Origin of the sequence: Gordonia heveisoli, from assembly GCF_030315745.1 — a bacterium.
In the GTDB taxonomy this organism is placed as follows: Bacteria; Actinomycetota; Actinomycetes; order Mycobacteriales; family Mycobacteriaceae; genus Gordonia.
This window is the reverse complement of sequence record NZ_JASXSH010000017.1, coordinates 57,672-100,453: the sequence shown is the minus strand read 5'-3', so window position 1 is coordinate 100,453 and position 42,782 is coordinate 57,672. Positions and strand designations below refer to the sequence as shown.

Annotated in this window: 38 protein-coding genes (1 of these 38 only partly in view); 20 read left to right on the top strand and 18 right to left on the bottom strand. The window is 65.2% G+C overall.

Features of this window, described 5'->3' with window-relative positions; genetic code table 11:
- Positions 1 to 57: 57 nt before the first annotated feature.
- Positions 58 to 249, top strand: a complete 192-nt coding sequence (locus QSJ18_RS15295; RefSeq protein WP_286327422.1) for a ferredoxin — start codon at positions 58 to 60, stop codon at positions 247 to 249.
- 100 nt (positions 250 to 349) lie between these two features.
- Here QSJ18_RS15295 and QSJ18_RS15290 read toward each other — a convergent pair whose 3' ends face one another.
- From QSJ18_RS15290 to QSJ18_RS15275, 4 genes are read right to left on the bottom strand one after another with little or no spacing between them, the layout of a single operon-like run.
- Complete coding sequence (locus QSJ18_RS15290) at positions 350 to 2,062, bottom strand: FAD-binding protein (RefSeq protein WP_286327421.1); 1,713 nt, start codon at positions 2,060 to 2,062, stop codon at positions 350 to 352.
- A gap of 40 nt (positions 2,063 to 2,102) precedes the next feature.
- Entirely contained in the window at positions 2,103 to 3,335 is a 1,233-nt protein-coding gene (locus QSJ18_RS15285) for a cytochrome P450 (RefSeq protein WP_286327420.1), read from the bottom strand.
- Between the two features lie 43 nt (positions 3,336 to 3,378).
- A complete protein-coding gene (locus QSJ18_RS15280) occupies positions 3,379 to 3,573 on the bottom strand; it encodes a ferredoxin (protein ID WP_286327419.1) in 195 nt (64 codons plus the stop codon).
- Positions 3,574 to 3,589: 16 nt separating this feature from the next.
- Complete coding sequence (locus QSJ18_RS15275) at positions 3,590 to 4,447, bottom strand: SDR family NAD(P)-dependent oxidoreductase (protein WP_286327418.1); 858 nt, start codon at positions 4,445 to 4,447, stop codon at positions 3,590 to 3,592.
- 652 nt (positions 4,448 to 5,099) lie between these two features.
- Between QSJ18_RS15275 and QSJ18_RS15270 the strand changes: the two genes are divergently transcribed.
- The 6 genes from QSJ18_RS15270 (at position 5,100) to QSJ18_RS15245 (ending at position 11,504) form a co-directional block, all read left to right on the top strand.
- On the top strand, positions 5,100 to 5,789 hold the full coding sequence (locus tag QSJ18_RS15270) for a TetR/AcrR family transcriptional regulator (RefSeq protein WP_286327417.1): 690 nt from the start codon (positions 5,100 to 5,102) through the stop codon (positions 5,787 to 5,789).
- A gap of 365 nt (positions 5,790 to 6,154) precedes the next feature.
- Positions 6,155 to 7,120, top strand: coding sequence for an enoyl-CoA hydratase/isomerase family protein (locus QSJ18_RS15265; RefSeq protein ID WP_286327416.1), 966 nt, complete (start codon positions 6,155 to 6,157; stop codon positions 7,118 to 7,120).
- A gap of 57 nt (positions 7,121 to 7,177) precedes the next feature.
- Positions 7,178 to 9,586 (top strand): CaiB/BaiF CoA transferase family protein, encoded by a 2,409-nt coding sequence (locus QSJ18_RS15260; protein ID WP_286327415.1) that lies wholly within the window; start codon positions 7,178 to 7,180, stop codon positions 9,584 to 9,586.
- A 45-nt stretch (positions 9,587 to 9,631) separates the two neighbouring features.
- Positions 9,632 to 9,931, top strand: a complete 300-nt coding sequence (locus tag QSJ18_RS15255) for a hypothetical protein (protein WP_286327414.1) — start codon at positions 9,632 to 9,634, stop codon at positions 9,929 to 9,931.
- A gap of 3 nt (positions 9,932 to 9,934) precedes the next feature.
- Entirely contained in the window at positions 9,935 to 10,594 is a 660-nt protein-coding gene (locus QSJ18_RS15250; protein ID WP_286327413.1) for a 3,4-dihydroxy-2-butanone-4-phosphate synthase, read from the top strand.
- Between the two features lie 112 nt (positions 10,595 to 10,706).
- Positions 10,707 to 11,504, top strand: coding sequence for an IclR family transcriptional regulator (locus QSJ18_RS15245; RefSeq protein ID WP_286327412.1), 798 nt, complete (start codon positions 10,707 to 10,709; stop codon positions 11,502 to 11,504).
- A gap of 164 nt (positions 11,505 to 11,668) precedes the next feature.
- Here the strand turns inward: QSJ18_RS15245 and QSJ18_RS15240 are convergent, their stop codons facing one another.
- The 4 genes from QSJ18_RS15240 to QSJ18_RS15225 form a co-directional block, all read right to left on the bottom strand.
- Positions 11,669 to 12,901, bottom strand: coding sequence for an ABC transporter substrate-binding protein (locus QSJ18_RS15240; RefSeq protein ID WP_286327411.1), 1,233 nt, complete (start codon positions 12,899 to 12,901; stop codon positions 11,669 to 11,671).
- A 171-nt stretch (positions 12,902 to 13,072) separates the two neighbouring features.
- Positions 13,073 to 14,899 carry a flavin-containing monooxygenase gene (locus QSJ18_RS15235; RefSeq protein WP_286327429.1) on the bottom strand — a complete coding sequence of 609 codons (1,827 nt, stop codon included), beginning with the start codon at positions 14,897 to 14,899 and terminating at the stop codon, positions 13,073 to 13,075.
- 127 nt (positions 14,900 to 15,026) lie between these two features.
- Positions 15,027 to 16,337 carry an NtaA/DmoA family FMN-dependent monooxygenase gene (locus QSJ18_RS15230; RefSeq protein WP_286327410.1) on the bottom strand — a complete coding sequence of 437 codons (1,311 nt, stop codon included), beginning with the start codon at positions 16,335 to 16,337 and terminating at the stop codon, positions 15,027 to 15,029.
- Positions 16,338 to 16,619: 282 nt separating this feature from the next.
- A complete protein-coding gene (locus QSJ18_RS15225) occupies positions 16,620 to 17,645 on the bottom strand; it encodes a VOC family protein (protein WP_286327409.1) in 1,026 nt (341 codons plus the stop codon).
- A gap of 314 nt (positions 17,646 to 17,959) precedes the next feature.
- On the opposite strand from QSJ18_RS15225, the gene QSJ18_RS15220 reads away from it, so the two are divergent.
- Together QSJ18_RS15220 and QSJ18_RS15215 are read left to right on the top strand one after the other, a co-directional pair.
- Positions 17,960 to 18,730 carry a hypothetical protein gene (locus QSJ18_RS15220; protein WP_286327408.1) on the top strand — a complete coding sequence of 257 codons (771 nt, stop codon included), beginning with the start codon at positions 17,960 to 17,962 and terminating at the stop codon, positions 18,728 to 18,730.
- Positions 18,731 to 18,777: 47 nt separating this feature from the next.
- The gene (locus QSJ18_RS15215; RefSeq protein ID WP_286327407.1) at positions 18,778 to 18,918 is read left to right on the top strand and encodes a hypothetical protein; all 141 of its coding nucleotides are present in this window, start codon (positions 18,778 to 18,780) and stop codon (positions 18,916 to 18,918) included.
- Positions 18,919 to 18,959: 41 nt separating this feature from the next.
- On the opposite strand, the gene QSJ18_RS15210 is transcribed toward QSJ18_RS15215, so the two are convergent.
- From QSJ18_RS15210 to QSJ18_RS15200, 3 genes are all read right to left on the bottom strand, one after another.
- Entirely contained in the window at positions 18,960 to 20,564 is a 1,605-nt protein-coding gene (locus QSJ18_RS15210; protein WP_286327406.1) for an FAD-dependent oxidoreductase, read from the bottom strand.
- Positions 20,565 to 20,679: 115 nt separating this feature from the next.
- The gene (locus tag QSJ18_RS15205; protein ID WP_286327405.1) at positions 20,680 to 20,949 is read right to left on the bottom strand and encodes a cytochrome C oxidase subunit IV family protein; all 270 of its coding nucleotides are present in this window, start codon (positions 20,947 to 20,949) and stop codon (positions 20,680 to 20,682) included.
- Positions 20,950 to 20,953: 4 nt separating this feature from the next.
- Positions 20,954 to 21,556, bottom strand: a complete 603-nt coding sequence (locus QSJ18_RS15200) for a cytochrome c oxidase subunit 3 (RefSeq protein ID WP_286327404.1) — start codon at positions 21,554 to 21,556, stop codon at positions 20,954 to 20,956.
- 291 nt (positions 21,557 to 21,847) lie between these two features.
- On the opposite strand from QSJ18_RS15200, the gene QSJ18_RS15195 reads away from it, so the two are divergent.
- The 4 genes from QSJ18_RS15195 to QSJ18_RS15180 all read left to right on the top strand — a co-directional run bounded on the left by QSJ18_RS15195 (position 21,848) and on the right by QSJ18_RS15180 (position 25,700).
- Positions 21,848 to 22,669, top strand: a complete 822-nt coding sequence (locus QSJ18_RS15195) for an IclR family transcriptional regulator (RefSeq protein WP_286327403.1) — start codon at positions 21,848 to 21,850, stop codon at positions 22,667 to 22,669.
- Positions 22,670 to 22,917: 248 nt separating this feature from the next.
- The gene (locus QSJ18_RS15190; protein WP_286327401.1) at positions 22,918 to 23,781 is read left to right on the top strand and encodes an alpha/beta fold hydrolase; all 864 of its coding nucleotides are present in this window, start codon (positions 22,918 to 22,920) and stop codon (positions 23,779 to 23,781) included.
- Between the two features lie 149 nt (positions 23,782 to 23,930).
- Entirely contained in the window at positions 23,931 to 25,115 is a 1,185-nt protein-coding gene (locus QSJ18_RS15185; protein WP_286327400.1) for an acyl-CoA dehydrogenase family protein, read from the top strand.
- Positions 25,116 to 25,166: 51 nt separating this feature from the next.
- Entirely contained in the window at positions 25,167 to 25,700 is a 534-nt protein-coding gene (locus tag QSJ18_RS15180; RefSeq protein ID WP_286327399.1) for a flavin reductase family protein, read from the top strand.
- Positions 25,701 to 25,839: 139 nt separating this feature from the next.
- On the opposite strand, the gene QSJ18_RS15175 is transcribed toward QSJ18_RS15180, so the two are convergent.
- The 5 genes from QSJ18_RS15175 to QSJ18_RS15155 form a co-directional block, all read right to left on the bottom strand.
- Entirely contained in the window at positions 25,840 to 26,613 is a 774-nt protein-coding gene (locus QSJ18_RS15175) for a crotonase/enoyl-CoA hydratase family protein (protein WP_286327398.1), read from the bottom strand.
- Positions 26,610 to 27,377, bottom strand: a complete 768-nt coding sequence (locus QSJ18_RS15170; protein ID WP_286327396.1) for an SDR family oxidoreductase — start codon at positions 27,375 to 27,377, stop codon at positions 26,610 to 26,612. The genes QSJ18_RS15175 and QSJ18_RS15170 overlap by 4 nt, the downstream gene beginning before the upstream one ends.
- A gap of 113 nt (positions 27,378 to 27,490) precedes the next feature.
- On the bottom strand, positions 27,491 to 28,774 hold the full coding sequence (locus QSJ18_RS15165; RefSeq protein ID WP_286327395.1) for an FAS1-like dehydratase domain-containing protein: 1,284 nt from the start codon (positions 28,772 to 28,774) through the stop codon (positions 27,491 to 27,493).
- Positions 28,775 to 28,807: 33 nt separating this feature from the next.
- Positions 28,808 to 29,050 (bottom strand): hypothetical protein, encoded by a 243-nt coding sequence (locus tag QSJ18_RS15160; protein ID WP_286327394.1) that lies wholly within the window; start codon positions 29,048 to 29,050, stop codon positions 28,808 to 28,810.
- A 50-nt stretch (positions 29,051 to 29,100) separates the two neighbouring features.
- Positions 29,101 to 30,285 (bottom strand): amidohydrolase family protein, encoded by a 1,185-nt coding sequence (locus QSJ18_RS15155; RefSeq protein ID WP_286327393.1) that lies wholly within the window; start codon positions 30,283 to 30,285, stop codon positions 29,101 to 29,103.
- 431 nt (positions 30,286 to 30,716) lie between these two features.
- Between QSJ18_RS15155 and QSJ18_RS15150 the strand changes: the two genes are divergently transcribed.
- The 5 genes from QSJ18_RS15150 (at position 30,717) to QSJ18_RS15130 (ending at position 35,770) form a co-directional block, all read left to right on the top strand.
- Complete coding sequence (locus tag QSJ18_RS15150; RefSeq protein WP_286327392.1) at positions 30,717 to 31,577, top strand: mycofactocin-coupled SDR family oxidoreductase; 861 nt, start codon at positions 30,717 to 30,719, stop codon at positions 31,575 to 31,577.
- 54 nt (positions 31,578 to 31,631) lie between these two features.
- Entirely contained in the window at positions 31,632 to 33,101 is a 1,470-nt protein-coding gene (locus tag QSJ18_RS15145) for an aldehyde dehydrogenase family protein (protein ID WP_286327391.1), read from the top strand.
- A 48-nt stretch (positions 33,102 to 33,149) separates the two neighbouring features.
- A complete protein-coding gene (locus QSJ18_RS15140; protein ID WP_286327390.1) occupies positions 33,150 to 33,977 on the top strand; it encodes an NAD(P)-dependent oxidoreductase in 828 nt (275 codons plus the stop codon).
- A gap of 64 nt (positions 33,978 to 34,041) precedes the next feature.
- Complete coding sequence (locus QSJ18_RS15135) at positions 34,042 to 35,238, top strand: cytochrome P450 (RefSeq protein WP_286327389.1); 1,197 nt, start codon at positions 34,042 to 34,044, stop codon at positions 35,236 to 35,238.
- A gap of 16 nt (positions 35,239 to 35,254) precedes the next feature.
- Complete coding sequence (locus QSJ18_RS15130) at positions 35,255 to 35,770, top strand: DoxX family protein (protein ID WP_462476092.1); 516 nt, start codon at positions 35,255 to 35,257, stop codon at positions 35,768 to 35,770.
- Between the two features lie 311 nt (positions 35,771 to 36,081).
- Here QSJ18_RS15130 and QSJ18_RS15125 read toward each other — a convergent pair whose 3' ends face one another.
- On the bottom strand, positions 36,082 to 38,394 hold the full coding sequence (locus QSJ18_RS15125; RefSeq protein ID WP_286327387.1) for an acyl-CoA dehydrogenase family protein: 2,313 nt from the start codon (positions 38,392 to 38,394) through the stop codon (positions 36,082 to 36,084).
- The gene (locus tag QSJ18_RS15120) at positions 38,391 to 39,395 is read right to left on the bottom strand and encodes an NAD(P)H-dependent flavin oxidoreductase (RefSeq protein ID WP_286327428.1); all 1,005 of its coding nucleotides are present in this window, start codon (positions 39,393 to 39,395) and stop codon (positions 38,391 to 38,393) included. The genes QSJ18_RS15125 and QSJ18_RS15120 overlap by 4 nt, the downstream gene beginning before the upstream one ends.
- A gap of 346 nt (positions 39,396 to 39,741) precedes the next feature.
- Between QSJ18_RS15120 and QSJ18_RS15115 the strand changes: the two genes are divergently transcribed.
- On the top strand, positions 39,742 to 40,974 hold the full coding sequence (locus QSJ18_RS15115; protein WP_286327385.1) for an ABC transporter substrate-binding protein: 1,233 nt from the start codon (positions 39,742 to 39,744) through the stop codon (positions 40,972 to 40,974).
- Positions 40,975 to 41,018: 44 nt separating this feature from the next.
- Positions 41,019 to 42,782: the 5' portion of a branched-chain amino acid ABC transporter permease/ATP-binding protein gene (locus QSJ18_RS15110; RefSeq protein ID WP_286327383.1), read on the top strand. 1,005 nt of this gene lie beyond the right edge of the window; 1,764 of the gene's 2,769 nt are visible here — the first part of the coding sequence; the start codon lies at positions 41,019 to 41,021; its stop codon lies off the right edge, out of view.

Here is a 42,782-nt window from a genome sequence, read left to right as displayed (position 1 = left end):
CCCCCCCCCCCCTCCCCCCCCCCCCCCCCCCCCCCCCCCGCTTCTGTAGGAGGATTCATGAAAATCGATGTGAACTACGGGATCTGCGAAGCGAATGGTCTGTGCGCGATGGCGGCGCCGGACGTCTTCGACCTCGACGACGATGATGCACTCCATCTGCTCGTCGAGACGGCGACCCCCGACAACGAGGCCGCCGTCCGCGATGCGATCCGCCAATGTCCGCGTCGGGCCATCGCCCTGTCCGACTGATCTCACGAAGCCCTGTCACCAAGCCCCCATCCCTCGAACGACGAATCAGGGGCGGAGGACCCGAAGGTCCTCCGCCCCTGATTCGTGTCGACACTGCGCTTCAGCCTGCGGCCGACGAACCTCCGCCGGACCGAGTCGCCGCATGGTCGGCGGCGCGATGAGCAAAGATCATCGACGGACCGATGGTGGCACCGGCCCCGAGATATTTGCGCCCCATGACCGAGGCCGTGCAATTGCCGGAGGCGTACAGGCCGCCGATCACGTTGCCCTGGCCGTCGAGGACCCGACCGTCCGCGTCGGCGAGCAAGCCGCCATTCGTCCCGATGTCACCGGGGAACATCGGAAAGGCATAGTAGGGCGCCTTCTCAATCGGCCCGAGACACGCGTTCGGCCGGTGCGACTGGTCGCCTTGGTACTTCTCGTGGTCACCTTCCCCACGGAAGTAGTCCTCGTCGACTCCCGTGGCGGCAAATCCGTTGAATCGCTCGACAGTCGCGCGCAGACCGGGCGGGTCAATTCCACATTGGGTGGCCAGTTCGTCCAAGGTGTCGGCCTTCTTCACCACTCCCGAACTGATCCAGTCCTTGGGTGTTCGGCCGGGCGGAGCGACACCGAAGACATATCGGGAGCGGTGCCGCGAGTCGATGATCAGCCAGGACGGCAGCGCACCCCCGACCTTCTTGTGATGGGCGAACATCTGCTGCCCGGCCTCCTGGTAGGCGACCGCCTCGTTGAAGTACCGGTTGCCCGCCGCATCGACGATGATCGAATACGGCTTGCTGCGTTCACTCAGACACATCACCGGGACACCGTCGGGTCCCAACCAGGATGGCATCCACCACGCCTCATCCATGAGATCGGTTGCCGCACCGTGCTTCATCGCGATCTGTAGGACTTCACCGGTATCGCCGGGGTTGGCGCTGGTCCATTCGGTTCGGCCGGGCTGGTCGGCGGAGAACTCCGCGCGCATATCCGGATTACGGGAGAAGCCACCGGCGCTGACCAGCACGCCGCCTCGCGTCCGCACCCGGATCTCCGCCCCGGCTCGCTCGAGTACCGCGCCGACGACCTCACCATCCTCCACGACGAGATCCACCAGTGCGGTCTCGGTCCACACCGGCACACCACGATCGAGCAGGGCCTTGAGCATGTATCCGATCAGCGCAGCGCCGTTGGTGACGTAGCGACGCCCGCGCAGGCGACCGCCGACCGAGCGGCCCATGACCTTGGCCATCACCGACGAACCCTTGCGCGTGAACAGATTCGACACATAGGCCGCTTCACAGGTGTACATCGTCATGTTGCCCGCCACCGGCGGACGCAGACGCTGCGCCCAGTCACCGAGCTGCTTGGTATCGAACGGCGTCGCCTCCACCGACCGCGAACGCGCCTTACCACCCTCGACGCCGCGCACCCCGGCGTAGTAGTCGCTGTATCCCTCGCAGTGATGGAACTGCACGCCTTCGGTTTCCAGGAACTCGAACATCTCGGTGCCGGTGTCGAGATAGGCGTCGCGCCGCGCCGTTGACGATGCGACCGATGACTCACCGGCCGGACCGGCGACCGTGTCGAAGTAGGCAACGGCCTCCGCCCGCGAGTCCGGCACCCCGGCGGCCCGCATCGCCGGGTTGTTCGGCAGCCAGACCACACCGCCGGACATCCCGGTCGAGCCGCCGACCACATCCGACTTCTCGGCCACGATGACGTCCAGACCGTTGGCGGCGGCACGCAGCGCACCAGCGAGTCCACCACCGGAGCCGACCACCAGGAAGTCGGTCTCCTGGTCCCACTTCGTGTTCGCAGTCTCCGTCATCGCGCGATTCCCTTCGCGTGTCGTCGGGTAACGGCCGCGCTCACCAGGTGACCGGCAGTTCGTACACGCCGTATGCGAGGCGGTCGGTCTTGAAGTCGGAGGGCTCCATCGGCCTGCTCACGCGTAGATTCGGGAACCGCCGGAACACGGTCTGGAAGTAGATCTGCATTTCGGCGCGCGCCAGCTGCTGACCGATGCACTGGTGCGGTCCGTAACCGAATCCAGTGTGCTGGCGCACATCTCGGGATAGGTCCAGGTTCTCCGGAGCCTCGAATACGGCCGGATCCCAGTTCGACGAACCCTGCTCGAGAATCACACCGTCCCCCTTACGGATCAGCTGACCGGAGATCTTGATGTCGTCGAGCGCGATGCGGCGATGTCCGTTGTGGATGATGCCGAGGTAGCGCATCAACTCCTCGACACCGTTGTTGATGGCATCCTGATCGTCGGAATCGCGGAAGACGGCCAGCTGATCGGGATTCTCCAAGAGTGCCAACGTGCCCAGGGCGATCATATTCGCGCTCGTCTCATGACCGGCGATCAACATGCCCAACCCCATCTGGGCGGCCTCGGCCGCTTCGATCTCACCGTCGCGAACCCGCTCGGCGAAGGAGCTCAACACATCGTCACCCGGCTCGGCGACCTTCTTCTCGACGAGCTCGAGCATGAACATGAACATGGCCGCGAAGGCCTGCATATTCTCCTCGGGCGTCGCATATCGGTCCATGCTCTTAACCGAGTTCTCCTGGAAGAAGTCGTGATTCTCGTAGGGCACCCCCAGCATCTGCGAGATCACGATCGACGGGAGCGGCAGGGCGACCTCTCCGACGAGGTCTGCGGTGTCCTTCCCATCCGACATGGCGTCGAACAACTCGTCGGTGGTCTTCTGGATGAACGGACGCAGCGCATTGACCCGCTTGAAGGTGAAAGCGCGGGTCATCATCTTGCGGAAGGTCGCGTGCTCGCTGCCGTCGGAGTTGAACACCGACTTCGGCCGCATGGACACATTCGCCGCCATCCCCTCATTCCAGTGCGGGAAGCCGGGAAGCGACTCGTCGACGCTGATCCGGGGGTCGGCGAGTAGTTCACGCTCGGCGGCCAGGCCGGTGATCAGCCAGGGCTGGGAACCATCCCAAATGGTGACCCGGCTGACCGGATTCTGCGCACGCAGCGTGGTGGTGGCCTCCGGCGGCGCGAACGGGCAGCGCATGTCGCGCTCCATCGGGAAGCTCGGTGCGACTTCGTTGATGACTTCAGTGGCCGTCTCTGACATGGAATGTGGTCCTTTTCCCTGGAATTTCGGCTGTGGGGTTGGGTCAGTCTTCGACGCGAATCGCCTGCGCCGGGCACTGGCCGGCCGCATGACGAACGTCGTCGGCGTACGCGGCGGACGGGTTCTCCTCGAGGAGGACCACGACGCCGTCGTCGTCGTTCTGGTCGAACACCGTTGTGGCGGCGGCAACACAGTTGCCCGACGCCACGCACCTGGTCTGATCGACGATGACCTTCACTGTCGATCGCCGCCCGTCAGTCTTCGCCCGCACCCGCACCGACGAGGTCGGGTGCGGATTGCGACTGCGGCTGACCGCCCGGAAGCGGCCGGGGCGCACCGGCGACCGTGCCACCGTCGACGGGCAGCAGGGTCGCGGTCACATAACGTGATCGGTCCGAGGCGAAGTACAGCGCGGCCTCGGCGACGTCCTCGGCCGTCCCCTCCTGGTTGAGTGGACGATTCTGCGCCATGATGCCGCGGATCATCGTGGTGAAGGCCTCGGCGTCGGCACCCATCTTCACTGCGGACGCGGCCAGCAACGGGGTCGGGATAGCGCCAGGCGCAATGGTATTCACACGTACGCCCTGCTGCGCCAACTCGATGGCGACGGACTTGCCGAAGTGGATGATGCCCGCCTTCGACGCGCGATAGGTGAGCACGCTACCCCCCGGCTGAATGCCACCGATGGAGGAGATGTTGATGATCGAACCGCCTCCGTGTGCGACCATGTGCCGCGCGGCCGCCTGCGTGCCTGCCATGACACCGAGCAGGTTCACGCTCAGTACCCGGTCGAAGTCGGCCAGGTCGTCGTCGAGGAAGTTGGGGTGCATGCTCCCCGAGATGCCTGCGTTGTTCACCATGACGTCGAGCCCGCCGAACTTCTCGACGGCGAGATCGACAGCCGCCGCGATCTGGGCCGGATCGGAGACGTCGGTGTGAACGAACTCCGCCGCACCGCCGGCGGTGTCGGCCAGCGTGCGACCACCCTCATCGTCGATGTCGGCGATGACGACTCGTGCACCCTCGGCGAGGAACTTCTCGACGATGCCCTGTCCCAGCCCCGACGCGCCACCGGTGACGACGGCGACCTTTCCTGACAACCCATCGGCCATTGTTGAGTGCCCTTCACAAATCGATGATGCGCATGAACAGATTCTTTACGGTTCGGAAAATGGACCGACAAGACGCAATAGACAAAAGGCAATAGACAACGGCGGCCGCCACTGTCGTCGGGTCGACCTCCCGCAACAAAGTCGTCCATGAATGTGCCACCGAACGATTTGTTTCGCCCTATTCCACTCGCCCGATTCAGCATCGGCTCATACGCGCCGACCGATCACCGAAGACGCGCAGTGCGCATCCTCTGCCGGAGACCGAGCCACGGCATACTGTGGTCCAGCTCTCACTTTCCGCCTCTCAGCGTCGCAGTGAGACCGAAACTTGTCAAGCGATTGATTGAAAAGATGCTGGCGGTAACTGCTCAGTGCCACCCATACCGGTAAGCGGGACCTCGATCCGTCGACTCCGAGACCTTGGCGAACAGCGGTAGTCCAGAACAGATCACCAGGTCAGCGCCCGATCATCCGGATTCACACACCCCATCCCAGCGCGACACGATGGTCAATCGTCTGTTTTACAGCTGCTCGAAGGTGGCCTAGTTTTGTTTCGGGGGGCACAGCGAATCGGTACCGGCAGATCCCCGACGGGCGAGCCGGCACAAGGCCCGCGAACGCTACGTTCGCGAAGAACAGCGAGGTCAGACTCATGGCGACGACTCCAGTCAGCCTCACCGCCGATACCGGCCAGGATCGTCCCGCCGGTAGACAGGCCAAGAAGGAAGCCACTCAAGAGCTCATCCTCGACACCGCCGAGCGGCTGTTCGCAGAGAACGGCATCTACTCCGTCTCCAACCGGCAGATAGCCGAAGCCGCAGGTCAGGGCAATACCGCCGTCGTGGGGTACCACTTCGGGAGTCGAACCGATCTCATCCGCGCGATCGTTCGCCGGTTCCACCAGGGGATCGAGCCGGCCCGCGAATCCGTCCTCAGCGACATCCGGGGATCCACCCAGATCCGGGATTGGCTCTCCTGCCAGGTCCTCCCCATCACCAGGCGCTTCGACGAACTCGGCTCGCCGACCTGGTTCGCCCGTTTCGGCGCCCAGCTCATCTCCGACCCCGACCTCCGCGACATCATGATGCAGGAAGCCTGGACGGACTCGCCGTCGCTGCAGGAAAGCCTGGACGGCCTGCTCAAGACCCTTCCCTACCTGCCACCACAGGTGCAGCCCGAGCGACAGGACTGCGCACTGTTCCTGATCATCGAGATGTGCGCACAGCGCGAACGGGCTCTCGCAAACGGCACGCCACTCATCCGCAGCACCTGGGCCGAGATGGCCACCGGCCTGATCGACATCCTCGTCGGCATCTGGACCGCGCCGGTGACGCCAGCCTGAGAGCAGGCCCGAACGCCTCCCCCAGAACCCGCTGACCTGCATCGATAGACTGCAGATCAGCGGGTTTCACCGTCTCTGAGCGCCGACAAGCATCTAAATCAAGCAGTTGATTGACTTCCAGCCTGTGATGCGGTTCACTTGAACACATGCTTGGGAGGGCGGGCGCACCCGGGGGACGGACACCCCACCCCGGTTGATCACCGGACCGCCACCGGAGTCGGACACCCGATGAACACGAGTCCCCGGACTCGCATCGAAAATCAATTCGCACGTGGATACCGAAATAGCTGAATTCCATGCAGAAAAGGATGCATTCGGTAGTCCATCGTTGATAGAGAGGTCTCTCGCCAATGACGGAAGCAACGATGGTTGACAACAAACGTCCCTCGGCAGAGGAGATCATCCTCTACGACAAGGATCCCAAGACCAAGATCGCGACCATCACCTTCAACCGTCCCGACCACCTCAACGCACCCACTGCCGACGCCCGGCTTCGCTACTCCGACCTGCTGCACCGCGCGCAGGTCGACGACGACGTGAAGGTCGTCGTGATCCGGGGCGTCGGCTCGAACTTCGGTTCCGGTGCCGACATCCCCGAGGCCATGGAGATGGAGGCCGACCCGACGTCTGCCGGCCGCATCCGTGAACTACGGGTCGACGACGAGTCGGCGATCAACTATCCGCCACGTGAGTCGTATCGCAACGGCGCCTTGATCACCCAGTGGTATGCGAACTCGGCCGGCGGCTGCCGCAGCCTGCAGGACTTCAAGAAGATCAGCATCGTGGAGACCAAGGGCTATTGCTACGGCTGGCACTTCTATCAGGCAGCCGACGCCGACATCGTGATCTCGTCCGACGACACGCTGTTCGGACATCCCGCGTTCCGCTACATCGGTTTCGGTCCGCGGATGTGGACCTGGGCGCAGACGATGGGCATCCGCAAGTTCCAGGAGATGGTCTTCACCGGACGGCCCTTCACCGCGCAGGAGATGTACGACTGCAACTTCGCCAACCGGGTGGTCCCCCGCGACGAGTTGGAGGCGGAGACCGAGAAGTACGCCCTCGCCTGCGCGCGCACCCGTCCCACCGACACCGTGTTCATGCAGAAGATCTTCTTCGAGCTGATGAAGCAGCAGCAGGGCGAGTACATGGGCAGCATGATCACGGCGTTGTTCGAATCACTCGGTGGTACAGCACATCCCGACCCAGAGGACCTCACCCTCGACGAGGAGACGATGGCGGCCGGCATCAACAACGCGGTCAAGAGCAACGACGACGCGTACCCGCCGGACTTCCGGCTCAGCAAATCGGGCCGGCGACGCTCCGAGTAGCCCGGATCCCCAACGTCAGTCTCCCCACTCGTCCCAGCCGGAAGGTCCGCACCGCTGATGTCCACCACGCAAGCCCCCCTGAACGACTACCTCGTCGTCGATCTGACCGGCGGCATCGCCGGCGCATATGCCACCAAGATCCTCGCCGACGGTGGTGCCGAGGTCGTGAAGGTCGAGCCGCCGCAGGGTGATCCGCTCCGCACCTGGTCCGCGTCGAACTCGGTCGAGCCGGGTGCCGACGGCGCACTCTTCAGCTACCTGTCCTGTTCCAAGCGGAGCGTCGTCGTCGACCTCGGTACCGACGCGGACGTCGCCGCCCTCCACACCCTGCTGACCGCGGCGCATGCGGTGATCCACTCCGCCGACTCCCCTTTTGCGGGTACCGCCGCGTACTCCCCCGCGGCCCTGCTGGCCGCCCATCCACACCTGGTGGTCACCGCCCTCACCCCGTTTGGTCTCGACGGACCATGGAGTGACCGTCCCGCAACGGAATTCACCCTGCAGGCCTGGTCCGGAGGCATCATCGGTCTCGGTCGCGGCGCCCCGGACCGCGCACCGGTACACGTCGGCGGGCAGATCGGCGAATGGTTCGCCGGTGCCTATGCCAGCGCGCTCACCCTCGCCGCGCTGCGCAACGCCCGTCGCAGCGGCGTGGGCGAGATCCTCGACATCTCGAAGCTGGAGACCGAGATCCAGGGACTCACCTACCATTCGGTCTCCTTCCTGGAGATGCGCGACCGCCCGTTCCGCTCGGAACGCTCGATCTTCGTCCCCGGTGTCGCGCAGGCCAGTGACGGCATGGTCGCCCTCGGCTGCGCCACCGCACAGCAGTGGTTCGATCTGTGCATCATGGTCGGTCACCCCGAATGGATCGACGAGGATCAGCCACTCGCAATCACCACTCGCGCCTTCGAACTCGCGCCCCAGATCTACGCGTGGATCGCCGAACGCACCGTCGAGGAGGTGTGCGAGGCCGCGACGACGTTCCGGATCCCCAACGCCCCGGTGGGCAACGGTGCCAACCTGACCGGCATGTCTCACTACGACGAGCGCGGCTCCTTCGTGAAGAACCCGGCGCAGGGCTTCAGCCAACCGAATCTGCCCTACCGGATGACGTCCTTCGACCTCACCACGCCCGAACCCGCCCCCGCCCTGGGTGAACACACCGACGACTACCGCAATCGCGCAGCCGCCACGGTCGGCGCGAACATCGGTCGCCACGAGGCATCGCTGCCTTTCGCCGGTATGCGGGTGCTGGACATGACCGCGTTCTGGGCGGGCCCGTCCTGCACCCATATCCTGGCCGCCCTCGGTGCCGAGGTCATCCACCTCGAGTCCACCACCCGGCCCGACGGCACCCGCATGATCGCGGGTGTTCCGATGACCGACGAGTTGTGGTGGGAGAAGTCGCCGATCTTCTCCGGGCTGAACACCAACAAGAAGAGCGTGACGATCAACTTTCAGACCGAACGCGGACAGGAAGTCCTGCGCGAGCTGATCAAGTCCTGTGATGTGCTGGTGGAGAACTACACCCCGCGCGTTCTCGATCAGATCGGTCTCGACTACGAGAGCGTCAAGCAGCTTCGCCCCGACATCATCATGGTGCGGATGCCCGGCTTCGGCCTGGACGGACCGTGGCGGGACAAGGCCGCCTTCGCCTACGTGATCGAGGACGCCTCCGGAATCACCACGCTGACCGGCCATCCGGATCAGAACCCCGTCGAACCGTATTCGATCGGAGACCCGAACGCCGGAATCCACGCGCTCAACGGTTTACTGATCGCGCTGGCCCACCGGGACCGTACCGGCGAGGGCACCCTGGTCGAGGCGGCGATGGTCGATGCTGCCCTCAACGTCGCCGCCGAGCAGGTCATCGAATACTCCGCCTACGGGCGCCTGCTCAGCCGGGACGGCAATCGCGGCCCGGCTGCGGCGCCGCAGAACCTGTATCAGGCGGCCGGCATCGACGAGTTCGGTCGCGACGACAACTGGGTGGCCATCGCTGTCGCCACCGATGACCAGTGGCGACAGCTGGTCGAGGCCATCGGGTCGCCCGAGTGGGCCACCGAGCCCGATCTTTCCACCGCGGAAGGCCGACGCCGCGCCCATGACCGCATCGACGCCGAGCTGGCCAACTGGACCCGTGAACTGGACAGCGACAAGATCGTCGAGATCCTCTGGGCTGCCGGAGTTCCGGTCGCCAAGGTGATGCAGCCGCACCGTCAGACCGAGATTCCGCAGCTGCAGGCCCGCGGCTTCTTCACGCAGGTCGACCACCCGGTCAACGGCGTGGCCTCGCACAGCACCCTGCCGGTGGTCTTCTCATCGCAGCCCGACCTCACCTTCGGCCCGGCTCCGCTGTTGGGACAGCACAACACGGAGGTGCTGGCCGGTATCGGCCTGGATCCCGCCCAGATCGAACAGCTCGAGAACGACAAGATCATCGGCCAGGCGTTGGCCTTCTAGCGCCGCCACACATTCCCCAATCCGCTGATTGACGAAAGGCCTCTCATGAAACCCACTGTCGGCAAATCCCTGTTCTCCACCATCGACACCACCTCCGTGGTCGTCATTCGTTGGGGCGATGGGGATCTCGAACTGACCTGCGGCGGGGCCGCGATGAGTGACACCGCACCGGAATCGGCGGGCGAGGCCCCGCGCACCGGGGGAGCGACCCAGCTCGGTAAGCGTTACACCACCGCTGACGGAACCGTCGAACTGCTTTGCACCAAACCCGGTGCGGGCTCCCTCGCGGTGAACGGTGTCGAACTCGGCATCAAGACCGCCACCCCACTTCCTGCATCGGACTAGGCCATGAGCATCGGATCCCTCATCGATACCGCGGCGGCGTTCGACGACCGCCTCCCCCAGCCGCACGGCGGCAGTCTCGCCGGCGCGGTCGATGCGCTGCACAACGGACGTCTGGTCGTGCTCTGCGACGAACTGGGTGCGAGCCCGCGTTTCGATCTGGTCGCCGCGGCCGACCGGATCACGGTGGCGCAGACGGCTTTTCTGGTGCGACATACCTCCGGTTTCCTCCAGGTCGCCATGCGTGATGTGCGATGCGATCGCCTGCAGATCCCGCCGGTCGCACCCGGCGCGGACCGTCTGGGTTCACAGCAGTGCGTCGGCGTCGACGCGAGTACGGGTATCGGCACCGGGATCTCGGCGGCCGATCGCACCACGACCATCAACGCTCTCGGTCGCCCGCAGTCGGTGGCGGGCGACTTCACCCGACCCGGGCATGTCGTGCCGGTCCGCGTCGCAGCCTGCCCGCCGCGCGGTGACAGTGCCGCGCTGGCCCTGGAGCTGGCCGAACTGAGTGGGTCCTACGCCGCGGTCTTCGCCACCCTCGTAGGTGTCGCCGACGCCGCGGTCGGACTTCCCGACCGTCGGCAGGCAGGCGAATTCGCCGCGCGTCACGGACTCGGGCTCATCGACAACACTCTGATGACTCACCTGCGCTCGGTCTGAAGCCTCGACGACGCGAACCTCGACGACGCAGACGACCCCAGAACCGAACACTCCAGAACCGAATACCCCGACCCCCAGCCCATCTGGGCCGATCTCACTTGGACGGTGCATCATGACCACTCTGCTTTCCAATGACACCGACATGTCGGTAGCGACCACCAGTCTGCCGTTGTCGATGGTCGAACGGATGACGCTGATCATGGAGGCTTTCGACCGGCCGCTGGCGCGCCTCACCCTCGACGAGGTCACCCAGCACACCGGGTTGCCCCGGTCGACCGCCCATCGGATCCTCGACCAGCTCGTCGGATGTCGTTGGCTCGTCCATTCCAAGACCCACTACAGCCTTGGCAGCCGGGCACTCACGCTCGGCGGTCGTGAACTGGCCCAACAGGAATTGCGCACCGCCGCAGCTGGGGTGCTGCCCACGCTGGCGCTGCGTGCGGGAACCTATGCGCACCTGTCCAGCCTCGCCGGTTCCGACCTGTACTACCTGGACATGTTCGCCGGGCGCACCGGCCATCGGGTGCCCGCCCAGGCCGGCGGTCGGGCTCCGGCCCAGTGCACAGCGGCAGGCAAGGCGATCCTGGCGGCCATGACCCCCGAGTACGTGGACAATCAGTTCGCCGGTACTCACTTTGTGGCCCGCACCGAACGCAGCATCCGCGATATCGACACCCTGCACGGGGAACTCGCCCGCATCCGCGGACGCAATGGCGTCGCCGTCGAACGCGGCGAATGTATCCCCGGCCTCGCCTGCGTCGCCGCGGCGATCCGCAACGCCGACGGTCCGCTCGCCGCGATCTCGGTGGTCACCCGCACCGACAGCCCGTTGGAACCGCTGGTGCCGCTCGTCCTGCGGGCCGCACGAGCCGTCTCCGACAAGCTCATTCGTGGTACCGATATGTGGTGAGCCCGGCCCGCGCCACTCGCCCGCATTCCATCCACCCCGTTCCGATCCAACGTAGGGCCACCGATTACCCGCTGTATCAACCGAATACCGGTCCCCCGACCGACTACCGGCACCGAGAAACCCGGCTGCGGAACACCCCGCAGCCGGGTTCTTCGTCTGCACTGTTACTGGACAACCTTCGGCTCGGTGGCCTTGCCGTCCTGCATGGTGGTGACGATCATCCCCTTGCCGCACACGGCTTTCAGCTGCGGCTGTGCCTGCTGATTGCAGCTGAAGGTCAGTCCGTCGCCTGCGGGTAGCGGAACATTCTTCGCCGAGGTGATGGCCGCGCGAATCGACTCCGCGGTGATATCGGTCCCGTTGATGCCGGCGACCGCCCGCACGAATCCGAGCATGCTCTGGTAGCCGGTCACGGCGTAACCCTGGGTATCGGTACCGGGCGCGTACTTCTGCATGATCGCCAGGTACAGCTGGGTTTCGGGAGAATCCGACACCGTGTCGGCGGTGCTGAACACGCGTGTGCCGTTCATCGACGCACCGACAGCCTTCTCCACCAGCGGATTCGCACACGACTGCGGGGTCATCTTGACGATACTCGGGGCCTGAGTGCCGAGCGCCTTGAAGATGGAGGTGCACAGTGTGGTGTCACCGATGACGATCGCGCCGTCGGTGCCGCCGGTGAGTCCGGACGTCACCTGCGGGGTCACCTCCGGGGTACCCGGGGGGATGCGCACAATCTTGAACTCGATGTTCGCGGCCGCGAAAGCCGGTTCGGCCACGCGTTGCAGACCAGCGATGCCCGCGGGCACGTCGATCGTGTACGCGGTCACCTTCTTGAGACCCTGTTCGGCCGCATATTTGGCCATGTAGGCGTAGGCCATCGAGCCGCCGGACCAGATGTAGGCATTGTCCGAGGTGAGTTCCGGGCCGCTGCCGATCACCGAGGCGTAGTTGATCCCGGCACCGGTGATGATCGGGGCCAGCACGGTACTCACCGCGCTCGCGGTCACCACGACGGCCGGCACCTTCGCCTCGACCATCTGCTGTGCACAACTGCGTGCCGACGCCGGATCCTCGTGGTTCTTGCAGATCACGAGTTCGATCGGACGTCCACCGATACCGCCGAGGTTCTCGTTCGCATAGGCCACTACGGCCTGGGCGGCCTCGCGGTTCTCCGGCTGGGAGATCGCCGGGCCGTCTTCGGGGTTGATCAGACCGATCTTCACCGTGTCACCGGCGGCGGCCTTGCCGGGGAATGACCCAGGGGGCGCTTGCACGGTGGTCGACGCGGTGTCGGTGGTGTCGTCGTCGGAGCTACATCCGGCCAGCGCGGTGGTGGCGACCACGGCGAGGGAGGCGGAGAGAGCGAAGGCGGCCCGTAGGCCCTTGATTTTCATCTGGCGTACTTCCTTGCTGTCAAAGGGTGTTGGGGGACACCCATTTCCATCACCGCTGGGCGGACTGCACAGCGGGTTGGTTCTGAACACGCGGCCGGGGTCGTCCGTCGGCGTCACCGGTACACACCGGGAGGCCGACCGGCCCCGACCCCCGGCCGCGCACGACTGGTTTCAGTCGAGGGAGATCCCGTCGAGTGTGCCTGCGGCACGCCACTTCTCCAGGATCTCGAAGAAGGCCACCGGCCCACCGCCATAGCCCGCGGACAGCAGGCTGTCGGGGTTCTCGGTGTCACCTTCGGAGTCGAGGTAACTCGGTGTGCAGTCGACGAAGAACTGCTTGCCCATCACCGTGCTGTCCCGCATGGTCTGAACCCACTCGTTCTCGGCCAGTTCATCGGCTTCGACCAGGGTCGCGTCCTTGGCCGCCCATTCCCCCAGGATGTAGGCGACGTGGCGTGCACGTTCGTCGGCGGAATGCACATAATTGTGCGAGATACCGGTCTGTGTGTAGCCCAGGAAGAAGCAGTTCGGGAAGTCGTGGGACTGCAACCCGTGCACCGTCCGCGGCCCCTTCGACCACTTCTCACTGAGCTTGAGTCCGTCGCGGCCGACGATCTCGAATCCCGTCCGCCGGGTGTAGCTGGTACCCACCTCGAAGCCGGTGGCAAAGATCAGTGCATCGACCTTGTACTCGGTGTCGCCGACGACGACACCGTCGCGGGTCAGACGGTCGATACCGCGACCGTCGGTGTCGACCAACTTCACGTTGTCGTTGTTGAAGGTCGGCAGATAGGTGTCGTGGAAGCTCAGTCGCTTACACATCCGCTTGTACCAGGGTTTGAGGGCGTGCGCCGTCTCCGGATCGGTCACGATCGACGCGATCCGGTCCCGCACCTCCTCCATCGACTTGTAGTCCTCTTCGAAGAGGAAGTCGCCAATCTCCTCCATCGTCATGGGACCGCCGCGCCGTTCCATCTCTTTCATGATGGCGGGTGCGGTCAGCTCGATCGACACCTTCGTCCACCCGTCGTCGACGAGATCGGTGTCCGCGCCGACACCGGCCGTCATCCGGGTGAAGTTCTCGGTGCGTTCACGCTGCCAGCCGGGTTGCAGCGAGGACGCCCACTCGGGATCGGTGAGCCGGTCGTTGCGTGCATCGACCGCGGCCGGTGTCCGCTGGAACACGTACAGTTGACCCGCGGTCTTGCCCAGATGCGGAACACACTGCAGTGCAGTCGCGCCGGTGCCGACGATGCCGACCTTCTTGTCCCCGAGCTTGTCCAGTTCGGTGGTTTCCGACCCGCCGGTGTAGTCGTAATCCCACCGGCTGGTGTGGAAGGTGTGACCTTCGAACTCGTTGATTCCCGGGATGCCGGGCAGCTTGGGACGGCTCAGCGGACCGGGTGACACGAGCACGATCTGGGCGGTGATCCGGTCACCGCGGTCGGTACTCACCGTCCAGTTGCGTGCCTGGTCATCCCACACCATGCCGGTCACCGCGGTTTGCAGCAGCGAATTCCGGTACAGGTCATAGTGTTCGGCGATACGGACACAATGCTGACGAATCTCGGGGCCGAAGGAGTACTTGCGTTCAGGCAGGTAGCCGAGTTCCTCGAGGAGCGGCAGATAGATATACGACTCGATGTCGCACTGGGCGCCCGGATACCGATTCCAGTACCAGGTGCCACCGACGTCACCGGCCTTGTCGACCAGGCGGATATCGTCGAAACCCGCTTCGCGCAGGCGAACCGCGGCCAGCAGGCTACCCAGCCCGGCACCGATCACCAGAACCTGCACCTCGTCGTCGACCGGCTCACGTTCGACGTAGTCGGTGTACGGGTCGTCGGCGTAGTGCGAGAACTCGGCGGTCACCTCGATGAACTGTTCCACCGCGTCGCCGCGCATCCGCTTGGCGCGCTCGTGGGCGTACTTGGCCCGAACCCATTCTGGGTCATAGGTGTCCGGTTGGGGTCCCGGGTCGGTCTCGGCGAGGGTCATCTGGGTACTCACTTCTCTGTCGTATCGGTGGTATGTCGGGGCGCGCCGGCCGCGCCGGTAATCGTTGGATTTGCCTCGTTTACGGCGATGCCCGGGGACTCCGCGGAGATCCCCGGGCATCTACCGGTCAGACGAAACGCTCTCGCAGTGGCCGGGTGTCGGACTTGCCGCGGTAGATGCCGCGGTCGACCAGGCGCGGCACCACCTCGGCGACGAACTCGCGGATGTCGATGACACCGGTCGGGAACATCAGGTTGAAACCGCCGACCGTTCCGTCGGAATGCCATGCAGCCAGGTCGTCGACGAAGTCGTCGTACGTGCCGATGAACTTGCGGTGCTGGGCGCCGCCGCGGGCCAGCGACTGCGCAGTCACCTCACGGACGGTCACCCCCGGGCGTTCGCTGATCCACGTGTAGAGGCCGACGTAGTTGCCATAGGTGCTCTTGATGGTGTCCTTGACCGACTCCGGCGTCGGAATCTGATCCAGGGGGAAGGGATCGTCGATGCTGTCGAAAGTGAACTCCAGTCCGAATTGGACCAGGGCGAACGGCGCGTACAGCTCGTAGGGCACGTTCTCGTCGAGCAGGCGGACCTTTTCCTCGGCCGCCTCCTTGGTCGCACCCAGGTAGGGCACCAGGCCCGGGATCGCCGGTACCGAACCGGCCGCGCGGCCGCGTTCGATCAGAGCGGCATCGAGCTGCTTGCGGTAGTCCGCCGCCTGTTCACGCGTGTTTGCGTTGGTGAACACCATCTCGGCGTGTTTGGCCGCGACCCGGATACCCGGACCCGACCCACCGGCCTGGGCGATCAGCGGACGGCCCTGCGGGCTGGGCGCCACGTTCAGCGGACCGAGAACCTGGAAGTTGTCGCCGCGATGATTGATCTGCTCGGCGTAGAAGCGGCGGATACCGTCGGCGTCATCGCGGATCTCCCGCTTCTCCCACAGCGCGGTGCACACGTCGAGGAACTCGTCGCATCGCCGATAACGGGTCTCTCGGTCGAGGTGCTGCTCCAGGCTGTAGTTCTGTGCCCATTCGTCACTGACACTCGTGACGGCGTTGAATCCGGCCCGGCCATCGGAGATCTGGTCGATCGACGCCAACAGCCGCGCGAGATTGTAGGGATCGTAGAAGGACGTCGACGCGGTGGCGATCAGACCCAGGCTGGTGGTCTCGCGGGCCAGCGCGGCGAAGGCCGTGATGGGCTCGGGCGGTCCGCCGTCGGGTGCGGGCGAACCCGCGGTGCCGGCGATGTCACCGAGGAACATCGCGGTGAAGTAGCCTTCCTCGGCGAGCTTGCCCATCTCCGAGATCGGCTCGTAGGCATTGGCGGTCCGGTCCGGGCCACCGCCGTGGTCGCGTTCGAAGGCCAGCGCACCCTGATGGTGATTTATCTCATTGCCGACCAGATTCAAGTGTAGGTAGCGTTCGGTTGACATCTGCTCTCCGTCTTCGACATTCGCCAGATCGAGCTTCGAATTGAACTTGGCGAGCCCGGCCCGCAAGTCTTTCCACAGACTAGGAGCGGTGGCTGCACCGGTCAGCACACGTCCCGCTGGATGAGACCCGCCCAGATCCACCCGGAGTCACCAAAAGTGCAGAGTGACAACAGATTCAGAACTTCATTCGCATATATGGGCCAACCGGCACGACGAACAGACGACCCCGTCCGACACGGGAGGTCGGACGGGGTCGTCTGGTGGAGATCGGGTACCGCGCGCCTAGGCCTGTCCGACCGGCTGCGGCTGGCCGATGAGCGGCGTCAGCGACGACACCGAATCGGTCGACGAAGACATCGAACCATCCTGTGAGACATCGAGTTCCTGGCCAAACCAGGTCATGCCGTCGGGGTTGGTCGGCGTCCAGCCCAGGGCATTCCAGTCCGGGTCGAAGATGTGGTAGTTGCCCGAGTACAGCTCGATCCGGTGCCCGGAACCCGGCTCCTCCAGATACAGGTACATCGCCTGGCCGATCCCATGTTTGCCTGGTCCGCAATGGAAGTGGACGTCGTGATCGCGCAAGGTGTCGGCGGCCACGATGAGGTCGCTGTGGTTCTCCAGGTTGAACGCGACGTGATGCAGCTGGGCGTTCTGGTTGGTCAGACTCATGGCGATGGCCAGGTCGTGAACCTGCGAGGTGACCGAGGTCCACGATGCGATGAGGAAGTCGTTCTCGGGTACGTATACGTATTCGCGACGTTTGAAGCCGAGTGCCTCGCGCAACCAACCTTCGGCCTTGCCGACATTGTCCGGCGCGGTCTGGATGTTGTAGTGGTCGATACGCCGCACACCGAGACCGCGGCGACGCGACGAGTTGCTCAGCAGCTTCGACGAGATCTCTTCCGGCGCCTGCGGTGCGTCGATGTCGTAGTACAGCTCGAACGAGTGGCCGGCGTGCGGCACGACGAAGCGGATCGCGGTGCCGCGGCCCGCCTGCTGCCCGGCAGGCAGTTCGACGACCTCCACCTCCTGCGCGAGCAACTCGTTGTAGAACAGCTCGACGTCCTCGGGACGCTTGACCCGGAAGCTGTAGGAGTCGACGATCGGGGTCTCACTCGCGAACAGCACCAGCGAGTGGTGCTTCATCTCCTGGTAGCCACGCAGGTAGACGGTGTCACCGACCCGTTCGACCTCCTCCATACCCAAGGTGTCACGGAAGAACGTCAACGAGGTCTCGAGTTTCGGGGTGCCCAGTGCGATCGCTCCGCACTGCGCGATCTCGGGCCGGCGGGCCACAGATTCGGTCATGGGTTCCTTCTTCCTACGCGTTCGACTACACGTCTGAAGGCCGAGCCTAAGGTCGCCGACCACGGCGCATAACCGACGATCTCGCTGACCGGAACCGGTTCGACACCTCGCGCCACGGCAACAAATCGCCTGTCCCGCAATCCCGGTCACCGGAATCACCCGGCCTTCGCCCGGACCTCGCTGACCACACTGAGGGGACCCCAAGCCGCAGGATGTCACCTGCGGTGACCCACTCCCAGTTGTCATCTGGGTGATCGTCACCAGCGTGATCGTGTTCCGTGTGATCGCTGGATCAGCGTCGAAGGAGATCAGCCATGGTCCTCGAAAAGCCATCCCCCGTCGTTCCGGTGGCGGACCGTTCCTACCTCTACAAGTTCCAGCGCCTGTCGGCGTGGTCGGGCTTCCTCGTCATGGCCGTCGTCGGCGTGTGCTTCTTCATGCTCTCGAAGGTGCAGCCGCCCATCGATCCGGAGTGGACGGCCGAGCATGTGAAGGAATGGATGGTCGACAACCGGACCGGCATTCTGTGGACGACGGTCATCTGCTCCTTCATCATTCCGCTGGAGTACTTCTTCGTCGTCACCACGAGCTGGCAGATGCGACGTATCGAGGGCTGCTGGGGCTTCCTCAGCATGAATCAGGCGTTCATGGGTGTGGTCGCGCCGATCGGTTTCATGTACCCGATGTTCATCATCTCGGCGGCGGCCTACCGGGCGGAGGAGCGTTCGGCCGAGATCTTGCAGCTGTTCACCGACCTGTTCTACTTCTCCTATGTCGGCTTCGCATTCATCTTCTCGGTGCAGTGCGTCGTCCTGGGCATCGCGGTCCTCATCGACAAGCGCAGCAAGCCGGTGTTCCCGCGCTGGTATGCCTACCTGAACTTCATTCTCGCGGTGGTGTTGGCCCCGGGCGCATTCGTCTTCGTCTTCACGTCCGGACCGCTGGCCTGGAACGGCCTGTTCGCCTTCTGGATTCCGTGTCTGGCCTACACCGTGTGGAAGGTGGCGACCCCGCTGCTTCTACTCAAGGCCGTCGACTCCGAGGTCGAGGAGGCGAAGGAAGGTCCGATACCGGTCGTCGTCTGACGTCACACCATCGCCTGATTGCATTCGGTTACAACGCAAACCGATCGATGCCCTCCACTTCGGTGGAGGGCATCGTCATGTGCATGGTGGACATGCCCGCCGCTGTGCCTCGCGAGACCTCGATCGGCGACGGCCCACTCATCGCATCGCTACCCACCGAACACGACGCCGGCCACGATCATGAGTGATCGTGGCCGGCGTTGTGGGGTGTGTGGGCCCCGGACCGCGGCTACTCGCCGGCGATGTCCTTGACCGCCTGGTATGCGAAGGCCAGTGTCGATCCGATGGGCGTACCCGCGCCCGGATAGACGCCGCCGGACATGGCGGCCATCGTGTTTCCGGTCGCGTAGAGACCGTCGATCGGCGACCCGTCGGCCCGTAGAACCCGCGCATCGGCATCGGTCTTGAGACCGCCCTTGGTACCGATGTCCGAGAGCAGAATGGTGGCGGCGTAATACGGCCCCTCACCGATGGAGGTGATCAGCGGGTTCGGCCCCTCCGCCTCGATCGGCACCACGAAGTTCTGCTCCGGAAGCGCCGGATAGCCGACGATGAATCCGAACATGCCGTCCCAGGCGCTCTCACCCCGGTGGTACTCCTCGTCCACACCACCCTCGACGTACTCGTTGAAGGTCTTGACCGACGACAGGAGCGCATCGACGGGCACCCCGATGACGTCCGCGAGCTCTTCGAGGGTGTCGGCCTTCTTGAGCGCACCCGAGGTGAACCACTCATCGGCGATCGGGGTTTCCGGACTCTTACCACCGAAACCGTCCCGCGACAGGGTCTTCTGATCGAACACCCAGTACGACGGTGCGTGGGACCCCGTCTCGTCGCGCTCACCGTCGCGGATCGCATGACCGGCCTGATCGTAGGGCCGGACCTCGTTCACGAATCGGTTGCCCTTGCTGTTGACCCAGATTCCACCGCGCACCCCGGTCTGGAACAAGGGCTTTCCATCCGGCTGTACGAGACCCGGGACGTACCAGGCCTCGTCGAGAAGGTCGGTGTCCGCACCCGCCGCGATGCCGGCCAGCAGAGCATCACCGGTGTTCGCATCGGCGCCGTCGGACCAGTCCGCGGTTCCTGGCAACGTGCCGTACTTCTGCCGGAGTTCGGCGTTGCGCTCGAAGCCACCCGCAGCCAGGAGCACACCGCGCGTGGCACGCAGTCGGACCTGTTCGCCTCCGCTGACCGCGTCCACGCCCACGACTCGCCCGTTCTCCAGGACGAGATCGCTCAGGGCTGTGCCCAGCCGCAGTTCACCGTTTCCGGTCTCCTCGAACGCGAGGAGAGCCCGAGCGATCAGTGCGCGCCCGCCGACGAAGATCTCATCCTCGGTGTGGCCGTACCGTTCGGTGTAGATCGACTTGCGCACGATGGTCGCCTGATCGCCGACCTCGGCGACCGGGATGGGCGCCGGAAAGATGGTGCGCCCGTGTGCTGTTGCGCCGTCGAGTAAGTGATAGTAGTCCGGCACCGGCTGGTGTTCGAAGGTGCCGAAGCGCGGGTTGCGTTCGAGTTCATCGATCAGCTCGACCCCGGCGGCCAGGTAGGCATCCTGCAGTTCGGCGCGCGATTCATCGTTCACCGCGGCGCGCAGATAGCCTCGCGCCACCTCGAAGTCGGTCTCGGGAACGCCCGCACGTTTCGTCGGTGCCGTTCCCGGAAACCATAGGCCGGCCCCAGAATACGATGTCGTGCCACCGATCTGATCACTCTTCTCGATGATGAGCGTCCTCAGCCCGCGAGCGGCGGCGGCATAGGCCCCGATCATTCCACCGCCGCCGGACCCCACCACGATGACGTCGTAGGTCTCGTCTTTGTCAGCCATGTCTTCCTCCTTGGTTCTTGCTCTTGGTTCTCAACTCGGTTGTTGACGAATCGGTTCGAGCGGGAACACCGGCGACAGATGACGCCCAGTTGCCGCTTCGCCATGGTCGGCCGCTTCACAGCAGGACATAGGCCCCCGCGAGCACCAGCCACATCCCCAGGCAGTACAGCTCGAAGACCAGCCTCAACTGTCGTGGGGCGGTGCGTAATTCCATGAAGTCGAGGCCCACCAGCCGCACCTTGTAGGCGGCCAGGGCCAGCACGATCACCGCAGCCGCGGTGCCGCCGTGGGTCTCGATGCTGATGATCGGGATCACCACCGCCAGGATCACCAGCACTACCCAGGTCCACACCCAGCGTTGCGCTCGAATCGCTCTCGTCACCATCGAATCACGCCACCAGATAGACGAGAGGGAACAGCATCATCCACAGCAGATCGACCAGATGCCAGTAGCAGGATGCGCCTTCGTAGAACACCGCACCCGATCCCGCACAGGGGATCCGAGCCCGGGCGCGCGTCGCCACGACTCCGAGCAGCGGCATACCGATGACGACATGCGACAGATGCACGCCGGTCAGGATGAACAGCCACATGAAGTACGGATTCGACTCCGGCCCTTGGCCATCGGCGATGAGATGGGTGTACTCGACACCCTTGAACGCGGCGAACACCACAGCACAGACGACCGCGCCGAGGTAGGCACGGCACGCGGTCGCATAGGCGGCCACCCGTACCGCCCGCAAGCCGATCACCACCAGGGCCGAGCTGATCAGCAGCACCATCGTGTTCGTCAGCCCGATGGCGAGTCCCACCGATTCCCGTGACGCGGCGAAGAGTTCCGGGTCCTTCGCCCGCTCGTTGAGGAAGGCGACGAACATGACCGCGAAGATGAACATGTCACCGAGCAGGAAGACCCACAGTCCCTCTTCTCCCGGAATGCGTTTGACGGTTTCCCCGGCGACCTCCGGCCGATCGGCCACCGTCTCACTCACCGATACCGCCGATCCGGCGGACGCCGTCGAACTCGGGAACGGTGTACATGAACCCTCCTCCGCTCGATGGGACCGCCGGCAGCGACAGCACCGGGTGCGACGACCCGGACCATGGCTGTCGAGCGATCCCAGTGTGACCGCCCACACGCCCGCGCGATCGACGCTTTCCACTCAGCGAGACCCGCTCGGCCCACCGCCGCACGCCAGGCCCGCGGCTAGCATCTGGTCAGATAGTTTAACAAGTGCTATAAGTATGAGAACTGAGCAAGCGGGCTTCGAGGAGGTAGCGCGGTGTCCGAGAATCCGTTTTCCGTACGCGTCGACGTGCCGGTGAGCATGGTCGAACGCGTGGTCCTGATCCTCGACGTGTTCGCCCGTTCGTCCGGCAGGCTGACGCTGGGGCAGATCACCACACGCAGCCGGCTCCCACGGTCGTCCGTGCACCGCATCCTGCAGCAACTCGTCGACGCCCGCTGGGTCCAGCGCCACGACAACGAGTACAGCCTCGGCCTGCGCATGTTCGAGATCGGCAGCCAGGTGGTCGCACGCACCCGCCTCACCGAGGCGGCAAAGCCGTCGCTACACGATCTCAGCAGGATCACCGGCCAGACGGTCCATCTGGCGGTACTCGATCGCCACGATGTCGTGTATCTGGAGAAGATCTGTGGCGACTCGGGAAACACACTGCCCTCCCGGATCGGCGGACGGCTACCCGCACACCGCACGGGTGTCGGAAAAGTGCTGCTGGCCCACGCCCGACATCAGGTGACCGAGGACTATCTGGCCCACGGACTGTCCCGGCAGACACGCGCAGGCACCCACGATCCGGCCCGCCTTCAGGCCTCGCTCGCCACGATTCGCGATCTCGGCTACGCCACCGAGATCGGCGAGGCGGCACCGGGGATCGGTTGTGTCGCAGCGGCGATCTTCGAACACGACGACGCCGTTGCTGCCGTCTCCATCTGCGGCCCGCAGCAGCTGGTCCAGACGACGGAGATGAAGCTGCAGGTGATCCGGGCGGCGGCGGATATCTCGCGGCGCATCGTCTCCCGGGCGATGGCTCCACGCTTTCGGCCGGCCGCCCTGGCCGGTGCCGCACGGTCTGCTCGCTGATGGCGGTCCGCGGTGGTCAGGAGCCCGCCTGTCCGAGTCCCCCAATCCGAGTCCCCCAATCCGAGTCCCCCAATCCGAGTCCCCCAATCCGAGTCCCGCTGTCCGGGACTGTTTGCAGACGCTGTCACAGCGCGGCACATACCGTCGGGCCAGGCAGGCGGACAGCGATCCCCCGGTCGTCCCGACACTCGCCGGTGCGACTGGCCAACCGGCGACGCTGACCCACTCAGACGAGCGAAAGGCCGAGCATGGCAACAGAGTTGGCGTTCGACGATACCGTCGTCCGGAAGAGTGTCGACGGGCTTGATTTCCAGTATCACGAGGCCGGATCCGGTCCGGCGCTGATCATGCTGCACGGTTCCGGCCCGGGCGTCAGCGCCTGGTCGAACTTCCGCCACAACATCGGCTTCTTCGCCGAACACTTCCGGGTCGTCATGCCCGACCTTCCCGGCTTCGGCGGTACCGCGCTACCCGAGCTCAAGGAGGTGTACACGCTGGCGGCCGCCCGCTGGATCATCCGTCTCCTCGACGAATTGGAGATCGAATCGGCGGTCTTCATCGGCAACTCGATGGGCGGCGCCGTCGCCGCTGAGATCGCCACCCATTACCCCGAACGCATCGAACGGATGGCGATCATGGGATCGGGCGGGCTGTCACGCAGCCTGTTCCAGACCGAGCCGAGCGAAGGCTTCCAGCGCCTGTTCGCCTTTCTGCAGGATCCCACCCGTGAACGCATGGTCGAATGGATCAACACCATGGTCTTCGACAAGTCGCTGGTAACCGACGAACTCGTCGACGAACGCATGGCCAACGCGACCGCGGACGGCGTCCTCGACAGCACCCGCGCCATCTTCGGAGCGATGTTCAACCCCACCCTCCAGGCCACCTACACGCCGCTGTGGACGCATCCCGACACCGTCACCACCCCCACCCTGATGCTCTGGGGGCGTGAGGATCGGATGCTGCCCTACGACCAGGCCCACTTCGCCAACCGGTGGCTGCCCAACGTCGAGTTGCACACCTTCTCCGGATGCGGGCACTGGATTCAGGTCGAACGCAAGCAGCGTTTCGAACGCGTCACCCTGGAGTTCCTGACGCGTACCGACGACTGACCGGCATCCCCGATCATCCGACGCACCACCACGGCTTCCCACTCATCGGAATGCCCCCGCCGCCCGATCGGGCGACCGAACAAGATCGACGACATCTCCCCTCACCGGCGGGAGCTGCACAACAGGAAGAAAGTCAGAGGTACGACCGCATGGTGCACGAAGTAGTCAAGCGCATCGAGGAGCTGAGCCCCGAGCTGGCCGGCCTCGCCGAGGAGAACGAACGACTGGGCAAGCTCAGCGACAAGACAGCCGACCTGATGCGTCAGACCGGCGTCATCCGCATGCTGCAGCCCACCGATTTCGGTGGTTACGCCGCCCATCCCCGCGACTTCGCCGAAGCCGTGATGGCGTTGGCCGCCAGCGACCCCGCCGCCGGCTGGGTGTCCGGCGTCGTCGGCGTCCATCCGTGGGAATTGGCGCAGATGGATCGTCGTCTACAGCAGGAGATCTGGGGCGAGGACCCCGACACCTGGGTAGCCTCCCCGTATATGCCCAACGGCGTCGCCGACCCGAATGGCAACGGCGAGTTCGTCCTCAGCGGGCGATGGCCGTTCTCGTCGGGTTCCGACCACTGCCAGTGGGACTTCCTCGGGGCGCTCAAGGGTGACGGCAAGGGCGCGCCGCTCATGCCGCCGCAGGTCCTGCACGTCGTACTGCCGCGCAAGGACTACACCCTGATCGACGACTCCTGGGATGTCGTCGGCCTCAGCGGCACCGGCAGCAAGGATGTCGTCGTCGACAAGGCTGTCATCCCCGAGTACCGCACGGTCACCCAGGAGGCGATCTCCGAGGGCACCGCGGCCGCCGCCTCCGGACGGGACGAGGCACTGTACAAGCTCTCCTTCGGCGTGATGTTCCCGCTGGGCATCACCTCGGCGGTCATCGGCATCTGCGAAGGCGCTCTGGCCCACCACATCGCGTTGCAGAAGGATCGCGTAGCCGTCACCGGCGTCCAGGTGCGCGACGATCCGTACGTGCTGCATGCCGCGGGTGAGGCCGCATCGGAGATCGAGGCCAGCCGTATCCAACTCATCGACGGCATCAGCCGGCTGCACGACATCATCGAGGACGGCGGCACCCCGACCATCGAGCAGCGTTCCAATCAGCGTCGCAACCAGGTTCGATGTGCGTGGCGCGCGGTGTCGGCACTCGATGAGATCTTCGCCCGCTCGGGTGGTCTCGCCATCCGTAAGAGCAGCCCGCTGCAACGCTACTGGCGCGACGCCCACGTCGGTCTCCAGCACATGATTCACGTCGACGGCGTCGCCTATCACTCGAATGCGCTGCACAAGATGGGCCTGGAGACTCCGCCCGGAATGCTCGTCACCATCTGAGACACGGTTCGCCAACCGACTCCGGCACTGCTCACCCGAACAGGACAGAAGATGAACGAACCCGACACCGTCGCGGAATTCGAGGCCCGATACCTCCGCGACGTCCTGGGCAACTTTCCCACCAGCGTGGTCGCGGTGACCACGACCATGGGCGACGAACCGGTGGGCATGGTGGTCGGGTCGTTCACCTCTGTCTCGCTCGATCCTCCCCTTGTGTCCTTCTTGGTCGACCGATCGTCCTCGACACTGCCCAGAATCCTCGAAGCCGGGCGCTTCTGCGCGAATGCTCTTGCCTCCGACCAGGAGTGGCTGTGCCGACAGATGTCGAAGAAGGGCGCCGCACGATTCGAGGGAGTTGCCTGGGAAATGTCTCGGCACCAGAATCCGATCCTCGAAGGTGTCGTGGCATGGGTCGACTGCGCCATCGACAAGACCGTCGAACTCGGCGATCACTTCCTGGTCGTCGGGCGGATCGGCGACCTGAATGTGGCTTCGGTGAAGCGGCCGCTACTGTTCTTCCGCGGCGGCTACGGCGACTACACCTCGACGGCCCAGCTACTGCTGGACAGCCACCTGGGCCGGTAGTGCGGATTCGGTAGGCTACACACAACTCAGATCCACTGATACACAAGCAGATCGGCCCGGCGAGACGGAATGTCTCGCCGGGCCGATCTGCTTGCGCTTCCCGATCCCGGGTGCGGAAATCGGAACGTCGTCGGGTTGCTCAGCTTCCGGTCCAGCGCGGTGCGCGTTTCTCGGCGAAGGCGGCCGGGCCTTCCTTGGCGTCCTGCGACGCGAAGACCGGGTCGGTGTAGGCGGTCTGACGATCGAACGCCTCCGAGTCTGTCCACGTGCGCGATTCCCGCACGACGGCTTTACTCGCCCGCACCGCGAGTGGTGCATTCTTGGCGATCGTGAGAGCCAGTTCACGCGCCGCCGACAGCGCCTGCCCCTCGGGCACCACTCGGTTGGCCAAGCCGTGGTGAGCGGCCTGCGCCGCAGTCATCGGCTCGCCGGTCATCAGCAGTTCCAAGGCGAGTGCCCGAGGCAGGACCTGCGGGGTCCGGAAGATGCCGCCGGCCCGTGCGATGAGCCCGCGCTTCACCTCGGGCAGGCCGAATCTCGCAGTTTCGGCGGCGACCAGCAGATCGGCCGCGAGCACCATCTCGAAGCCACCACCGAGCGCCCAGCCCTCGACCGCGGCGATCAGCGGTTTAGCCGGCGGCGCCTGCACCAGACCACCGAATCCGCGACCATCGACCACCGGGCGCTCACCGAGCTGGAATCGCTTGAGATCCATACCCGCGCAGAACGTCCCGCCGGCACCGGTGATGATCCCGACGGCCAGATCCGGATCCGCGTCGAGCCGGTCGATGGCTGCGGCGATCGCCTCCGACGCACTCTTGGTCATCGCGTTGCGCTGTTGCGGCCGGTTGATCGAGATGACCAGCACCCCGTCGGACGCCTCGACGATGACCTCGTCGACCGGCTCGGTCATCGCGGTGCCATCCGAATCGAACCGTCGAGACGAATGGTCTCGCCGTTGACGTAGGCATTCTGCAGAAGGGTCAGCGCCATGCCTGCGTAGTCCTCCGGCAATCCGAGTCGTTTGGGGAAGGGCACCGAGGCAGCTAATCCCTCGCGGATGTCGGTACGCAGCCGGGCGAGCATCGGCGTGTCGAAGGTGCCCGGGGCGATCGTGTTGACGCGGATCCCGACACTCGCCAGATCGCGGGCCGCGACCAGGGTGATGCCGTGCACCGCAGCCTTGGACGCGGTGTAGGAGGTCTGCCCGATCTGGCCGTCGAAGGCCGCGACCGAGGCGGTCAGCACAATGGCTCCGCGTTCGGTGTCCACGGGATCGTTCGTGGCGATCCGGGCGGCAGCGTGACGCAGCACGTTGTAGGTGCCGATCAGGTTGATCTCCAGCACGTCACGGAAACTCTGCAAGTCGGCCGGATTCCCGGCCTTGTCGAGAATGCGTAGTCGGTCGCCGCCGCGACCCGCGCAGTGCACCGCTCCCCGCAACGGGCCGTGCGAGGCCGTCGCATCCAGCGCTTCGACGATGCTGTCCTCGTCGGCCACGTCGATCGGCGCGAAGACCGCCGCCGAGCCCAGGCTTTCGGCCGTGGCCTTGCCGTCCGAGGACGGCAGGTCGGCGATCACCACGCGCCCGCCGGCGGCGACGATCGCGGTTGCGGTCGCCGCGCCGAGCCCGCTGGCCCCGCCGGTGACCAGGAATGTGTTGTCCGCTATCTGCATCCGAGCGGGTCTCCTTCACCCGTTGGTCCGGGGTCGGCGAGCCGATCCCGGAGACTGTGTCGATCCTCTACCCTCGTTGACCCTATGAGACGCTACCGCGATTTCTGTCTCGGTCACGCATTGCGCCGTTTGGCCGCCCGAAGTTCGCCGTGGCGCTTGAGCATCTTCGCCGCGATGACCTCGTACTCCGCAGGCGGAGTCCGCAGGGCGGCCAGTTCGCCCTCGCGTGTCGGCAACGACACCGTCGCCGTCGCCGGGCAGGTCACCTCACCTCGCTGGCTGGTCCCGCGGAACTCCAGGTCGACGAGGTGCCTGCCACCCTCGACGCGTTTGCCCACCACCTCGCCGGTGAAGGTATGGGTATCGCCGAGGTAATTGAACTTGCGCATCTGGCTCGACATGGTCTCGATCCATCCGTCGTCGCCGATCCAGTCGGTCAGGTAGTGCGTCAGCCAGCAATCGCGCATCATGCCGTAGTCATACGACGCCGGGATACCGATCGACCTCGCATACTCGGCGTCCCAGTGGATCCGTTGTGCAACATCGGGAATCCCCTGTTCGTTGGGGATGTAGAACGCGCCGATTCGCTGTCTGTTCTGATGCCACAACCGGCCGGTGCAGGGGGTGTACGGCGCGAAACCGTAACCACCGGAATGGAACACCACCATGTCTGTGACGGTCAGCGGCCCCTTGGCCATCGGCGTGATCACATCGCCGACCGCGACATCCTCGAAGTAGCGTGGCTGCGCGCCACGACGTTGCTCGCCCGCATAGATCTCATCGATCGCCGCGATGTCTTCCGGACTATAGTCCGCGAGTTCGATGGCGTCGTACTTCTTACGCTTCTTCGACTCGTGTCGTTCGGTGTGGATCGTCAGCACACGCTGAACCTGGACCACCTCGGCACGCTGATTGAACTGCACGTGCACTCGGGTGACGATCAGCGAACGTCCCGCGAACTCAGACTCTTTGAGTTCGACGTTGTCGAAGCCCTCGAAGGAATAGATGATGTCGCCGTCGAGCACCGGCCGGTACCACTCGGTCGTACTGCCCGAGACGAAGACGTGGATACCGCGGAACGCCGGCCGTCGCTGCTCCCTCGGAATCGGGTCCGCGTAGAGGTCCTTGGTCAGCGCGATGTTGATCATCGGCGGCGCGATCTGGCCACCCCACCGGGTATCGAGCCCGTAGTCCTCGTCGACGAACAGCGGGTTGTCGTCGCCGTAGCTGCGCGCGAAGGCGCGCATGACGTCCGGGGTGGCACGCGAGAACTGCTCCCGTTTGCGCACCGCGTGGTAGATCCCCACCAGGTCGTGCGCGCGCTGGATGTCCTCGTCCTTGAACGTGTAGATCTCGGTCGCTTCCGCTTCTGGCTTCGAAGTCGTCTGCGTAGTCACGGTTTTCACCTTTCAGCGGATCCGGCGAACGGATCAGAACTCAATCGTCACCTGGTCGTTGACACCGGAGCGGATGGATTCCATCGCGGCGAGCCTGCGGGCCATATCGGCCCGGCTCATCACGATGTCGGCGCCACCCTCACCCCGGTCGACGCGGGCGATGCGGTCACGTTCGGCGGCGATCTCGGCGTCGAGCAGATCACTCGCCAGATCACGGGTGAGCAGGTCCTGGTCGACCCAATCGTCCTGGGGGATCTGCTCGATGGGCTCCTGCATTGTTCTGACCTCCGTCTGCTTACGGCAATCTTGTTCGGCGCGTTATGAACTCACCGACGGGGGAAGTTGAGCAACCGACGAGCGTTGAGCTCGACGATCTTGTGTACATCCTCGTCGGGGACGTCGAGCATCGTGTCGTGCACGATCTTGCGGCTGTTGGGCCAGTTGGAATCCGAATGGGGATAGTCACCCTCCCAGGTGATGTTGTCGATCCCCACCAGATGGCGATTGGCCACCCCGAATTCGTCGTCGATGAAGCACCCGTAGATGTGCTTGGCGAACAGCTCCGAGGGCTTCACCGTCTGGTTGATGTTCTGGTAATAGCGATGTTTCGCCCAGACGCCGTCCATCCGTTCGAGCATGTAGGGAACCCAGCCGATGCCGCCTTCGGACAGCATGAACTTCAGTTCCGGATGATTGTGGAATGTGGGCGAGAACAGCAGGTCGGCGGTGGCATACATAGAGTTGCAGCCGAACAGCGCGGTCATGACGGCCATCGGCGCCTCCGGCGCGGTGATGGGCGGCTTGCCCGACGTTCCGAAGTGCACACACAGCGGCTGCCCGGTGTCGACCGCGGCGCGGAACACCGGGTCCCAATCGGTGGTGTGGAAGGACGGCAGCCCCAGGGGATGCGGATTCTCCGGGAAGGAGATCGTGCGCGATCCCTTTGCGGCGGTGCGATAGATCTCCTTGACCGACTCCTCCATCGACCATAACGGCAGGATGGTCAGCGGGATGAGTCGCTCGGGATCGGTCGGGCACCACTCGTCGAGGACGTAGTCGTTCCACGCCTGCACCGAGGCGAGCGCAAGTTCTTTGTCGTCGCCCTCGAGGAACACCGTGCCGGCGAAGCGCGGGAAGGACGGAAAGGACAGCGTCGCATGGACTCCGTCGATATCCATATCCTTCAGGCGCGCATTGGGTTCGTAGCAGCCCGGGATCATGTCCTCGTAGCGGGTCGGCTCGGCGCCGTACTCCTCGGGCTTCTTGCCCGCGACCGCGTTGAGGCCGATATACGGATAGATCCGATCCTCGTACTTCCAGACCTCGGCGAGCTTCGTCCCGGCGTCCGCATGGCCGCCGTCGCCCGCATGGATCGATCGCGGCATCTCCTTCTCGACGATGCGCGGTCCGGCATCCTGGAACTTCTGCGGCAGGCGGTCCTGCCACAGCCGCGGATGCTCGATCAGGTGATCGTCGGTCGAGATCAGTTGCATGTGATTCTGCAGCGGCATGTCAGCCCTCCCAGCAGCGAGATCAAGTCGATTACTAGTTTAACTATGTGGACGATAGCAGCCGAGGCTCTGCGGGTACACCGAGCGCCGGCGAAAACCTCTCGCAGACAGCCCGTCGAGTGCCACCACGCACCCCTCCCTGTAAATCTGTCCGCTGTTCAGGCCCGATATATCAACACATCCCGATCACCGGGACCCCACCGCCGTGCATCGCGTCGAACTGCCACCCTGGCCATAACGGGCATTTCGGTGATCCGCATAACAAAGTATGACTAGTCAGATAAATTGGCCAGGTGCGGTTGGTGCCGCACGCTGGGCGAGACGCACGCCGCGCCGGCCACCGGTCCGCCGTCGAAGTTCCGCCGCAGCCCAACTGCCTTAGAACCCAACTGCCCGAACTCACAGCGCAGCAACGAACGGAGAACAAGTCGATGGGAAAGCTGGACGGCAAGGTAGCGGTGATCACCGGCGCGGCTCGCGGCCAGGGACGTAGCCACGCGCGAGCTCTCGCCGCCGAGGGCGCCGACATCATCGCCCTCGACATCTGTGCCGACATCGCCACCAACGAGTACCCGCTCGCCCGACCAGACGACCTCGCCGAGACACGCCGCTTCGTCGAGAAGGAGGGGCGCCGGTGCGTGACGGCAGTCGCCGACGTCCGCGAGCCCCAGCAACTGCGTGACGCCATCGCCGAAGGGGTGGCCGAACTCGGTGGGCTGCATATCGTCGTCGCCAACGCGGGTATCTGCCCGCTCGGCACGGAGGTGGTCCGCAAGGCGTTCATCGACGCCGTCGACGTCGACCTCGTCGGTGTCATCAATACCGTCAGCGCCGCGTACCCGCATCTGTCGGCCGGTGCGTCGATCATCGCCACCGGATCGGTCGCCGCACTGATGAAGGGCAGCGGCACCGATGTGCTCGGACCGGGCGGTTTCGGCTACAGCCATTCCAAGCGGGCCGTCGCCAACTACGTGCACGACCTGGCGTCCGCGCTCGCCGGCGATTCGATCCGGGTCAACTGCATCCACCCGACGAACTGCAACACCGACATGCTGCACAGCGATCCCATGTACCACGTGTTCCGCCCCGACCTCGAAGCGCCGACCCGCGAAGACACCGTCGAGGCGTTCAAGACCGGACAGCCGATGGGTGTGCCGTGGGTGGAGCCGGAGCAGATCAGCAACGCGGTGGTCTTCCTTGCCTCCGACGATTCGGCCTTCGTCACCGGACTTCAACTCAAGGTCGACGCCGGGGCCGCGCTCGCCCACACCAACGCCTACTCGCTGAAGTGACCGCCAGCGGGAGGTAACCCGACACCTCTCGCGCCGATCTGTGAGGAATGATCCGTGATCAAGGAGTATCCACAGCTGTTCATCGGCGGCGGTTGGGTCGATCCCGCCGGCAGCCGCACCGAACCCGTCATCAATCCGGCAACCGAGGAGACCATCGGAATCGCCGCGCTGGGTGACCGCTCCGACACCATCCGAGCCATCGAGAGCGCCCGCCGTGCCTTCGACGAAGGGCCGTGGCCACGGATGTCGCCGCGCGAACGCGCCGCCATCATGATCCGGATGGCCGACGCGCTGGAGAAGCGCAGCGAAGAACTCGTCGCGCTCAACATCGCCGAAACCGGCTGCACGCGCGCCGGTGCCGCATCGTTCCAGACCGGAATTCCGATCGCGCATTTTCGCGACATCGCCGAACGCATCCTGCCTGGCTATCCGATGGAGGTGCCCCTGCCCCCACAGGTGGGTGTCGGCATCGGCCAGGGTGTGGTGCGCCGTGAACCGGCCGGGGTCGCAGCGCTGATCTCGGCCTACAACTTCCCGCTCTTCCTTAATCTCATGAAGCTCGGCCCGGCGCTGGCGGCCGGCTGCACCGCCGTCCTCAAGCCCGCCCCGACCACCCCGCTGCAGGCGCTGATCCTCGGCGAGATCGCGCTGGAGGCCGGACTCCCCGACGGGGTGCTCAACATCGTCACCGGTGATGTTGATGCAGCCGCCGAGCTGACCTCGAACCCGATGGTCGACGTGGTCAGCTTCACCGGATCGGATATGGTGGGGCGCAAAGTATTCGAACAGGCGGCCCCAACGCTGAAACGCGTGGTGCTGGAACTCGGCGGCAAATCGGCCAACATCATCTGCGATGACGCCGACCTGCAGAAGGCGCTGCCCGGCGTCATCCGCGACACCATCCTGCACGCCGGCCAGGGGTGCGCCTACATGACCCGAACCCTGGTGCACCGCTCCCGGTTCGACGAACTCGTCGACCTGGTCACGAGCCGGCTGGCCGCCATCAAGGTCGGCGATCCCGCCGACCCGGACACGATGATGGGCCCGCTCGGCAGCGCCGCACAGCGAGCCCGCGTCGAGGAACTGATCGCGGCCGGTGTCGCCGAAGGCGCAACAATCGCCTTCGGCGGTTCCCGCCCAGCGCATCTCGACAAAGGCTTCTACCTCGAACCGACCCTCTTCGTCGACGTGGACAATTCCATGACGATCGCGCAACGCGAATTCTTCGGGCCGGTGATGATCCTGATGCCGTTCGACTCCGACGACGAGGCCGTGGCGATCGCGAATGACAGCGACTACGGGCTGGCCGGCGGGGTCTGGGCCAAGGATCCGGTGCGCGCCTACCAGATTGGGCAACAGTTGCGTACCGGATACGTGACGATCAACGGCGGCGGTGGCGGGATGAGCCCCGACGGCCCCTTCGGCGGATACAAGCAAAGCGGCCTCGGCCGGGAGCGCGGCGCTGCCGGTCTGGAGGAGTTCCTGGAGACCAAGACCATGGTCTGGGGCGTGGCTGCCGGCTGAACCGACTGCGGCGCAGTCAGATCAGCAGATCACCTGGAGGAGAGACATATGAATCAGCCCCGGATCGGTTTCGTCGGCACCGGCAACATCGGCGAACCGATGGTCGAGCGTCTACTCGGCGCCGGACACCCCACGTCGGTCTTTGCCCGACGCACCGAGGTCCGAAACCGACTGGCCGCACGGGGTGCCGTCCTCGTCGATTCCGCAGCGGGTATCGCCGAGGGCGCCGACATCGTCATCTCGTGTGTCTTCTCCGACGAGCAGCTCATGGACGTCGCACCAGGGATCATCGAGGTCATGGCACCGGGCTCGGTGTTCTGCTCGCACACCACCGGCAGTCCCCGCAACGTCGAGCGACTCGCCGAGATCGCGGCACCGCGCGAGGTCGCCATCGTCGACGCCCCGTTCAGCGGCACCCCCGAGATCATCCGGCGCGGCGAACTCACCGTCCTCCTCGGTGGAACCGATCCCGCTGCGGACACCGCCCGAAAAGCGGTGTCGGCCTATGCCTCCCGGATCCATCGCATCGGTGCGCTGGGCACCGCGTTGTCGGCGAAACTTGTCAACAACGCCCTCTTCGCGGCATTCACCCAAATCACTCTGTCCGCGCTGCAGGCCGGAGAAGAACTCGGTATCTCGGAGACCGCACTCCTGGCCGTACTCGACGACAGCAGCGGCGGCAGCACCGCCGCCCGCTACATCGCGAACTCTGGACAGGACGCGGCAACCTACAGCGCCCGGATCACCCGCTACCTGACCAAAGATCTCAGCTCGGCGCGCGCTGCCGCAGCCGATATCGGCGCCGACCTCGACGACCTGCTCGCTGCGTCTCGGCTCGGACCGATGGACCTCGACGAACCTGCCGCCGCACGGTAGCCCACCGATCGCGGATACCCGCGCACCCGGACAACACCCTCAGCCGCCCATCTCAGGAGGAGATATGAGCACCACCGAACCCGCACAGACCTGCCCGGTCCACAACTTCAACCACTACCAAGAGATGCCGTTCGGCGAGAAGATCAAGTTCTACGATCAGATTCGCGACGAGGCGCCGATCGTGCGCAACGAGTTCGCGAACGGGCACTACATTGTGACCGGGTACGAAGACATCTTGTCCGTCTACCAGAACGCGAAGGTCTTCTCGAGTTCGGCGGTCACCGTCTTCGACCCCAACCCGAACTTCAAGTGGATCCCCGAGATGCTCGACGGTGACGAGCACCGACAGTGGCGCAAACAACTCGGACCGCTGTTCTCCCCCAAGGTGGTCGAGGGACTCGAGGACAAGGTGCGCGAGCGCGCGGTCACCCTCATCTCCTCGATCAAGGAGAAGGGTTCGTGCGACTTCATCCAGGACTTCGCGCTGCAGTATCCGTCGTTCATCTTCTTGGAGCTGATGGGACTTCCGTTCGAGGATCTCGAGACCTTCCTGCACTGGGAGGACGAGATCCTGCACGTCGCGGCCGGCCCCGAGGAGACCGCCCGGCGACGCGCCGCGGCCAGCATCGCCGTGACCGAATACTTCCGCAAGGTCATCGAGGCACGCCGGGCCGAACCACGTGACGACCTGATCTCCAAGGCACTCGAGTTCGAGATCGACGGCAAGCCGGTCACTCAGGAGGACATGGAATCCTTCTGCATTCTCATGTTCATGGCCGGACTCGACACAGTTACCGCGACGCTGGGCATGATCTACCACCATCTCGCGTCGAACCAGGATGATCGCCAGGCGATCGTCGACGACCCCGAACTCATCCCGTCGGCCATCGAGGAGATAATCCGAGCCTACGCAATCGTCATTCCGTCCCGTAAAGCGCTGGAGGACACCGAGATCGCCGGCTGCCCGATCAAGGCCGGCGAGATGATCTCGCTGCCGCTCAACGCCGCCACCCGCGACGAGGCCGCCTTCGACGACGCCAAGGAGATCCAGCTCGACCGTAGCCCGAACAACCACATCGGCTTCGGCGCCGGGCCGCACCGCTGCCTCGGTTCCCACCTCGCCCGACGCGAGCTGCGCATCGCACTGGAGGAATGGCACCGTCAGATCCCGGTCTACCGCCTGCGTGCCGACTCGGCGCCGACCGAGAAGGGTGGACAGCTCGGCCCGTCGGGCAATATCTTCCTCGAGTGGGACAACTGAGAGGGAATTCGTGAAACTGACCCGTCGCGAACATGATCCGAACTCGCACAGCAGAATCGCGCCGCTCCTGCTGCGCGGCGCGGTCGGTGGCACGCTGATCGCGCATGGCATCAAACATGCCAAGAGCCTGGAGGGAACCGCGGGCTGGTTCGGCTCGATCGGCTTTCGGCAGCCGCGGCTGCAGGCGGTCTCCAGCGCCGTCGTCGAGGTGAGTGCCGGTACCGCGCTCGTCGCGGGGGCGGCCACTCCAGTCGCCGCGGCCGCGGGCATCGGCACCATGGCCGTCGCCGCCCGGTCGGTCCACGTACGCAACGGCTTCTTCATCACCGCGGAGGGGTGGGAGTACGTCGCCAACCTCGCGATCGCCGCCGCCGTCCTCGCCGGCATCGGCCCCGGACGCTGGAGTGTGGACCGCGCCCTGGGGTGGGACCGGCTTCTCAACGGGGAGAAGGCGCTGGCCGCCGCCGTCGGGCTCGGCGTCGGTGCCGCCGCCGCCCAGCTGGCCACCTTCTACACCGAACCGCAGGGCTGAGACGTCGGACCCCGGACGGCACCGAGAATCCGCCTGGCTGAATCTAGGGGACGAATCTTCCTCCCCTAGGTTCCGACTCGCCCGCTAGTTGCAACACGGGGACGAACCCGAAAGTAGGGGACGAACATTCGTCCCCTACTTTCGGCAGGGGCGCCGGCAGCGGGGCGGAGGGCGTCCGTCAGCCGCCGAACATCGACCCCCAGACAACAGTCCTCCCCTAGGTTCCGACTCGCCCCCTAGTTGCAACACGGGGACGAACCCAAAAGTAGGGGACGAACATTCGTCCCCTACTTTCGGCAGGGGCGCCGGGCTCACGCGAACCGGGCGAGCACCGCCTGCGCGGACCGCTGGCGCAGCACTTCCGGTCGTACGCACCATGCCTGATTCGCCAGCGCTCGGCGAAGTAGGAGATGCGCCGGGTGCTCCCAGGTGAATCCGATCCCCCCGTGAACCTGAATGCACGACTCGGTGACCCGCACCGCCGCACTCAACGCATAGGCGATCGCAAGATCGGTACTCAATTCCGCCTCGCCGGTGTTCGACCCACTCGCCTCGTCGAGAAGGTCGGCCGCGCCCAGTACCTGATTGCGCGCACCCTCGGCGGCAACCAGCATGTCGGCACATCGGTGCGAGATCGCCTGGAAAGAACCGATGGTCCGGCCGAACTGTTCGCGCTGACCTGCCCAATCCACGGCCATTGCCAACGCGCGATTCGCGACGCCAACCGAATCGGCGGCGAGGGCCAGCGCGGTGAACCGCTGAGCGCTGTGCATTGCTCGGCGTGCCAGGTCTCCGCGCGCGACGACGTCGCCGTGTACCTCGTCGAAGGTGACGGTGCCCACCGAAGTCGTGATGTCGACGGACTGCTGATCACTGATGGTTGCTCGTGCGGCATCGACGACCACGATGGTCGGCTCGCCATCCCGCTCGTCACGGGCGATGACGACGAACAGGTCCGCATCGGGTGCGGCGGCCACTCGGTCCACGCTGCCGGACACGATGGCGCCGACGACGACCGGCGACAGTGGGTCGACGACCCATCCCGCATCGGTGTCGCGGACGGCCACCGCCGCGCGGGCACCGGCGATGATCTGCTTGGCATGTTCGTCCGCGTCGGCGGCGAGCAGTAGCTGCAGCGCCGACACGGCGGGCACCAGCGGGGCAGGCGACAACTGGCCCGCCGCCGACTCGACGGCCGCGCACAGCAGGCGCGACGATGCGCCGCCCCCGCCCAGCCGTTCGGGCGCGGACAGCCCCGGAAGTCCGAAGTCGACCAACGCATCCCACACCTCGCGCTCCCGGCGCCGACCATCGGTCGGCGACTCGACCGGCACGGCGGCCGCGACGATCCCGGCCACGGTCTCCCGGACTGCGACCTCGTCGTCCTCGGGCGCGGCCAGTGGGCTGCCCGGCGGCACCGCCGCGGGCCGGGTGCCCTCACCGCGATGGGACGGCAGACCGAGCACCGCCTCGGCGATGGTGTTGCGCTGGATCTCGGCGGTGCCCGCGCCGATGGTGGTGGCCCGCGACATCAGGTATCCGTAAGTCCAGCGGCCACCGTCCACGGTGCCTGCCGAACGGCTGTCGAGTACTGCGGCCGGACCGGTCAGTCGCAACGCCAGCGTATGCATTCGCTGCTCGAACTCGGATTTGACGAGACGATTGAGCGAGGCCACCCCACCGGGGTCCTCGCCGCGCAGCACGGCGTCGAGCGCCCGGGCGCTGTTCCGCGCAATCGTACGCACGTCGGTTTCGAGTTCGGCCAGTTGCGTAAGAATCTCCGGGTCGTCGGTATAGCCCTGCGCGACTGCGAGTTTCGCGACCTGGTCGACGGTCTTGCGGTAGCGGAACTCGTCGGCGAGGAAGGCCGTCGCGCGTTCATGGCCGAGTGATGTCCGCATTATCGACCAGCCGCCACCCTCCTCCCCGACCCGGTTGTCCACCGGCACTTCGACATCGTCGAAGAAGACCTCGGCAAAGTGATGGCCACCCGCGGCGTCCCGCAGCGGCCGGACCTCGATGCCGGGTGAGTTCATCGGGATCAACAGGTAGGTTATGCCCGACGTGCCGCGACCGGCGGGCCCGGTGCGTACCAGCGCGAACATCCAATCGGCCCGATCGGCCCGGGTGGTCCAGATCTTCTGTCCGGTGACGCGGTAGACGTCCCCTTCACGCACCGCACGCGTGGACAGCGAGGCGAGATCACTGCCTGCCCCAGGCTCCGAAAAGCCCTGGCACCAAAACTCATTCGCGCGCAAGAGCGGATCCAGGAACCGATCCCGCTGCCGCGCCGTGCCATGGACGATCAGGGTCGGCGCGACGATGAAGGAGACGCTGCAGGGATGTTTGGGTGCCCCGGCCGCAGTCGTCATCCGGTAGTAGTCGAGCTGACCTTCCAGGTCGAGCTCCATGCCGCCCACGCTCGACGGCCAACCCGGCGCCGCCAGCCCGGCATCGGCCAGCTCGGACTGCCAGGCCACCGCAGCCTCCAGCCGCGCACGAGAGGTCGATGGGCGTGGGCGCGAACGGTAGTCGGCCAGCAGTGCCGCCAGACGCTCCCGCCAGGGCGCCGTCGCCACGGGAACCTTGCCGCCGACCGAGTCGGCACTACCCACCGCCGTCATCCGCGCATACCCTGTCCGCTCAGCTGCGGATCGGCGACGATGCGCGACGTCATCGCGGCGATCACAGCCTCGGCCTGCGCGGCGGTACGACGCACGACTTCGCCGGCCGAGGGGATGTCGTGGACCAGGCCCTGCGATTGTCCGACGGTCCAGACACCCAACTCGGGGTCGCCGTCGGCGAAGACACGCCGACCGCGGACACCCGCCACCAGTTCCTTGATATCCCGGAAACGTCCACCACCGGCGAGGATCTCGATGACCTCCTCGCTGATGGTGTTCTTCGCGACCCGCATGCTGTTACGCAGCTGGCGCATGATCAGGCGGGTGTCATGTTCGCTTCCGCCGACGATCATCTGCTTGATGTTCTCGTGGATCGGGCTCTCCTCGGTACACATGAATCGGGTGCCCATGTTGATGCCGTCGGCGCCGAGCGACAGTGCGGCCGCGAGTCCACGACCGTCGGCGAATCCTCCGGAGGCGATGAACGGGATGGTCAGGGCGTCGGCCGTCGTCGGGATCAGGATCAACCCGGGTATGTCGTCTTCGCCCGGATGCCCGGCGCATTCGAACCCGTCGATGCTGACCGCGTCCGCGCCGATGGTCTGCGCCTTGAGTGCGTGAGCGACGCTGGTGCACTTGTGGATCACCTTGATCCCATGCTCTTTGAGGTGCTCGATGTGCACGGTCGGATCCGATCCGGCCGTCTCGACGATCGGAACGCCGGATTCGATGATGACGCGCCGGTACTCCGCGAACGGCGGCGGATTGATCGAGAGGGTGAGCGTCATGTTCACACCGAAGGGCCGGTCGGTGAGGGCTTGGCATCGCGCGATCTCCGCGGCGAGATCATCGGGCGTGGGCTGCGTGAGCGCCGTGATGATCCCCAGCCCACCGGCATTCGATACCGCCGCGGCCAACTCGGCACGGCCGACGAACATCATGCCGCCCTGCACGATCGGGTGGTCGATGTCGAACAACTCGGTGAAGCGCGTGGTGAGCATTGACGACTCCTTGGGCAGGACCGGCGCAGGCTCCGCACGGGGAGCGGCACTCGGCACGACGACGTTCGTCGACATATCTAACATAGTTGCCTAGGTCACCTGCGGCAACCATCGGATATCGAAAGTAGGCACAGCGGTCGAATAGTGTCCACCGGCCATCCCATCCAAATCGGGCAACTGCTCCACATCCACGGGCAACGGAAGTGGGACGAACTAGTGACAGTTAATTCTCGCTATGCGATAGTGACTCAGCACACATAGTTATCTAGGTCACCTATCGTCTGAGGAGCGCCCCGGGGCGGCCCGAACGACCAGGTGACCGAGATCTGTCCCGAAAGGCAACCCGATGAATCCTCTGCGCGGCCTCCGTCCGGCTCGGGTACTCGCGGCGTCACTGTTGATCACCGCTACCACCATCCTCGGCGCGTGCAGCAGCACCGACGACGAGGCCACCTCAGCCGACGTCTCGGCGCCCCCCGGATCTTTCCCCGGCATCGCCGCGACCGGCGCGCCGATCAAGATCGGTCTGATCAACAATGAAGGCGGCCAGGCAATCTCCGAGCCGGACAACCGCCTCGCCGCCGAAGCTGCGGCCGAGTATGCCAACGCCGAACTTGGTGGCATCGGCGGCCACAAAATCGAACTGGTGGTCTGCAAGAACGCCGAAGAGCCCGCCTCCGCACGGGACTGCGCGAATCAGATGGTTGAGAAGAAGGTCTCCGCCGTCGTCGTGACCACCACCGGCCTCGGCGACATCCTGGTCCCGACGATCACCGGTGCCGGGATTCCCTATATCTCCACCGCGGGTCAGAGCACTCAGGAACTCACCTCGGACAAGTCCTTCCTGTGGTCGGGCGGCTTCCCGTCCAGCCTGCAGGCCATGGCGACCCACGCCAAGAACAAGGGAATGAAGAACGTCACCGCGTTCACCATCGACGTCCCCGCCGCCGTCAACGGGCTGCGGATGATCGGCGTCCCGGCGTTCAAGGCAGCCGGCGTCGACCTCAAGGTCGTCCCCATCCCGCCGGGCACCGCGGACTCCACCCCGCAGGTGAGCGCCGGACTCACCGGCGACCCCGAGGGCGTCGTCATCGTCGGCGAGGGCACCCTGTGCACGACTGCGCTGAAATCGTTGGGCACCCTTGCCTACTCGGGCGAGAAGATGGGTATCCAGGCCTGCACCAGCCCCGACATCGTCAAAGCCGTCGGTCCCAGCATCGAGGGGATGACCGTGTTCACCGCGGCGCTGACCAACGGTGACGACGACGAGGCGCGGTTGTACCGCGCGGTGATCGCGAAGTACCGGCCCGCTGTCGACACCGCCGGATACGCCTACGTCGGCTATCAGGGCGTGCTGGGTCTGGTGCGGGCAACCAAGACTCTCACCGACACCAGTCCCGCGGGCGTCATGACAGCCATCCGGGCGTCCAAGGATGTCATCCTGCCCGCCGGCGGCGGCCTCACCTTCACCTGCAACGGAACCGCCAATCCGATGATGAAGGCCGTCTGCGGCAAGGGCTCGATCATGGCGACCCTCACCGACGGTGAGCTGACCAACGCCGAACTTGTGAACCGTTAGCCAACAGTCGATCTCACATCGACCACCAGATCGAAAGAAGTCCGATGACACAGGATATCCAGTTCTTGTTGCTGGGCTTGGGCAATGGTGCCGTCTACGCGGCGCTCGCCCTCGCGCTCGTCATGACATACCGCAGTTCGGGTGTCGTGAACTTCGCAACAGGCGCCATCGCGCTGTACATCGCCTATACCTTCGCGTATCTCCGTGAAGGTAAGCTACTCAACCCCATTCCGGGATTCGACAAGTACGTCAAACTCGGCGGGAAGCTCGATGTGTTGCCCGCGATGGCCGTCTCGCTGGGAATCGCTGCACTCCTCGGCGTCCTGCTGTACTTCGCGGTGTTCCGGCTGCTGCGCACGGCGCCGGCCACCGCGAAGGCAGTGGCCTCGATCGCGTTGATGCTTGCGGTGCAGGCACTGCTGGCCGCACGCATCGGCACCACCCCGGTCTCGGTCGACCCGATCCTGCCCAACGACATCATCACCATCGGCGACGACATCCGAATCCCGGAGGATCGTCTGTGGTTCGCCGGGATCATCGTGGTGCTGACGATCTTGCTGGTCCTGGCCTTCCGCCTGACTCGTTTCGGCCTGGCCACCAGGGCCGCAGCCGAATCCGAGACCGGCGCCCTCGTCTCCGGGCTCTCGCCCGAGCGGATCGCCTACGCCAACTGGGGACTGTCGACCATGATCGCCGGCTTCTCCGGCATCATGATCGCGCCGATCGTCCCGTTGATCCCGGTGTCCTACACCCTGTTCATCGTCCCGGCCCTCGCCGCGGCCCTGGTCGGCAACTTCAGTGCGATCGGCCCGGCGGTCGCCGCCGGTCTCGGTATCGGCGTGCTGCAATCCGAGATGACCTTCCTGCAGTCCAGCCACGAGTGGATGCCGCAATCCGGTATGGCCGAACTGATCCCGCTGGTCCTGATCCTCATCTTCCTGGTGTTCCGCGGCAAGCCGCTGCCCAGCCGTGGCGCGCTCATCCAAAACACGCTCGGCGCCGCACCGCGACCGAAGAACCTCTGGGTGACCGGCACCGTGTGGACCGTCATCGCACTGGGATTCCTCCTGCTCACCGCGGGCAGCTACCGCGGCGCGGTCATCATGACGATGACCCTGGCGATCATCGCCTTGTCCCAGGTGGTGGTGACCGGCTTTGCAGGCCAGATCTCCCTGGCGCAACTGACCCTCGCCGGAGTCGGCGCCTTCATGCTCAGCCGGATGACCGTCGACTGGGGCATCCCCTTCCCCATCGCCCCCATTCTCGCCGCTCTGGTAGCGACCGTCGTCGGCGTCGTCGTCGGGCTGCCCGCCCTGCGGATCCGCGGTTTGCCGGTGGCGGTGGTGACCTTGAGCCTCGCGGTCTTCCTGGAGGCCTTCTGGTTCCGAAACAACAAGTACAACGGCGGCATCGACGGCGCCAAGATCGAGGATCCGTCCATCTTCGGAATCGACCTCGGTATCGGAACGGGCACAACGTATCCGCGCATCGCTTTCGGAGTCCTGACCCTGATCGTGCTGGTGGTCGTGGCTCTGGGTGTGATCAAGCTCCGCACCAGTCGGCTCGGCGCATCGATGCTCGCCGTGCGGGCCAACGAGCGTTCCGCCGCCGCATCGGGGATCAACGTGTCCCAGACCAAGATCATCGCCTTCGCCATCAGCGCCTTCATCGCCGGCGTCGGCGGATCACTCATGGGTTACCAGCAGACGATGGCGGTTCCCGAGGCCTTCACCGCGATGGGCGGCATCGCGATGTTCGCGGTCTGCTACCTGGCGGGCATCACCTGCGTCGGTGGTGCGATGCTGGCC

Bases quoted from the DNA above. Each gene is read 5' to 3' on its own strand.
- QSJ18_RS15220 (WP_286327408.1), top strand. From the start codon at position 17,960: ATGGTCCTCGAAAAGCCATCCCCCGTCGTTCCGGTGGCGGACCGTTCC.
- QSJ18_RS15170 (WP_286327396.1), bottom strand. From the start codon at position 27,377: ATGCAGATAGCGGACAACACATTCCTGGTCACCGGCGGGGCCAGCGGG.
- QSJ18_RS15210 (WP_286327406.1), bottom strand. From the start codon at position 20,564: ATGGCTGACAAAGACGAGACCTACGACGTCATCGTGGTGGGGTCCGGC.
- QSJ18_RS15190 (WP_286327401.1), top strand. From the start codon at position 22,918: ATGGCAACAGAGTTGGCGTTCGACGATACCGTCGTCCGGAAGAGTGTC.
- QSJ18_RS15235 (WP_286327429.1), bottom strand. From the start codon at position 14,899: ATGACCCTCGCCGAGACCGACCCGGGACCCCAACCGGACACCTATGAC.
- QSJ18_RS15175 (WP_286327398.1), bottom strand. From the start codon at position 26,613: ATGACCGAGCCGGTCGACGAGGTCATCGTCGAGGCGTCCGACGGGGTG.
- QSJ18_RS15255 (WP_286327414.1), top strand. From the start codon at position 9,632: ATGAAACCCACTGTCGGCAAATCCCTGTTCTCCACCATCGACACCACC.
- QSJ18_RS15180 (WP_286327399.1), top strand. From the start codon at position 25,167: ATGAACGAACCCGACACCGTCGCGGAATTCGAGGCCCGATACCTCCGC.
- QSJ18_RS15160 (WP_286327394.1), bottom strand. From the start codon at position 29,050: ATGCAGGAGCCCATCGAGCAGATCCCCCAGGACGATTGGGTCGACCAG.
- QSJ18_RS15290 (WP_286327421.1), bottom strand. From the start codon at position 2,062: ATGACGGAGACTGCGAACACGAAGTGGGACCAGGAGACCGACTTCCTG.
- QSJ18_RS15295 (WP_286327422.1), top strand. From the start codon at position 58: ATGAAAATCGATGTGAACTACGGGATCTGCGAAGCGAATGGTCTGTGC.
- QSJ18_RS15230 (WP_286327410.1), bottom strand. From the start codon at position 16,337: ATGTCAACCGAACGCTACCTACACTTGAATCTGGTCGGCAATGAGATA.
- QSJ18_RS15270 (WP_286327417.1), top strand. From the start codon at position 5,100: ATGGCGACGACTCCAGTCAGCCTCACCGCCGATACCGGCCAGGATCGT.
- QSJ18_RS15155 (WP_286327393.1), bottom strand. From the start codon at position 30,285: ATGCCGCTGCAGAATCACATGCAACTGATCTCGACCGACGATCACCTG.
- QSJ18_RS15275 (WP_286327418.1), bottom strand. From the start codon at position 4,447: ATGGCCGATGGGTTGTCAGGAAAGGTCGCCGTCGTCACCGGTGGCGCG.
- QSJ18_RS15125 (WP_286327387.1), bottom strand. From the start codon at position 38,394: ATGACGGCGGTGGGTAGTGCCGACTCGGTCGGCGGCAAGGTTCCCGTG.
- QSJ18_RS15150 (WP_286327392.1), top strand. From the start codon at position 30,717: ATGGGAAAGCTGGACGGCAAGGTAGCGGTGATCACCGGCGCGGCTCGC.
- QSJ18_RS15250 (WP_286327413.1), top strand. From the start codon at position 9,935: ATGAGCATCGGATCCCTCATCGATACCGCGGCGGCGTTCGACGACCGC.
- QSJ18_RS15120 (WP_286327428.1), bottom strand. From the start codon at position 39,395: ATGCTCACCACGCGCTTCACCGAGTTGTTCGACATCGACCACCCGATC.
- QSJ18_RS15215 (WP_286327407.1), top strand. From the start codon at position 18,778: ATGCCCTCCACTTCGGTGGAGGGCATCGTCATGTGCATGGTGGACATG.
- QSJ18_RS15185 (WP_286327400.1), top strand. From the start codon at position 23,931: ATGGTGCACGAAGTAGTCAAGCGCATCGAGGAGCTGAGCCCCGAGCTG.
- QSJ18_RS15135 (WP_286327389.1), top strand. From the start codon at position 34,042: ATGAGCACCACCGAACCCGCACAGACCTGCCCGGTCCACAACTTCAAC.
- QSJ18_RS15265 (WP_286327416.1), top strand. From the start codon at position 6,155: ATGGTTGACAACAAACGTCCCTCGGCAGAGGAGATCATCCTCTACGAC.
- QSJ18_RS15240 (WP_286327411.1), bottom strand. From the start codon at position 12,901: ATGAAAATCAAGGGCCTACGGGCCGCCTTCGCTCTCTCCGCCTCCCTC.
- QSJ18_RS15115 (WP_286327385.1), top strand. From the start codon at position 39,742: ATGAATCCTCTGCGCGGCCTCCGTCCGGCTCGGGTACTCGCGGCGTCA.
- QSJ18_RS15260 (WP_286327415.1), top strand. From the start codon at position 7,178: ATGTCCACCACGCAAGCCCCCCTGAACGACTACCTCGTCGTCGATCTG.
- QSJ18_RS15225 (WP_286327409.1), bottom strand. From the start codon at position 17,645: ATGACCGAATCTGTGGCCCGCCGGCCCGAGATCGCGCAGTGCGGAGCG.
- QSJ18_RS15205 (WP_286327405.1), bottom strand. From the start codon at position 20,949: ATGGTGACGAGAGCGATTCGAGCGCAACGCTGGGTGTGGACCTGGGTA.
- QSJ18_RS15140 (WP_286327390.1), top strand. From the start codon at position 33,150: ATGAATCAGCCCCGGATCGGTTTCGTCGGCACCGGCAACATCGGCGAA.
- QSJ18_RS15285 (WP_286327420.1), bottom strand. From the start codon at position 3,335: ATGTCAGAGACGGCCACTGAAGTCATCAACGAAGTCGCACCGAGCTTC.
- QSJ18_RS15245 (WP_286327412.1), top strand. From the start codon at position 10,707: ATGACCACTCTGCTTTCCAATGACACCGACATGTCGGTAGCGACCACC.